Genomic DNA, 57,671 nt, shown 5'->3' on the forward strand with positions numbered 1-57,671 from the left:
GCGAACCTGGTGCCGGTGGTGCCCGATCGGGATCCGCGGGCGCTGGACGCGTTCGCCGCGCTGGGCCGCACGCAGGGCCGGCGCGCGTCGTCCATCGTGGGCGAGGCGTCGGTGGTGCTCGGCCTGTGGGAGCGGTTGGCCGAGTCGTGGCCCCGCGCGCGCGAGGTGCGCGCCGACCAGCCGTCGTTCGTGATCGACCGCGACCCGGACGTGCCGGCCGACCCGCAGGTGCGGCGCACGACTCCCGCGGACTACGAGGTGGTGCTCCCGGCGTGCGTGCGCATGTTCGTGGAGGAGGTCGGGTACTCGCCGGTCTCCGGCAGCGGAGTGGGCCCGTATGAGACGCGCGTGCGCACCCTGATCGCCGAGGGGTGGTCGTTCGCCCGGTTCGAGCCCGGGCAGGGGCCGGCGGGGAGCCCGGGGAGCGTGGTGTTCAAGGCGGAGCTGGGCGCCGTCGCCGGGGGAGTGGCGCAGGTGCAGGGCGTGTGGGTGACGCCGGGGCGCCGCGGCGAGGGGCTGTCGAAGGCGGGGATGGCGGCAGTGGTGGAGGCGGCCCGCCGGGACGTCGCCCCGATCGTGTCCCTGTACGCGAACCACTACAACGAGCGCGCGCTCGCCGCCTACCGGGCGGTCGGATTCGAGCAGGTCGGCACCTACGCCACGGTGTTGTTCTAGGGCGCTCAGCGCAGCAGCCGCGACATCCGGCGGTCCGCGAGCACCTGCCCGCCCGTCTGGCACGTCGGGCAATACTGCAGCGACGAGTCGGCGAACGACACCTCCCGCACCGTGTCGCCGCACGGCACGCCGTCGGCGCCCGGGCACGGCTGCCCAGTGCGGCCGTGCACGCGCATCCCGCGCCGCTTGGCGTCCTTGAGCTCGGCGGCGGGTTGCCCGGTCGCGGCGGCGACCGCCTCGGTGAGCACGTCCACCACCGCGCGGTGCAGCGCCGCCGTGCGCTCCGCGTCAAAGGACCGCGTCGGGGCGAACGGGCTGGTCCGGGCCGCGTGCAGGATCTCGTCGGAGTAGGCGTTGCCGATGCCGGCGATCGTGCCCTGATCCCGCAGCAGGCCCTTGACCCGCTGGTTGCGCGCCGCGAGCAGCTCGCCGAGGCGCTCGGCGGTGAACTCCGGCGACAGTGGCTCCACGCCGAGCGTCGCGATCGCCCGCACCTGGGCCGGGTCGTCCACGATGTGCGCCGCGAGCCGTTTGCGGGTCCCCGCCTCGGTGAGGTCGAAGCCCGAGCCGTCGTCCAGCCGCACCCGCAGCGCGATGGGGGAGCGCCCCGGGCGGATGACCGTGCCGGGAACCCGCTCATGCCAACGCAGCCAGCCCGCCCTCGCGAGGTGCACGACGAGGTGCAGCGGGCCGGCGCCCTCGTCGGCGAGCACCAGGTCGAGCCACTTGCCGTGCCTCGCCACATCCACGACGCGCTGTCCGACCAGCGCGTCGGGCCCGGGGGAGAAGGTCTTCAGGGCGCTGATCGCGCCGACCTCGACGCCGGTGACCGTGCGGCCGCCGGCCCGCGCGCGCAGGAAGTCCGCCAGCGCGTCGACCTCGGGCAGCTCGGGCATGGGCCCATCGTCGCGCCCGGCGCTCACATTCCGCACGGGCTGCGGGGCAGTGGGCCGCGCAGGGCGCCCATGTCGCGGCACTAGGCTCAGCGCATGCTGCTTCGCCTCTCCACGCTCTTCGTCCGCACCCTGCGCGAGGACCCGGCCGACGCCGAGGTCGCGAGCCACCGGCTCCTCGTCCGCGCCGGCTACATCCGCCGCGCCGCCCCCGGCATCTACACGTGGCTGCCGCTCGGCCTGCGCGTGCTGGCGAAGGTGGAGCAGGTGGTCCGCGAGGAGATGGACGCCGCCGGCGCGCAGGAGGTCCACTTCCCGGCGCTGCTGCCCAAGGAGCCCTACGAGGCCACCGGCCGCTGGGCCGAGTACGGCCCCAACATCTTCCGGCTCAAGGACCGCAAGGGCGGGGACTACCTGCTGGCGCCCACGCACGAGGAGATGTTCACGCTCCTGGTGAAGGACCTGTACTCGTCGTACAAGGACCTGCCGCTCGCGCTCTACCAGATCCAGACGAAGTACCGCGACGAGGCGCGCCCCCGCGCCGGGCTGATCCGCGGGCGCGAGTTCATCATGAAGGACGCCTACTCCTTCGACGTCGACGACGCCGGCCTGGAGGCCTCCTACCAGCGCCAGCGCGACGCCTACCAGCGCATCTTCAACCGACTGGGCCTGGAGCACGTCATCGTCGCCGCGACGTCCGGGGCGATGGGCGGCTCGCGCAGCGAGGAGTTCCTGCACCCGACGGCCATCGGCGAGGACACGTTCGTGCGCTCGCCCGGCGGCTACGCGGCCAACGTCGAGGCCGTCACGACTGTGGTCCCCGAGGCGATCCCGTACGACGGCGCCCCCGCCGCGCACGTCGAGGACACGCCCGACACCCCCACCATCGACACCCTCGTCGCCCTGGCCAATGAGCGCTTCCCGCGCGCCGAGGGCGAGTGGACGGCCGCCGACACCCTCAAGAACGTGGTGCTCGCGCTCGTGCAGCCCACCGGCGAGCGCGAGCTCGTGGTGATCGGCCTCCCCGGCGACCGCGAGGTCGACCTCAAGCGCCTCGAGGCCGCCGTGGCCCCCGCCGAGGTGGAGCCCGCGACCGACGCCGACTTCGCCGCCCACCCCGAGCTGGTCAAGGGGTACATCGGGCCGTCGGTGCTCGGCCCCAACGCCGGCGTCGACGAGGACGGCCGCTCGCTGGGCGTCCGCTACCTGCTCGACCCGCGCGTCGTGTCCGGCACCCGGTGGATCACCGGCGCGAACGAGCCGGGCCGCCATGTCTTCGACCTCGTCGCCGGCCGGGACTTCACCGCTGACGGCACAGTCGAGGCCGCTGAGGTCCGCGCGGGCGACCCCGCCCCCGACGGCTCCGGCCCGCTCGAGCTGGCGCGCGGCATCGAGATCGGCCACATCTTCGCCCTCGGCCGCAAGTACGCGCAGGCGCTCGGCCTGACGGTGCTCGACCAGAACGGCAAGGCGCAGGTCGTCACGATGGGCTCCTACGGCATCGGCGTCACGCGCGTCCTGGCGGCCCTCGCCGAGGCCAACCACGACGACAAGGGCCTGGCCTGGCCCGCCGGAGTCGCCCCCGCGCACGTGCACGTCGTCGCCACCGGCAAGGACGCCGCCGTCTTCGCGGCCGCTGAGGAGCTCGCGTCGACCCTGTCCGCGCGCGGCGTCGAGGTCATCTACGACGACCGTCCGAAGGTGTCGCCTGGCGTCAAGTTCGCCGACGCCGAGCTCTTCGGGGTGCCGTTGGTCGTGGTGGTGGGCCGCGGCCTCGCCGAGGGCGTGGTCGAGGTGCGACCGCGCGTCGCGGGCCCCGACGGCCCCGCCGCCGAGCAGGTGCCCGTCGAGCAGGCGGCCGACCGCGTCGTCGAGCTGGTGGACGGCCTGCTCGGCCGCTGACAGGCCCCGCGTCGCGGCGCTGAGGCGCCCGCCCGCCCGACTGGGCCGGCGGGCGCCTCAGCAGCCCTCAGTGCCTCAGCCCTCAGCCGAGGGCGACCTGCGCGGCCTGCTCGGGCAGTCCCGGGAACGCCGTCGGCTCGGCGCCCCAGACGGCGGCGTCCGACGTGGCCTGCCGCAGCGCGTCCACGGCTGACGTGCGCGTGCCGGTGGCCGCCTCCGCCGCGAGGTTCGCGTACCCGGCCGCCAGGGACATCTCGATCGAACGGGCCAGCTCCACCGCGACGGCAGGGTCGTCGAGCCCTGTGGGCAGCGCGTACGCGAGGCGGCGCGGATCCGAGCCCGAGGAGACGAGGCCGGAGGTGTCGGCCCACACCTGGGCCCGCGCACGGTGCTGGGCCGCCCTGGCCTGAGCCTCGGCGCGCTGGCCGTCGGCGAGCTTCGCCGCGATCACCTCGAACGCGTACCCGGCCTCGTCCTCAGCGAGCACGAGCGCCGACAGGACTGTGAGATCCACGGCCCCGGGGGCCGGCGCCGGGTCGAAAGCAGGTGTGACACCGGCGGGGGCCTCGACGCCCAGCGCCCCCGCGAGGCGGACGGCGAGCTCCGCGCGGGCGGTCGACACCGACGCGAGCAGGCGCGCGAGCCCGCCCGAGGCGGCGCTGTTCGCGTCGGCGCGGGCTGTGAGTGTTGTCACAGCGAGCAGTGCGAGCACGTCGCCCGGCAGGACGATGGGCGGCGCCGAGGACGCCGTCTCCGGCAGCGCCCCGTCGGTCTCCAGGCCTGAGTCGTACACCCCGCCGAGCTGCTCGCTGTGCAGGTCGGAGAACTCCGCGACGGACCCGAGCGCCTGCGCGACCGCGTCGTCGTCGGCGGCGGGGCTGAGGGCGGCGACGCGCGCGTGCTCGGCGAGCATCGCGGCGTCCTCCACCGTCCGGCTGCGCGTCAGCTCGGCGGCGTCGGGCTGGGGCGCCTGCGGGGCAGGCGACTCGAGCCGCAGGTCGCACCCCGTCAACAGCAGCGCCGCCGCCAGCACGGCGACGACGAGCCGTCGCGCGCCGGGCAGGCGGCTCGCTGCGGGGCGCGCGGTCGGGGTGTGGCGGGTCGCGGTCATCGCGGTGATCCTGCCATGTCGGTGGCGCCGTCCGGCAGGCGTGCGCGGACTCGTTACGCTGGACCCCTCACAACAACACAAGGGTCGACACCACGCAGGTGACCCGCTGGAGCCGACAGGAGGCGATCATGCCCGCGCCAGCAACAGCGCAACGGGTCCGGGACGTCGTGGAGCCACTCGTGAGCGCCGCAGGCCTCGTGATCGAGGAGATCGAGGTGGTCCGCGCCGGCAAGGCGTCGGTCGTCCGGATCCTGGTGGACCTCGAGGAGGACGCCGAGGGCGGACTCGACCTCGAGGACGTCGCCGAGGTCTCGCAGGCGATCTCCGACGCGCTGGACGCCGCCGCCGTCGTGGGCGGCGAGCACACGCTGGAGGTGTCGAGCCCGGGGGTGGGGCGCGCGCTCACCGAGCGCCGCCACTTCACCCGCGCCCGCGGCCGGATGATGACTCTCACCCGCACCGACGGCTCGACGCTGCGCGGCCGGCTCGACGACGTGGACCGCACGGCGCCGGACGCCGCCGAGTTGGTCCTCATCCCCGAGACGCCGGGGCTGAAGGGGCGACCGCCCAAGGTGGGGGCCCCGGTCCGTGTGCCGCTCGCAGCGGTGCGCGAGGGCCGGGTCGAAGTGGAGATGGGACGGCTCGCCGAGGTGTCCGACGACGAGGACGACGACGCGCAGGACGCGACGTCGGCAGGACAGGAGAGCTGACGTGGACATCGACATGCATGCGCTGAGGATGCTGGAGCGCGAACGCGACATCAGCCTGGGGGTGCTGGTCTCGGCGATCGAGCAGGCATTGCTCTCCGCCTACCACCGCACGCCCGGCGCACAGGCCGTCGCCCGGGTCGAGCTCGACCAGGCGACCGGGCACGTGACCGTGTGGGCGCGCGAGGAGATCACGCCGAAGGCGCCCGAGGGCGACGTCGAGGGCGAGGCGCCGCCGCAGGCGGTGGTGCTGGGGCCCGAGTTCGACGACACCCCTGCCGGGTTCGGGCGGATCGCCACGGCGACGGCGCGCCAGGTCATCGTGCAGCGGCTGCGGGACGCCGAGGACGACCAGGTCCTCGGCGCGTTCCGCGGCAAGGAGGGCGAGGTGCTCGGCGGCGTCATCCAGCAGGGCCGGGACCCGCGCGTGGTGCTCGTGGAGGTGCGTGGCACGGAGGCTGTGCTGCCCGCCCACGAGCAGGTCCCCACCGAGCAGTACGTGCATGGCGAGCGGTTGCGGGCGTTGGTGCTCGATGTCTCCCGCGGCGCGAAGGGCCCGCAGATCACGCTCTCGCGGACCCACCCGAACCTGGTCCGCCAGCTCTTCGCGCTGGAGGTCCCCGAGGTGGCCGACGGCTCGGTGGAGATCATGGCCATCGCCCGCGAGGCGGGCCACCGCACCAAGATGGCGGTGCGGACCCGGGTGCAGGGGCTCAACGCGAAGGGCGCCTGCATCGGCCCGATGGGCGCGCGGGTGCGCGCTGTCATGTCCGAGCTGCACGGCGAGAAGATCGACATCGTCGACTACTCCGACGACCCGGCTGAGATGGTCGCGCACGCGCTCTCGCCCGCTCGTGTGCTCTCCGTCACTGTGGTCGACCCGGAGGCCCGCGCGGCCCGGGTGATCGTGCCCGACTACCAGCTGTCGCTGGCGATCGGCAAGGAGGGCCAGAACGCGCGGCTCGCGGCCAAGCTGACGGGTTGGCGCATCGACATCCGCTCCGACGCCGCCGAGGCCGCGGCCTCGGATCAGGACGACGCGACGGGGCAGGGCGCCGGCTCCGGTCACGGCCGGTGACACGGCGCGGTAGACTCTCCGAGGCTGGGCCGGACGCCCGGCTCTCCTCCTCGAGCCAGCCGAGCTCCGCCACGTCGAGTGGCGAGGGCCCGGTGCGCACGTGTGTGGGGTGCCGGTCGGCCGACCTGAGGTCGGTCCTGTTGAGGACGGTCGTCCACACGGACGGCGCGGGGAATCCTGTGCTGGTCGTCGACGTCGACCGGCGTCTTCCGGGCCGGGGGGCGTGGCTGCACCCCGATCCTCGTTGTCTCGAGCTCGCCGAACGCCGCCGTGCGTTCCCGCGGGCCCTGCGTGTCGCAGGGCCGCTGGACGTCCGGCCGGTGCAGGCGCACCTCGAGGCCGCAAGGCATCACCAGCTCCCGGGTCCGAGCCCGGAAGCGTAGAACCGTCGACATGGGAAGCGGGTTTGAGAAGCCGATGGCTGCCCGATGAGCACGCACCGATGAGTACCCAGCGATGAGTACCCAGCACTAACGACGGTCCGACCCTGTCTTGGGCGGACCGAGACAGGAGAGATGTGGCCAAGGTCCGCGTCTACGAGCTCGCCAAAGAGCTCGGAGTGGAAAGCAAGACCATCATGACCAAGCTGGGCGAGCTCGGAGAGTTCGTCCGCTCGGCGTCCTCGACGATCGAGCCCCCGGTCGTGCGCAAGCTGCGCGACCTCTACCCCGTGGGGGAGTCGGCTCCCGCGCCGAAGGCGCCTCGTCCGGCTGCTCCGGCTCCGGCCGCCCCGCCGGCCGCACAGGCCTCGACGCCCGCGCCGGCTGCTCCGGCGCCGTCCGCTCCCGCGCCCGCCCCGGCTGCTCCGGCTCCCGCCCCGGCGGCTGCCAAGCCTGCCGCGGCTCCGGCTCCGGCTCCGGCTCCCGCTCCGGCCCCGGCTCCGGCTCCGGCTCCGGCTGAGCGTCCGGCGGCGGCTGCCGCCCCGGCACGCCCGCAGGCGGCGCCCGGCGCCCGTCCCGGCCCGCGTCCGGCTCCTGCCGCGCCGGCCCGCTCCGGCGGCCCGCGTCCCGGCAACAACCCGTTCGCGCCCTCGCAGGGCATGCCCCGCGGCGGCCAGGACCGTCAGGGTGGCGGCGGCCAGGGCGGTCCCCGTCCCGGCGGCCCGCGTCCGGGCAACAACCCGTTCGCGCCCTCGCAGGGCATGCCGCGTCCGGGCGAGCGTCGCAACGACAACGCCGCCCCCGCGGCCTCCGGCGCGCCGTCCAGCACGGGCGAGCGCTCCGGCGGTCCCCGTCCCGGTGGCCCGCGCCCGAACCCCGGCATGATGCCGGGCCGCAGCTCGAGCGGCGTCGGCCGCCCGGGTGAGCGTCCGAGCCCCGGTGGCCGCCCTGGTGGCGGTCGTCCCGGCGGTGGCGGCGGCTTCGCCGGTCGTCCCGGTGGCCCTGGTGGCCCCGGCGGCGCGCCCGGTGGCGGCGGCGGCTTCGCTGGCCGTCCCGGCGGCGGTGGCCGTCCGGGTGGCGCCGGTCGTGGCAGCACGCAGGGCGCCTTCGGCCGCGCTGGAGGGCGCCCCGTCCGCGGGCGCAAGTCGAAGCGGGCGAAGCGTCAAGAGTTCGAGCAGATGCAGGCCCCCTCGCTGGGTGGCGTGCAGGTTCCGCGCGGCAACGGCAAGACGGTCGTCCGCCTGCGCCACGGCTCGTCGCTGAACGACTTCGCCGACAAGATCGACGCGAACCCCGCCAGCCTGGTCACGGTGCTGTTCCACCTCGGTGAGATGGCGACCGCGACCCAGTCGCTGGACGAGGACACGTTCGGCACGCTGGCCCAGGAGCTCGGCTACGTCATCGAGATGGTCTCGGCCGAGGAGGAGGACCGCGAGCTGCTCGGGGCCTTCGACATCGACCTGGACGCCGAGCTGGCCGAGGAGGGCGACGACGAGCTGCGTCCGCGCCCGCCGGTGGTCACCGTCATGGGCCACGTCGACCACGGCAAGACCAAGCTCCTCGACGCGATCCGTCGCACGGACGTCGTCGCCGGTGAGGCGGGTGGCATCACCCAGCACATCGGCGCCTACCAGGTGCGCGCCGAGCACGAGGGCGTCGACCGCGCCATCACGTTCATCGACACCCCGGGCCACGAGGCGTTCACCGCCATGCGTGCCCGTGGCGCGCAGGTCACCGACATCGCGATCCTCGTGGTCGCGGCCGATGACGGCGTGATGCCGCAGACCATCGAGGCGCTCAACCACGCCCAGGCGGCCGGTGTGCCGATCGTCGTGGCCGTGAACAAGGTGGACAAGGAGGCGGCCAACCCCGCCAAGATCCGCCAGCAGCTCACCGAGTACAACCTCGTGGCCGAGGAGTACGGCGGCGACACGATGTTCGTCGACGTCTCCGCGAAGCAGAACCTGGGCATCGACCAGCTGCTGGAGGCCGTGCTGCTCACGGCGGACGCCTCGCTCGACCTGCGGGCCAACCCCGACAAGGACGCGCGTGGCGTGGCCATCGAGGCGAACCTGGACAAGGGCCGCGGCGCCGTCGCGACAGTCCTGGTCCAGTCCGGCACGCTGCACGTCGGCGACGCGATCGTCGCCGGCACGGCGCACGGCCGCGTCCGGGCGATGTTCGACGAGCACGGCAACGCGCTGACCGAGGCGGGGCCGGCACGTCCGGTCATGGTCCTCGGCCTCGCGTCGGTGCCGAGCGCCGGCGACACGTTCCTGGTGGCCCCTGACGAGCGCACCGCCCGTCAGATCGCCGAGAAGCGCGAGTCGGCCGAGCGTGCCGCCCTCCTGGCCAAGCGTCGCAAGCGCATCAGCCTCGAGGACTTCACGCAGGCGCTGCAGCAGGGCAAGGTCGAGACCCTCAACCTGGTCCTCAAGGGCGACGTCTCCGGCGCCGTCGAGGCGCTCGAGGACGCGCTGCTCAAGATCGACGTGGGCGAGGGCGTGGACCTGCGGGTCATCCACCGCGGCGTCGGCGCGATCACCCAGAACGACGTCAACCTCGCGACCGTGGACAACGCGGTCATCGTCGGGTTCAACGTCAAGTTCGGGGAGCGTGTCGAGGAGCTCGCCGAGCGCGAGGGTGTGGACGTCCGGTTCTACTCGGTCATCTACCAGGCGATCGACGACGTCGAGGCGGCCCTCAAGGGCCTGCTCAAGCCGGAGTACGAGGAGGCGCAGCTCGGCACCGCGGAGGTGCGCGAGGTGTTCCGCTCCTCGAAGTTCGGCAACATCGCCGGTTCGCTGGTCCGCTCCGGGGAGATCCGGCGCAACACCAAGGCCCGCGTGCTGCGCAACGGCAAGGTCGTGGGGGACAACCTCACGGTCGAGTCGCTCAAGCGGTTCCGTGACGACGCGACAGAGGTCCGCGAGGGTTACGAGTGCGGTATCGGGCTCGGCTCCTTCAACGACATCGAGATCGGCGACGTCATCGAGACGTGGGAGATGCGCGAGAAGCCTCGCAAGTAGCTGACAGCGGTCAGGTGGCCCGTGCCCTCGGGTGCGGGCCACCTGGCGTCTGCGGACAACGTGCCCTCGTGGAGGGCGAGAAGGGCTGGGCATCATGGCTGACCATGGCCGCGCGAGGAAGCTCGCGGAACGGATCCAGCAGATCGTCGCGCAGATGCTCGACACGCGGGTCAAGGACCCGCGGCTGGGATTCGTCACCATCACGGACGTCCGGGTGACGGGCGACCTGCAGAGCGCGAGCGTGTTCTACACGGTCTACGGCGACGACGAGGCGCGTGCCGGCACGGCCGCGGCGCTCGAGAGCGCCAAGGGGCTCATCCGCTCCGAGGTGGGCAAGCAGACGGGCATCCGGCTGACGCCGACGCTCGAGTTCCACCTGGACGCCGTCCCTGAGACGGCGGCGCACCTGGACGCCGCGCTGCACGAGGCGGCGCGCCGGGACGCCGAGGTCGCGGCGCTGGCCGCGGCCGCGCAGTACGCCGGCGACGCGGACCCGTACCGCAAGCCGGTCGAGGACGACTCCGAGGACGAGGACTCGCAGGGCTGACCTGCGGCTCATCCCGCACGAGGCTCATCCTGAAGGGGCTCAGGCCCGGCGCGCCCCATCGGCGCGCCGGGCCTGAGCCGTCTCGTGGGGCCTGAGCCGTCTCGTGGGGCCTGTGCTATCTCGTGGGGCCTGTGCTCAGGCCGTCGTGCGGCTCAGTCGGCGCGCGTCGGAGACGTCCTCGGTGGCGGTGGCGGTGGCGTGTCGCCCGGTGCGCCCCGGCATCAGCAGCGAGGCGGCAGCCCCGAGTCCGACGACTGCCGCCCCGGTGAGCACGGCGGGCCGCAGGCCTGTCGCGAAGTCGTCGGGCGTGAGCTGGCCGCCTTGCCCCTCGAACACCGCGACGAGCACTGCCACGCCGAGGGCGACGCCGATCTCCCGCAGGGTCGAGTTGGTCGAGCTGGCGATGCCGTGGTCGTCCTGGTCGAGATCGGCGAGCACGGCTGTGGCGCTGGGGGCGAAGGTCAGGCCCATGCCGACTCCCGCGAGCACCAGCCCGGGGACCAGCGCGGAGTAGGACGTCGTGCTCGGCGCGGCGACGGCGAGCATCACCAAGCCGGCGGTCTGCAGTGTGAGCCCGGCGGTGAGCAGCGGGCGCACGCCGACCCGTGGCGCGAGCAGGCCCGCGACCGGCGCGACGAGCATCGGCGCCGCGGTCCACGGCAGGGTGCGCAGCCCCGCCTCGAGCGGGCTGTAGCCGAGGGCCACTTGCAGGTACTGGGCGAGCAGGAAGACCGAGCCGAAGATCCCGAGTGAGAACGCGAAGCCCGTGATATTCGCGATCGTGAAGCTGCGGGCGCGGAACAGCCGCAGTGGCACGAGCGGGTGGGGCGCCCGCTGCGCGTGTCGCACGAAGGCGCCGATCAGGAGCGCGCCGCCCGCGAGCGGGAGGATGACGCGCGGCGACGTCCACCCGTCGTCGTTGCCGCGCACGACTGCCCACACGATGGCGAGCACGCCCACTGCGAGGAGGGCGAGGCCGGCCAGGTCGAGTGGTTGGCGGCGACCCCGGGACTCGGGCAGTGTGCGGAGCACGAGCGGGATGGCGATGACGGCGACGGGCACATTGATCCAGAAGATCGCGTGCCAGGAGATCCCCTCGACGACGGCGCCTCCGATCACGGGGCCGAGTGCGACGCCGAGCCCGGCGACACCGCCCCAGATGCCGATCGCCATGGCCCGGCGCGCGGCGGGGACGGCGCCGGCGAGCAGGGTGAGCGACAGCGGCATGATCGCCGCGGCCCCGACCCCCTGCACGGCACGGGCTGCGATGAGGGCCTCGGCGGTGCTGGCGAGCGCGGAGGCGATGGACGCGACGGCGAACAGCGCGATCCCGGCGAGGAACACCCGGCGGCGCCCCCAGCGGTCGCCGAGCATGGCGGCGGTGACCATGAGGGTCGCGAAGGTGAGGGTGTAGGCGTTCACCATCCACTGCAGCTGCTCGATGCTCGCGTCGAGCTCGTCCTGGAGCACAGGCAGTGCGGTGGTCATCACGAGGTTGTCGAGCGTGGCGAGGAACATCGGCACGGAGGCCGCGACCACGGCCAGCGCGACGGGCGCCACCCGTCGTGCTGGCGCCGCCGGCGATGGGCCGGACGTGTCCGATCGGGGTGCGATGGCCATGTGGACTCCCGGTAAGCATCGGATGATAACTTGGACTTCGAACGCTAATTATCGACTGATAACCTGTCAACATGGATCTCAAGCAGCGGATGACGGCCGAGGAGCGCCGCGAGCAGATCCTCGACGCGGCCCTCGCGGTGTTCGCCGAGGGCGGGTACGCGGGCACCACCACCGACCAGGTCGCGCGCGCGGCGGGCGTCTCCCAGCCCTACGTCGTCCGGGTCTTCGGCACCAAGCAGCAGCTCTTCCGGGAGCTGTACACCCAAGCCGTCCACCGTGTCGTGGAGACCCTCGCCGCCGTGCGGCCGGGCCCCGACGCGAAGGTCGAGATGGGGGAGGCGTACGTCGCCCTCCTGGCCGACCGGAACCTGCTCCGGGTGGTCATGCACGGATTCGCGTCTCCTGACCCCGAGGTCGGGCGGCTGGCCCGCGGCACGCTCGGGGCCGTGTTCCGCCTGTTCCGCGAGCGCACAGGCGCCGACGAGCACGCCGCCGAGAGCTTCGTCGCGCAGGGCTTGCTCATCAACGTGCTCCTCATGACCTCAGTCCCCGACCATCTCGGCGAGGACGCCGCCGTCGACGCGCTGGCCGCCTGCGTGCTCGACCCCCGCATGACCCACGACCCCGCACGCGACAGGACCGCACAGTGACCCGCACGGACCCCGCCCACCGCCCGCCCCGCCGGCCCACCGCCCCCGACGGCCTCGTGGTGGTCGACAAGCCCGCCGGCTGGACCAGCCACGACGTCGTCGCGCGGATGCGCCGGATCGCCGGCACCCGCAAGGTCGGCCACGCCGGCACGCTCGACCCGATGGCCACGGGCGTCCTGGTGCTCGGCGTCGGCAAGGCGACGCGGCTGCTGACCTACGTGGTCGGGGCCGACAAGGAGTACACCGGGACGATCCGGCTCGGCGTGCGGACCACCACCGACGACGCCGAGGGCGAGCTCGTCACAGCCGTCGACGCCGGCTCCGTGGCGCTGGACGCCGTCGCGGCGGGCATCGCCGCGCTCACCGGCGACATCCAGCAGGTGCCGAGCTCGGTCAGCGCGATCAAGGTCGACGGCCAGCGGGCGTATGCCCGGGTGCGCGCGGGGGAGCAGGTCGAGCTCGCCGCGCGCCCGGTGGCCATCAGCCGCTTCTCGCTCGACGCGACCCGCGACGTGCCCGCCACGGACGACATGCCCGCGGCGCTCGACCTGGACGTGACGGTGGTGTGCTCGTCGGGGACGTACATCCGGGCGTTGGCCCGCGACCTGGGGGAGGCCCTCGGCGTGGGCGGGCACCTCACGGCGCTGCGCCGCACGCGCGTCGGCGGCTACCCGTTGGCCCTCGCCCGTTCGCTCGACGACCTCGAGGAGTGGCCCGCGGACGTCCCCCTCGACGTGCTGCCCCTCGCCGACGCCGCGCGGGCGATCTTCCCGGTGCGGGACCTGACTCCCGCGGAGACGACCGCGCTGTCGTACGGCAAGCGGATCGAGGCGGCGCCCGCCCCCGACGAGCCGGTGGCGGGGATCTCCCCGGACGGCGAGCTCGTCGCGCTGCTGGAGTCCCGCGGCGCGCACGCCTGGCCGGTGCTGGTGTTCGCGCCGGCCTGACAGCAGTCAGCCGACTGCGGCCTAGGCGCCGTCGGGCTGCCGCTCGAGCAGGAACGCGAGCACGGCCGTCAGCGACAGCCCGTCGCCGATGCCGCCGCCGAGCGCGAGCCGCCGGGCCTCCGCGAGGGGCACCCACTCGACCCGCTCCGACTCGGAGGGGTCGGACGGCGGCCCCTCATGCGTGGCCCCGTCGGCGGTGAACAGGTGGAACACCTGGTCGCTGAGCCCATTCGTGGGGTGGTAGTCCAGCAGCGGCGTCACAGGGCCCGGCCGCCAGCCGGTCTCCTCGAGGACCTCGCGCGCCGCGGCCTGCGCGGGGGACTCCCCGGCGTCGACCCGACCCGCCGGGATCTCCCACCCCCAGGTGTCGGTGATGAACCGGTGCCGCCACAACATCAGCAGCCCACGGGCGGGATCGTGCACGAGCGTGCCCGCGGCGTGCGCGGGCATGCGGACCACGTGGTGCTCGATCCGGCCGTGGCCGGGGACGTCGACGTCCACCAGCGCCAGGCGCACCCAGGGGCTGTCGTAGAGGGTCCGCTCACCGTGGGTCTGCCATCGCATCCCCCGACCCTACGGGCCGCGCCAGCCCTCCGACCCCTTGGCGGGCCGTCCGCGGAGCAGCCCTGTGCGCGGCGCGTCCCCGTGGCCGTGGCAGGCTTTGTCCTGCCGGGCGCGGAGTGTCGCGCCCCATGAGCCGCGAGGAGAGCACGTGCACCGCTGGACCGAACTCGCCGACGTGCCCGCGGGCTTCGGCCCCTCGGTCGTGACGATCGGCAACTTCGACGGCGTGCACCGCGGCCATGTCGGCGTCCTGACCAGGATGGTCGCGGACGCCCGGGCCGCGCAGGCCCAGGCCGTGGCCGTGACGTTCTCCCCGCATCCCCAGCAGGTGCACCGCCCCGACCAGGCGCCCCCGCTGCTGACGGGCGACGTGGACCGCATGGAGCTGCTGGCCGAGACCGGGCTCGACGCCGTGCTGATGCTCGAGTACACGCTGGACTTCGCCCGCCAGTCGCCCGCCGAGTTCGTCGAGCGCTACCTGGTGGGCGCCCTGGGCGCGCGCACCGTCGTGGTGGGCCGCGATGTCAGGTTCGGGTGGGGCAACGAGGGCGACCTGTCGACGATGGTCGAGCTGGGCGAGCGGTTCGGTTTCGACGTCGAGGTCATCGAGGACGTCGCCCCGGGCCACGACGGCGCGACGCCCGCAGACGAGCCGGGGGAGGGGCGCCTCGCCGACCCGCTGCGGCGGCGTTGGTCCTCCACGTGGGTGCGCGAGCTGCTCGCCGAGGGGGATGTGCGCCAGGCGGCACGCGTGCTGGGCCGCCCGCACCGGATCCGCGGCGTCGTGGTGCACGGTGACGCGCGCGGCCGCGAGCTCGGGTTCCCCACCGCGAACCTGGCCCCTGAGGCGACCGGCATGGTGCCCGCCGACGGGGTGTACGCCGGGTGGCTGCGCCGCACGGACCGGCCGGCCGGCTCGGTGGACAGCGTGCTGCCGGCGGCGATCTCCATCGGCACGAACCCCACCTTCGAAGGGCTGCGCCGGCGCCGGGTGGAGGCCTACGTGCTGGACCGCACGGACCTCGACCTGTACGGCGAGGAGGTCGTGCTCGAGCTCGTCGTGCGCCTGCGGCCCACCCTGCGCTTCGAGTCCGTCGACGCGTTGGTGGACCAGATGCGCCTGGACGTCGAGCGGGTGCGCGAGGAGCTGGCGGGCGCGGCGTCCTCGGCCTGAGCGGCGGCCCGAGCGGCGCCGTGCGCGTCCGGGCGCCACTCGGCGCGGCTCACCTGGTAACATCGCAGGGCCGTCAGAACGGCCGCGGAACGAGAGCGCCCGGGTGGACATGCCCCGGAGCACCGCGCAACGAGTACATCTGGAGAACCGTGCCCCTCGACAGTGCCACCAAGCAGTCCATCATGACCGAGTACGCCACCCACGAGGGTGACACCGGCTCCCCCGAGGTCCAGATCGCGATGCTCACGCAGCGCATCAAGGACCTCACCGAGCACCTCAAGGAGCACAAGCACGACCACCACAGCCGGCGTGGCCTGCTGCTGCTGGTCGGCCAGCGTCGTCGCCTCCTCGGGTACCTGCAGAAGGTCGACATCAACCGCTACCGCAGCCTGATCGAGCGGCTCGGCCTGCGCCGCTGACGCTCATGACCAGCCCGGACCCAGGAGGGTCCGGGCTGGTCCCGCGTCGGGGCCGGTAGCGCCCCGACGCGCAGCACGTGACACCCACTGCGCCGCCCGGCTCGTCCGGTCCTCGGTAGTGGCGTCCGGAGGAGTCCTCCAGGCGTCTCGATCGAAGACCGCCGTTGCCCCGGCAGGCGCTCGTTCGAGAGAAGGAGGGCACCCATGGAGGGTCCCGAGATCCAGTTCGCCGAGGCAGTGATCGACAACGGTCGCTTCGGCACCCGCACCATCCGCTTCGAGACCGGCCGCATCGCGCGCCAGGCGGCCGGCGCGGCCGTCGCATACCTCGACGGCGAGACCACGCTCCTGTCGGCCACGACGGCCGGCAAGCACCCGAAGGAGCAGTTCGACTTCTTCCCCCTGACGATCGACGTCGAGGAGCGGCAGTACGCCGCCGGCAAGATCCCCGGCTCGTTCTTCCGCCGTGAGGGCCGTCCCTCGACCGAGGCGATCCTCGCGTGCCGCCTGGTCGACCGCCCGCTGCGCCCCCTGTTCGTCAAGGGCCTGCGCAACGAGGTCCAGGTCGTCGTGACGGTGCTGTCGATCCACCCGGACGACGCGTACGACGTGCTCGCGATCAACGCGGCCTCGATGTCGACGCAGATCTCGGGCCTGCCGTTCTCCGGCCCGGTGGGCGCGGTCCGCATCGCGCTCGTCGACGGCCAGTGGGTCGCGTTCCCGCGCTACTCCGAGCGCGCGCGCGCCACGTTCGACATGGTCGTCGCGGGCCGTGTCGTCGGTGACGACGTCGCGATCGCGATGATCGAGGCCGAGGCGCCCGAGAACTCCTGGAACATCATCAAGAACGAGGGCGGCATCGCCCCGACCGAAGAGGTCGTCGCCGCGGGCCTGGAGTCCGCGAAGCCGTTCATCAAGGTGCTCGTCGAGGCGCAGCTCGCGCTCGCCTCGAAGGCCGCCAAGGAGACCCAGGTCTTCCCCGTCTTCCCCGAGTACCTCCCGGACGCCTACGACGCCGTCGCGGCGATCGCCGAGGCCCCGCTGGGCCAGGCGCTGACCATCGCGGACAAGCAGGACCGCGAGGAGCGCCTCGACCAGGTCAAGGCCGACTCCATCGAGCGCCTGGCGGGCGAGTTCGCCGGCCGCGAGAAGGAGCTGTCCGCGGCGATCCGCGCGATCACCAAGAAGCTCATCCGCCAGCGCATCCTCACCGACGGCTTCCGTATCGACGGCCGTGGCCTGCGCGACATCCGCACGCTCTCGGCCGAGGTCGAGGTGCTGCCCCGCGTGCACGGCTCGGCGATCTTCGAGCGCGGCGAGACGCAGATCCTCGGCGTCACGACGCTCAACATGCTCCGCATGGAGCAGCAGCTCGACACGCTCTCCCCGGAGACGCGCAAGCGCTACATGCACAACTACAACTTCCCGCCCTACTCGACGGGTGAGACGGGCCGCGTCGGCTCGCCGAAGCGTCGCGAGATCGGCCACGGCGCCCTCGCCGAGCGCGCGATCATGCCCGTCCTGCCGAGCCGCGAGGAGTTCCCCTACGCGATCCGCCAGGTCTCCGAGGCGCTGAGCTCGAACGGCTCGACGTCCATGGGCTCGGTCTGCGCCTCGACGCTGTCGCTGCTCAACGCCGGCGTGCCGCTGCGCGCGCCCGTCGCGGGCATCGCGATGGGCCTCGTCTCCGACACCGTCGACGGTGAGACCCGCTACGCGGCGCTCACCGACATCCTCGGCGCCGAGGACGCGTTCGGCGACATGGACTTCAAGGTCGCCGGCACGCGCGAGTTCGTCACCGCGATCCAGCTCGACACCAAGCTCGACGGCATCCCCGCCTCGGTGCTCGGCGACGCGCTGACGCAGGCGAAGGAGGCCCGCCTGGCCATCCTCGACGTCCTCAACGAGGCGATCGACGTCCCCGACGAGATGTCGCCGTTCGCCCCGCGCGTCATCGCGGTGCAGGTCCCGGTCGACAAGATCGGCGAGGTCATCGGGCCGAAGGGCAAGATGATCAACCAGATCCAGGCTGAGACCGGCGCCGACATCTCCATCGAGGACGACGGCACGGTCTACATCGGCGCCACCGACGGTCCGTCGGCGGAGGCCGCGCGGGCGGCGATCAACGCGATCGCCAACCCGCACATGCCGGAGATCGGCGAGCGCTTCGTGGGCACCGTGGTCAAGACCACGACCTTCGGCGCGTTCATCTCGCTCTCGCCGGGCAAGGACGGGCTGCTGCACATCTCGCAGATCCGCAAGCTCGTCGGCGGCAAGCGCGTCGAGAACGTCGAGGACGTCCTCAGCGTGGGCCAGAAGGTCCAGGTGGAGATCGGCGAGATCGACCCGCGCGGCAAGCTGTCGCTGCACGCGGTGATCGACGAGCCCGCCGAGGGCTCCGAGGACGCGGCCGACTCCAGCGCAGCCGACGCCTGACGTGCCTCTGGACCTCCCGCTCGTCGGCCCGGGTGAGCCGGGCAGCGAGCTGACCGCTGGGCAGGACGGCGGCGCACACGTGCGTCGTTCCGTCCTGCCCGGCGGGGTCCGCGTGCTCACCGAGCACATGCCGGGCCTGCGCTCGGCGACGGTGGGCGCCTGGGTCGGGGTGGGCTCGCGCGATGAGCGCGACGGCCACCACGGCTCGACCCACTTCCTCGAGCACCTGCTCTTCAAGGGCACGGCGCGGCGGTCCGCGATGGACATCGCCGAGGCCTTCGACGAGGTCGGCGGCGAGGCGAACGCGGCCACCGGCAAGGAGCACACCTGCTACTACGCGCGGGTGCTCGACTCCGACCTGCCGATGGCGGTCGACGTCATCGCGGACATGGTCACCTCGGCCCGCCTGGACACGGGCGAGCTCGAGACCGAGCGCGGGGTCATCCTCGAAGAGCTCGCGATGAACGACGACGACCCGAGCGACGTGGTGCACGAGTTGTTCGCCACTGCCGTGCTCGGGTCCCACCCGCTCGGCCGCCCCATCGGCGGCACGCCCGACACGATCCGCGCGGTGCCGCGGAGCGCGGTCTGGGAGCACTACCAGGAGCACTACCGCTCCTCCACCCTCGTGGTGACCGCCGCGGGGGGCGTCGACCACGACGCGCTGTGCGCGCAGGTCGCCAAGGCCCTGGCCGACGGCGGCTGGGACCTCACGACTCCGCGCCCCGTGGGTCGCCGCGACGCCAACGCGCCGCAGGACGGCGTGCCCGACATCGGCGCTGAGACGACTGTGCACCGGGCCACCGAGCAGGCCAACGTCATCATCGGCGGCACTGGCCTGACCGCCACCGACCCGCGCCGCTTCACGCTCTCCGTGCTGAACGCGGTGCTGGGCGGCGGCATGTCCTCGCGGCTCTTCCAGGAGATCCGGGAGAAGCGCGGACTGGCCTACTCGACGTACTCCTTCGCCTCGGGCCACGCGGACACCGGGATCTTCGGGTTGTACGCCGGCTGCGCCCCGGCGAAGGTGGACCAGGTCGTCGAGCTGCTGGTCTCCGAGTGGGAGCACCTCGCCGACAGCGGGATCACCCAGGCCGAGCTGGCGCGCTCGGTGGGGCAGCTCTCCGGCAGCCTCGTGCTCGGCATGGAGGACACGGGCTCGCGGATGAGCCGGCTCGGCAAGTCCGAGCTGGTGCACGGCGAGCTGCTCTCGCTCGACGAGACGCTCGACCGCATCCGCGCGGTGACGGCCGCCGACGTGCAGGAGCTCGCCGCGGAGCTGGCCGCGCGGCCTCGTTCGATGGTGCGGATCGGCCCGTTCCGCTCCTGAGGCTCGCCGCCCGCCCCGCGCGGGCGTCCTGAGCGCGATGATGGGCGTATGAGCCCTGCCGTGCTCGACTACCACCGGTTCCCGCCCCCGGCGGACGCCGCCTGGTTCGTCGAGCACCTGTGGGTGGCCCGCACCGACGCCGACGCGCCGCCCGTGCTGGAGGTCTTCCTGCCCAACGGGCGGCCCTCGGTGCTGGTGCGGCTTGGCTCGCTGGGCACGCGCGTGGACCCCGTGACCGGGGAGCGCGCTGCCGACGACAGCGGGGTGATCGGCTTGTCCGTCGACCCGCACGTCGTCCGGCTCAGCCCCGGATCCTGGTTCGTGGGCGCCCAGCTCGCCCCCTACGGGCTGGCGGCGCTGCGGCCCGGCCGGCTGCTCGTGGGGGAGTCGGCCCCGTTGACGCATGTGCTGGCCCCCGCCGCGGCCGCGACCTTGGCGGACCGGGTGCGCGCGGCCCCGGACGACGCCCACGCGACGACGATCCTGGGCATGGACCTGGCCGCCAGCGTGCGCCGGCGCACGCCCGCGGGCCGGCTCGACACGCTCCAGACCGCCATCTGCGTCATCGAGGAGAGGCGCGGCCTCGTGCGGCCCATCGACCTGGCGCAGGCGGCCAACGTGACCCTCGCGGCGCTGCACCAGTGCTTCGTCGAGGAGGTGGGCCTGCAGCCGGTGACGTTCCTCCAGGCCACCCGCTTCCTGATGTTCGTGGCCGAGCTCGCCGGGCCCGCGCCGTGGACGGCCGAGACGGTGCTCGCCGCGATGCGCTCCTACCTCGCCACCGAGCCCGTCCCCCGCGAGGTCGAGCGGTTCACCGGGCTCAGCCCCGGCCAGCTCCGCCGCGCGGTGCACGGCATCACCGCCCTGCTGCGTCCCGCCCACGAGCGCGGACGGCCCGTGACCTGATGGGCGGCTAGGCTCGGCTCTCGTGAGCGAGCGCATCAGGGTGGCCGTCCTCGGAGCCGCCGGACGAATGGGATCGACAGTGGTGCGGGCCGTGCAGGAGGCTCCCGACCTGGAGCTCGTCGCGACCCTCGACGCGGGGGACGACGTCGGCGCCCTGGCCGACAGCGGCGTGCAGGTGGCTGTCGACTTCACCGTGCCGTCGGCCACGGAGGCGAACGTGCTGGCCCTGGTGGACGCGGGCATCCACGCCGTGGTCGGGACCACGGGCTGGACCGACGAGTCGCTCGGCCGGGTCCGCTCCCGGCTCGAGGCGCGCCCCGGGGCAGGGGTGCTCATCGCGCCCAACTTCGCGCTCGGCGCCGTGCTGGCGATGACTTTCGCGTCCCGTGCCGCGCGGTACTTCGACTCGGTGGAGGTCATCGAGCTCCACCATCCCGACAAGGTGGACGCGCCGTCGGGCACCGCGCGGCACACCGCCGCCGGGATCGCCGCCGCCCGGGCCGCCGCCGGCGTCGGCCCCAGCCCCGACGCGACGACCTCGGCCCTCGACGGGGCGCGAGGCGCGGACGTGGACGGCGTGCGCGTGCACTCGGTGCGGCTGCGCGGTCTCGTCGCGCATGAGGAGATCCTGTTGGGCAACCCGGGGGAGATGCTCACCCTGCGGCATGACTCCTTCGACCGGGTGAGCTTCATGCCCGGCGTGCTGCTCGGCATCCGCGAGGTCGGCGCCCGTCCGGGCCTCACCGTGGGCCTCGAGCACTTCCTGGACCTGGGGTGAGCACTGCGCCGGCGACCACCGGGGGGCGTCGACAGCGCACCGCGATCGCGGGGGCCGTCGCGCTGACCGCGCTGCTCGCGCTGTACCTGTGGGTGGTGATGGCCCGCGCGGTGGCGCTGCTCCGCACCGGGGACCCGGTGGGCATCGGCCTCGGGGTGGGGATCTTCGTGCTGCCGCTCCTGGCGGTCTGGGCGATCGGCCGCGAGTGGCGCATGGCCTTCGCGGTGCAGCGGATGGCCGACGAGCTCGCCGCCGCCGACCAGTTGCCGGTGGACGACCTGCCGCGCTCACCCGGCGGGCGCATCGACCGGGCCGCCGCCACGGAGGCGTTCGCGACCGCGCGCGCTGAGGCTGAGGCCGCCCCGGGGGACTGGGCTGTCTGGTACCGGCTCGCGTTCGCCTATGACGCCGCGGGCGATCGGCGCCGGGCCCGTGAGGCGCTGCGGACCGCCGCCCGGCTGCACCGGGCCTGAGCCCGGCGTCAGATCGTCGCGCCCCACAGGTGCTCGGTGACGGTGCGGGTCTCGCCGTCGGGTCCGATCCCGGTGGCGAGCTCGCGCACGGCCTCCTCGGGGCCGAAGCCCGCTGAGGAGAGGAACTGCGCGCGGCCCGCGTCGCCGTCGAGCACCCAGGTGCGGGCGTAGGCGGCGCCGTCCTCCCGCAGCATGTCCACGGCGGCGGCGAGGAGGCGCGAGCCGTGCCCTGAGCGCTGGGCGACGGGCGCCACCTCCAGCGAGAGGATCTCCCCGCCTGGCGCGGCGAGCGGCGTCTCCTCGGGCGCGGGCAGCGGCGCGACGGCGGTGAAGCCGACGACGTCGGGGCCCTCGCAGGCGACGAGCACCCGGTATCCGGGGCCTGGGGGAGCGGTGATCGCCTGGGCCCAGCGCTCGGCGATGGCGCTGCCGTCGAGGCCCGCCAGCACCTCGTGGCCGACCTCCGGGGTGTGCGCTGACCGCCACGCGGCGAGCTGGATGTCGGTGATCGCGAGCTCGTCGCCGGGCACTGCGGGGCGCACCGAGACGTCCGCCTGCTCGCTGAACAGCGCCATCAGAGCACCTCCGCCTCGGGCGCCGTGGCCAGGAGGGCGTCGTCGCCGGTCAGGGACTTCTGGGTGCGCGTGGCCAACGGTGTCTCCGGGGGTGGGGTGCTGCCGACAGGGCCCGCCGAGAGTATCAACAGCGGGCCCGCCGGCCCCCGTCGAGCGACGCGGCCGGGTGACGGGTCATGGCATCCCGAGCGCCCGCAGCACCGCGGCGACGAGCGCGGCGGCGGCCACGACCACGATGAACGGCGCCCGCAGCGCCAGGGCGAGTGCGGCGACGGCGAGCGCGGGCAGGCGGGCGTCCACCGTCAGCCCCGGGCCCGCGCCGAAGGCCTGCACCCCGACGAGGGCGGCGAGCAACGCCACGGTGACCAGCGACGAGACGCGCGCGACCCGCGGCTCGGCGAGCCAGTGCTCGGGGACGAGGTGGCCCACGAGCTTGATCGCGAAGCAGACGGCCCCGGCGGACAGCACCGCGAGCCAGGTCAGCGTGTGCTCGCTCATGGCGCCTCCTGCGCGTCGGGCTGCTGTGGGCCCCTCCGCCATCCGACGACGACAGCCACGAGGGCGGCCGCCAGCACGGGCAGGCCCGAGGGGACCAGGGGGGTGAACGCCAGGGCGACGCCCATCCCCAGCGCCGCCACGACGCGTGCGGCGCGGTCGGCGAGCCGTGGCCACAGCAGTGCGAGGAACGCCGCGGCCGCCGCCGCGTCCAGGCCGTAGCGCCGCGGGTCGCCCAGCGCGTCGCCGAGCAGGGCGCCGGCGAAGGTGAACACGTTCCAGAGCCCGAAGATGCCCACGCCCGTCCACCAGAACCCGGCGCGCGCCGCCTCCGGGGTGGGCTGCGCCGTCGAGACGGCTGTCGACTCGTCGATGGTCACCTGCGCGGCGAGTGCCCGCCGCCAGCCGCGCGCGCCAGTGAACGGCGCGACGAGCGGGCCGTAGAGCCCGTTGCGCGCGCCCAGCAGGCTCGCCGCGGCGACGGCGGCCGCGGCGGTGCCCCCGGCGCCGATCACGCCGATGAACGCGAACTGGGACCCGCCAGAGAACATCAGGAGGCTGAGCGCCATGGTCTGCGGCAGGTCGAGGCCGGCGGCGACGGACAGCGCGCCGAAGGAGACGGCGTACAGGCCCGTCGCGAGGGCCACGGACAGCGACTGCTGCACCGCGGCGCGGCGCGCGCTCGCCTGCTCGCCGGGAGCCAGGTCCACGCGGTCAGAGGGCGACGTAGCGGCGCTCGAGGTACTCCTCGATGCCGGCCTCGCCGCCCTCGCGCCCCAGCCCGGAGCTCTTGACCCCGCCGAACGGCGCGCTCGCGTCGGAGACCATCCCGCGGTTCACCCCGAGCATCCCGGCCTCCACCCGCTCGGCGAGCCGCATCACGCGGCCCACATCCCGGGTGTACGCGTAAGCGACCAGCCCGAACTCGGTGCTGTTCGCGAGCTCGAGGGCCTCGCGCTCGTCGCCGAACGTCACGATGGGGGCGACCGGGCCGAACGTCTCCTCACGGACGGCCCGGGCGTCCCGCGAGACGCCCGTCAGCACCGTCGGGTGGAAGAAGTGCCCGGCGCGCTGTGCGCGCTCGCCGCCGACGAGGACCTTCGCCCCGCCGTCCACGGCGTCGGCCACGACGTCCTCGACGTGGTCGACCGCCGCCGCCTCGATGAGCGGGCCGACGGTGGTCGCGGCGTCGGCCCCGTGCCCGACCACGAGCTTGCGGAACGCCGCGGCGAGCCCGCGGGCGAACTCCTGGGCCACTGACTCGTGCACCAGGAAGCGGTTCGCGGCGACGCACGTCTGGCCCGCGTTGCGCATCTTCGCCGCGACGGCGCCCTCCACGGCCGCGGGGATGTCCGCGTCCTCGAAGACCAGGAACGGCGCGTTGCCGCCCAGCTCCATCGACGTCCGCAGCACGTTCTGCGCGGCGGCGCGCAGCAGCACCCGTCCCACCTCGGTCGAGCCGGTGAAGGAGAGCTTGCGCAGCCGCGGGTCGGCGATCACGGGCGCTGTCAGCTCGCTCGACGACGAGGTGGGCACGACGTTGATCACACCCGTCGGCAGGTCGCGGGCCTCGAGCTCGGCGCGCACGATCTCGGCGAAGTAGGACGTCGTCAGCGGCGTGAGCTGCGCGGGCTTGACCACCACGGGGCAGCCGGCGGCCAGGGCAGGGGCGATCTTGCGGGTGATCATCGCGAGCGGGAAGTTCCACGGGGTGATGAGCAGCGCCGGGCCGACCGGCCGGCTCAGGACCAATTGGTGGTGGGTGCCCGCGGGCGCCCGGCGGGCCAGGCCATCGAGGCGCACTGCCTGCTCGGAGTACCAGCGGACGTAATCCGCGGCGTAGGCGACCTCGGCGCGCGACTCGGCCAGGGGCTTGCCGCCCTCGGCGGTGATCAGGGCCGCGATGTCCTCGGTGCGCGCCACGACCGTCTCGAACACGGCGCGCAGCAGCTCGGCGCGGGCGCGCGGCGCGGTCTCGGCCCATTCCGCGGCGGAGTCGGCCGCGGCGCCGAGCGCCTCCAGCCCGTCGGCGGGACTGCCGTCGGCGACGTCGAAGAGAACCTCGGCGGTGGCGGGGTCCTCGACGGCGAATGTGCGGCCCGTCGAGGACGAGCGGCGCCACGCGCCACCGATGAGCAGTCCGGTCGGCACGTGGGCGGCGACCGTGGGCGGCAGGTGAGGCGTGGACATGCGCCCAGTGTGGCGCGCTGGTCCCCGACGTGCACAGGGTGCGCGGCAGCCGGACCGCATCCGGGGCCCGCGGGGAGAACTGGGCCCAGGCTCACGGCATCGACGCCTAGCATGACGCCATGACGTCAGCGGTCGCCTCACCTGTGCCCACCCCGTTCGAAGACCTGCTGCGCCTGGTGCTCGAGACCGGGACCCCCAAGTCGGACCGCACCGGCACCGGCACCCGCAGCGTCTTCGGCCACCAGATGCGCTTCGACCTGTCCCAGGGCTTCCCGCTGGTCACGACCAAGCGCGTCCACCTGAAGTCGATCGCGTATGAGCTGCTGTGGTTCCTGCGCGGCGACTCGAACGTGGGCTGGCTGCAGGAGAACGGCGTGCGCATCTGGGACGAGTGGGCTGACGAGGACGGCGAGCTCGGCCCGGTGTACGGCGTCCAGTGGCGCTCATGGCCGACGCCCGATGGCGGCCACATCGACCAGATCACGCGCGTGGTCGAGGACCTGCGCCGCGACCCGGACTCGCGCCGGCACATCGTCTCGGCGTGGAACGTCGCGGAGATCCCGTCGATGGCCCTCGCCCCGTGCCACGCGTTCTTCCAGTTCTACGTCGCCGACGGGCGGCTGTCGTGCCAGCTCTACCAGCGCAGCGCGGACCTGTTCCTGGGCGTGCCGTTCAACATCGCGTCCTACGCGCTGCTCACGCACATGGTCGCGCAGCAGGCGGGCCTGGAGGTCGGGGACTTCATCTGGACCGGTGGCGACTGTCACATCTACGACAATCACGTGGAGCAGGTGCGCGAGCAGCTCACCCGCGAGCCGTACCCCTACCCGACGCTGCGACTGCGCAAGGCGCCGTCGATCCTCGAGTACACGTATGAGGACATCGAGGTGGTGGGCTACCAGCACCACCCCACCATCAAGGCCCCGATCGCGGTCTGAGCCGATGAGCCTCGCACTGGTCTGGGCCCAGTCGCCCACGCGCGTCATCGGCCGTGACGGCGCCCTGCCGTGGCGGGTGCCGGAGGACATGGCCCGGTTCCGGGCCCTCACCTCGGGCAGCCCGGTGCTCATGGGGCGCGCCACCTGGGAGTCGCTACCCGCACGGTTCCGGCCGCTGCCGGGCCGCGAGAACCTGGTGCTGACCCGCAGCCCCGGGTACGAGGCCGAGGGCGCCACGGTGGTGGCCTCCCTCGCGTCCGCCCTGGACCGGCTGGCTTGGCGCGACGCGTGGGTGATCGGCGGCGGGACGGTGTACTCGGCCGCGATCGAGCACGCGGACCGGCTCGAGGTCACCGAGGTGGACGTGGACGTCGAGGGGGACGCGTTCGCCCCGCTGATCGATTCCGCGGTGTGGTCCGTGCGGGCCAGCGACCCGCCCGAGGGCTGGCACACGTCGAGCGTCGAGGGCGTGCGGTACCGCTTCGTCACCTACGAGCGCGCCACCCCGTAGCCCCGCGGACGACGTCCCACCCGCCGTCTCACCCCTGGCGGGCGCGTGCGCGCCGCGTGGGCGAGGGGCGGTACTTTGGGCACATGCCTCACCTCAGGACACCCGCGCGCCCCTTCGGCGCGGTGCTCACCGCGATGGTCACGCCGATGACGGCCGACGGCGCCCTGGACCTCGACGCCGCGGCCCGACTGGCCACCGCGCTGGTCGACGAGGGCGGCCATGACGGCCTGGTGCTCAACGGCACCACCGGCGAGGCCCCCGCCACGCACGCCCCCGAGAAGGCCGACCTCATCGCCGCGGTGGTCGAGGCCGTGGGCGACCGCGCCGTGGTCGTCGCCGGCGCCGGGTCCAACGACACCCTGCACGCCGTGCGGATGGCCGAGCAGGCGGCGGAGGCCGGGGCGCATGGACTGCTCGTCGTGGCCCCGTACTACTCCCGTCCCTCCCAGGAGGGCGTCTACCAGCACGTCCGCATGATCGCGGACTCCACCGAGCTCCCCGTGATGCTCTACGACGTGCCCGGCCGCACCGGTGTGCGGTTCGCGCAGCCGACGCTGGACCGGCTGGCCGCGCATGAGCGCGTCGTCGCGATCAAGGACGCCACCGGCGACCTGTATGCCGCCGCCACGGCGAGCGAGCGCACCGGCCTGGCCTGGTACTGCGGCGACGACGCGGTGTACCTGGCGATGCTCGCCCACGGGGCCGCCGGCACCGTCTCCGTGGTCGGGCACGTCGCGGGCCATCAGCTCGCGGAGGTCACCGAGGCCTTCGACGCGGGGGACATGGCGCGCGCCCTGCGGGTCTTCCGGTCGATCGCCCCGGCCATCGACGCGCTGAACGGCGCCGGATTCCAGGCCGCCGCCGCGAAGGCGGCAGTCGAGGCGCTGGGCCTCACCCCGAACCGACACATGCGGCTGCCCAACGTGGCTGCCTCCGACGAGGACGCGGCAGCGGTGCGCGCAGGGCTGCGCGCGGCGGGCCTGCTGGACGTCGTCCGGAGCTGACCAGGAGGGCCTGTGAGCCACCCCCATCCCGACCTGAGCCTCCCGCCCGAGCTGCCGAGCGGCGCGCTGCGCATCGTGGCGCTGGGCGGCCTCGGTGAGATCGGCCGGAACATGGCGGTCTTCGAGTATGAGGGCCGCCTGCTCGTCGTCGACTGCGGCGTGCTGTTCCCCGAGGACCACCAGCCGGGCGTCGACCTGATCCTCCCGGACTTCGACTACATCCGGGACCGCCTGGACGACATCGAGGCCATCGTCCTCACGCACGGCCACGAGGACCACATCGGCGCGGTGCCGTACCTGCTGCGCCTGCGCCGGGACATCCCGCTGGTGGGCTCGCAGCTCACCCTCGCGTTCGTCGAGGCGAAGCTCAAGGAGCACAAGATCGCCCCGCTGACCCTCGCGGTCCGGGAGGGGCAGGTCGAGCAGCTCGGCCCGTTCGAGTGCGAGTTCGTCGCGGTGAACCACTCGATCCCCGATGCCCTGGCCGTCGCGATCCACACCGGCGCGGGCACCGTGCTGCACACCGGCGACTTCAAGATGGACCAGCTCCCGCTCGACGGGCGCATCACCGACCTGCGGGCGTTCGCGCGGCTCGGCGAGCGGGGCGTCGACCTGTTCATGGTCGACTCCACGAACGCCGAGGTGCAGGGCTTCGTGACGCCCGAGCGGGAGATCGGCCCGGTGCTCGACGCGGTCTTCGCCTCGTCCACGCAGCGCATCGTCGTGGCCTCGTTCGCCTCGCATGTGCACCGCGTGCAGCAGGTCCTCGACGCCGCCGTCGCCCATGGCCGCAAGGTCGCGCTCGTCGGGCGCTCGATGGTGCGGAACATGACTATCGCCGCCGAGCTCGGCTACCTGCACGTGCCCGAGGGCGTGCTCGTCGACCAGAAGAAGCTCGACACCGTGCCGGACGAGGAGCTGGTGCTGATGTGCACCGGCTCCCAGGGCGAGCCGATGGCCGCGCTGTCCCGGATCGCCACCAACGACCACAAGGTGAGCGTGGGCCCCGGGGACACCGTGATCCTCGCCTCGTCGCTCATCCCCGGCAACGAGAACGCGGTGTTCCGTGTGATCAACGGCCTGACCCGGCTGGGCGCCCGCGTGGTGCACTCGGGCAACGCGAAGGTCCATGTGTCGGGCCACGCCAGCGCCGGCGAGCTCCTGTACTGCTACAACATCCTGCGGCCCAAGAACGTCATGCCGGTGCACGGCGAGGCGCGGCACCTGGTCGCCAACGCGGCGCTGGCCGTCAAGTCGGGCGTCCCCGCCGACCGCGTGGTGCTCGCCGAGGACGGTGTGGTGGTCGACCTCGTCGACGGGCGCGCGAGCGTCGTGGGCGCTGTGCCGTGCGGCTACGTGTACGTGGACGGGTCGAGCGTGGGGGAGATCACCGACGCCGAGCTCAAGGACCGCCGAATCCTCGGCGACGAGGGCTTCATCTCGATCTTCGTGGTGGTGAGCTCCGCCGACGGCAAGGTGCTCGTCGGCCCGCAGATCCACGCGCGGGGCTTCGCGGAGGACGACGCCGTGTTCGACGACATCCTCCCGGACATCGTGGCAGCCCTCGAGGAGGCCGCGCAGCGGGGCGGCTCGGACACGCACCAGATGCAGCAGGTGGTGCGCCGCATCGTGGGGCGCTGGGTCTCGAACCGGCTGCGCAGGCGGCCGATGATCATCCCGGTCGTGGTGGAGGCCTGACCTGGGACTTGCCCGTCCCCTCCCGATGGGCGCCGCCGACACGCAGCCTGCTGCGGCGCGGCGCCCCACCGCGCGACTAACGTGAGGACCATGGCGACCCGTACGTCCTCACCCACACCGCGAGGCCGCGGGTCCGGCTCGTCGACCGCGCAACGATCCGGCGGCCGGCCGGCGGCTGCCCGTGGAGGCTCGAACCGGCCCTCCGGACGCGCCGCCGCCCCGCCCCCGCAGCGTCCCGCGCTGCCGTTGCGCATCGTCAAAGGCGCGTGGATGGGCGTCGCGCACCTGATCGGCGGCAGCGCCCGCCGGATGGGCCGCGGAGCCCGGGACCTCGACCCGGCGCACCGCCGCGACGGCCTCGCGTTCACGCTGCTGGGCCTGTCGATCGTCATCGCGGCGCGCGAGTGGTGGGACTTGTCCGGGACCGCTGGCGACGTGGTGCACAACGTCGTCGCCGGCACCTTCGGCCGGGTCGGCGTCGCCGTCCCGGTGGTGCTGCTGGCCATCTCGATCCGGCTCATGCGCCACCCTGACCGGGGGCAGGCGAACTCGCGGATCGGCATCGGGCTCGCGGCGATCACCCTGGCCGTGTGCGGGCTCGTGCACCTGTCGGCGGACCTGCCCGCGCCCAGTGGCGGCTACGCGGCGCTGCGCGAGGCTGGCGGCATCGTCGGCTACCTCGTGGGCACGCCGTTGGTCAGCTTGCTGACGGCCTACGTCACGGTCCCGCTGCTCGGGCTGCTCGCCTTCTTCGGGCTGCTGGTCGTCACGGCCACCCCGGTGCACATGATCATCCCGCGGCTGCGCGCGCTGTACGAGCGCCTCACCGGCGGCCGCCACGGCGAGGAGGACGTGGAGGACGACGACGCGCCGCTCGTCATCAACGCGGGCCACACCGCGCTGCCCGATCCGGAGCCCGAGCCCGCCAAGACGCGCAGGCTGCTGGGACGGGGCCGCAAGGAGCGTGCCGCGGCCGCCGCGGAGGCCGAGCGCGAGCGGCTCGACGGCTACGTGGGCGACGAGGCGTTCGAGCGCGCGGCGATCGTCGCCGCCCGCGGCGAGGACCTCCCCGAGGCGGAGGACGAGGCCGCCGCCGAGCCCGATTCCGTGGCCACCACCGTCATGGACAGGACCCCCGAGCAGACGCCAGCGGCGCCGCGCTCGAAGCCGCTCGCCGCGCCGCCCACCGCCGGCGTGCCGCGCGGGGAGCAGCCGATGCTCGAGGGCGACGTGCTGTACCTGCTGCCGGCCGAGGACGTCCTGGCCAAGGGCCCGCCGCACAAGGTCCGCTCGGCCGCCAACGACCGCGTCGTGGAGGCGCTGACCACAGTCCTCAACCAGTTCGAGATCGACGCGCAGGTCACCGGGTTCACTCGTGGGCCGACGGTGACGCGGTACGAGGTCGAGCTGGGCCCGGCCGTCAAGGTCGAGCGGGTCACGGCGCTGTCCAAGAACATCGCCTACGCCGTGGCCAGCGCTGACGTGCGCATCCTCTCGCCGATCCCCGGCAAGTCCGCGATCGGCATCGAGATCCCCAACACGGACCGCGAGACGGTGTCGCTGGGGGATGTGCTCCGCTCCAGCGCGGCCCGCCGCTCCGAGCACCCGATGGTCATCGGCGTCGGCAAGGACGTCGAGGGCGGCTACGTCACGGCCAACCTCGCCAAGATGCCGCACCTGCTCGTGGCCGGCGCCACCGGCGCGGGCAAGTCGAGCTTCGTGAACTCGATGATCGTCTCGGTGCTGATGCGCGCGACCCCCAACGAGGTGCGCATGGTGCTGGTCGACCCCAAGCGGGTCGAGCTCACCGTCTACGAGGGCATCCCGCACCTCATCACCCCCATCATCACCAACCCGAAGAAGGCCGCCGAGGCCCTCGAGTGGGTGGTGCGGGAGATGGAGGCGCGCTACGACGACCTGGCGATGTTCGGGTACAAGCACATCGACGACTTCAACGCGGCGGTCCGCTCCGGCAAGGTCAAGCCGCTGCCGGGCTCCGAGCGCAAGATCGCGACGTACCCGTACCTGCTGGTGATCGTCGACGAGCTCGCCGACCTCATGATGGTGGCGCCGCGCGACGTCGAGGCCTCCATCCAGCGCATCACCCAGCTCGCCCGCGCCGCCGGCATCCACCTGGTGCTCGCCACGCAGCGGCCCAGCGTCGACGTGGTCACCGGGCTCATCAAGGCCAACGTGCCCTCACGGCTCGCGTTCGCCACGTCCTCGCTCACCGACTCGCGCGTCGTGCTCGACCAGCCCGGCGCCGAGAAGCTCATCGGGCAGGGTGACGCGCTCTTCCTGCCGATGGGCGCCGCCAAGCCGATGCGCACCCAGGGGGCCTGGGTCTCGGAGAGCGAGATCCACGCCGTCGTCGAGCACGTGAAGAAGCAGCTCAAGCCCAGCTACCGGCAGGACGTCGTCGTCTCGGCCGCCAAGAAGCAGGTGGACGAGGACATCGGCGACGACCTCGACCTGCTGCTGCAGGCCGCCGAGCTCGTCATCACCTCGCAGTTCGGCTCGACGTCGATGCTGCAGCGCAAGCTGCGGGTCGGCTTCGCGAAGGCCGGTCGCCTCATGGACCTGCTGGAGTCCCGCGAGATCGTGGGGCCCTCCGAGGGGTCCAAGGCCCGCGAGGTGCTGGTGCAGCCCGACGACCTGCCCGGCACCCTGGCGATGCTGCGCGGCGTGCCGGAGCCCGAGGCGGGCGGGGACGACGGCGCCCTGCCCGGGGACCCGCCGGTGGCCACCGACTACTTCGACGGCGCCGACGAGGATGAGGAGTCCGGGCGCCGCGGGCGCTGAGCCGCGATCACGCCACGTCGGTGCGGGCCACGACCAAGGGCTCCGGCCCGGTGGGGGTCGTCGGGCGGGTGCGCTCGACGGCCTCTGTGCCCGCCGCGGCGCGCACGCGCTCGGCCCGCGTGGCGACCTCGGCCGGGGTGAGGGCCTGCGTGCCGCCGGGGATGTCGACGAGGGCGTGCAGGCGGTGCCCCGAGCGCCGGTCGACGGTGGTCGGGGTCCACTGGACGTCGGTGACCCGGGCGGGGCCGGCCTCGACGCCCTGGGCGGGAAAGGCGCCGGTGCTCGTGACCTGGGCGGTCAGCAGCAGGCCGGACTCCGTGCCGGCGACGCAGCATTCGGAGTCCTGGTTGGAGAGCAGGTTGCCGAGCCCGTAGGCGACCCACATCCCCAGGCCGCCCGGGCCGCCCTCGAGGCGCGCCACGGGCTGGGGCACATGCGCGTGGTGCCCGATCATGAGGTCCACCACGGCGGAGTCGGCGAGTGCCTGCGCCACCTCGGCCTGCCGGGCCGTGGGCTCGGTCACGTACTCCACACAGCAATGCACGCTCGCGACCACCAGGTCGGCGCCGGCGGCCCGCGCCGCCTCGGCCTGCGCCACCAGGCGGGCGGTGTCGAGCAGGTCGACCGACCACGGCTTGTCGGCGTCGACGGGCATGCCGTTGGTGCCGTAAGTCGCGGCGAGGTGCGCCACGGTGAGGCGCTGGCCTGCGCGCTCCAGGATGTAGAGCTGCGGCTGGCCTTGCTCCACGGCGCTGCGCGCGGTGCCCACATGCCCCATGCCCGCGACGTCGAGGGCCTCGAGCGTCGCGGCGATCCCCGCGAACCCGCGGTCCGCCGAGTGGTTGGACGCCGTCGAGCAGCCGTCCCAGCCGGCGTCGGCGAGGCCCTGGGCGATCTCGACGGGGCTCCCGAACCTCGGGTAGCCGGACGGCTTCCCGTCGGCGGGGGCCACCGGCGTCTCCAGGTGGCACAGCGCCAGGTCCGCGCCCTGCACCCAGGCGTCGAATGGGCTCAGCAGGGGCGCGAAGTCGTAGCCGCCCGAGGTGGTGCGCGCCGAGGCGATCACCGGGAGGTGGGGGAGGACGTCGCCCGCCGCCACGATGGTGAAGACCGCGTCGGGGTCTGCCGTGGGAGTGGGGACGGGAGTGGGGGTGGCAGTGTCGAGGGCGGCGTCGACGATGGGCCGGATGACGCCCACCGGCGGCACGGGCACACCGGGGGACGCCAGGGCCACGGCCGCCAGGGTGAGGCTGAGGCCCGCCGCCACAAGTCCGACTCGGGTCCACTGTCGCGGCCCAGGGGGCGTCCGCGCATGTCGGGTCACGGGGCGCACGCTACCGGCGCGCCTGGCCAGTTCACGGCAGGCGTGTCCGTGTTCCCAGTAGGGGCGTCTAGGCTGTCTGGGTGGTCGACGTCGTCCCCTCCCGTCTCAACATCGCGAATGCCCTGACCGTCCTGCGGATCGTGCTCGTGCCCTTCCTCGCCTGGTCTCTGCTGGCGGAGGGCGGGCACACGGTCCAGTGGCGGCTCGTCGCTGCCGCGATCTTCGTGGTGGCGGCCATCACCGACCGGATCGATGGCGACATCGCGCGCCGCTCCGGCCTGGTCACCGACCTCGGCAAGCTGCTGGACCCCATCGCGGACAAGCTCCTGGTCGGCACGGCGCTGGTGCTCCTGTCCGTGCTGGCCGACCTGCCGTGGTGGGTGACGGCCATCGTGCTGGTCCGCGAGATCGGCATCACGATCATGCGGTTCTTCCTGCTGCGCTACCTCGTCCTGCCCGCCTCGCGCGGCGGCAAGGTCAAGACCGTCCTGCAGTCGGTCGCGCTGGGGCTGTACCTGCTGCCGCTGGACCACCTGCCCGGGTTCGTGCACGTCATCGCCGCGGTGGTGATGGGCGCCGCGGTGCTCGTGACAGTGCTGACCGGCCTCGACTACGTGCGGACCGCGCTGCGCATCCGCGCCGCCGGCCGGCGCGCGCAGCTGCTCGTGCCATGACAGCCTCGGCGCTGGCGTGACAGGGCTGCCCGACGCGGACGCCCGCGCCGCGCGGCTGCTCCAGGCGCTCGAGCGCCGCGGATGGACCATCGCCGTCGCCGAGTCCTTGACCGGGGGGTTGGTCACCGCCGCCCTGGTGGACGTCCCCGGCGCCTCCCGGACCGTGCGGGGCGGCGTCGTCGCCTACGCCACCGACCTCAAGGCCTCCCTGCTCGACGTCGACGGCACGCTCCTCGACGAGCGCGGCGCCGTGGACCCTGACGTCGCCACGGCGATGGCCGAGGGTGTGCGCAAGCGGCTCGGCGCGGACGTGGGCCTGGCGACCACCGGCGTCGCGGGCCCGGACCCGCAAGACGGCCGCGCGCCCGGGACTGTGCACCTCGCGGTGGTGGGGCCCGGCCTCGCGCACACGGTGCGGATCGACGTCTCAGGGGCCTCCCGCGCCGAGGTGCGCGCCCGGGCGACCGCCGCGGTGATCGACCTGGCCCTGGCCCAGGTGGGCTCCGCCGGGTGAAGGCGCCCCATCACCACCCTCGGGCGGGAACACCCTGGCGTCCGCGCGCGTTGGGAGAGACGTGATGATGAGTACACGACCGCCCGCACGCAGCGTCTCGGTCGCGCGCAACGCGACGGCGCGTCAGGGCAGCGCAAGGTACGGTGGAAGTCTCCCCATTCGGGGACGGGCCGGCGCCTCGGCAGTCCGGGACACGTCAGTGGTTGCGGCGAAGGCCGCAGGCAAGGACGAGGAGCTCACAGGGAGAGGGGGGCGCCAGATGGTTGTTCTACGTCGTGAGATCGGCGATGTCCTTCGGGACGCGCGGCAGCGCCAGGGGCGCACCCTGCGCGAGGTTTCCTCCGCCGCACGGGTGTCCCTCGGATACCTCAGCGAGGTGGAGCGCGGCCAGAAGGAGGCGTCGTCGGAGCTGCTCGGCAGCATCTGCGAGGCACTCGACGTGCCCATGTCGCTGGTGCTGCGCGAGGTCAGCGACCGCATCGCCATCGCCGAGGGCCTGCTGATCCCCGACACCGTTCCGGCGGAGTTCACCGACGTGGTCGGTGGGCACGCGGACGGCAGTTGGGCACGCGCCCGCGCGGAGCTGGCGCCCATCGGCTGATCGGCCGACTAGTCAACGGGACGCCGCGATGACCAACCTGGTTATCGCGGCGTTCTTGTGCCCGGGTCAGGCTGGCAGCGCGGGCAGAAGAAGACGGGCCGGGTGAACGGCGCCGAGCCTGCCTCGCCCACCGCGATCGGGGCGCCGCAGCGGCGGCACGGCTGGCCGGCACGCCCATGCACCAGCGTCGTGGCCCCCCGCGCGCGCTCGCCGGTGCTGCCGGGCACGGCCGACGCGATCGAGCGCTGCATCAGCCGGCGGGCGACGCCGAGCACCCGGGCGGGGTCGTCGACCTGGCCCGCGGGAGTCCAGGGCCAGACGCCGAGCGTGAACAGGCTCTCCGCCAGGTAGATCGTCCCGATCCCCGCAGCCACCCGCTGGTCGAGCAGCACCTCGCAGACTGGCCGCTGGCCGTTGGCGGCCCATCGGCGCAGCGCCTCCGGCAGTCCGGCCTGCGGGAAGTCGTCGGCCAGCACGTCGGGGCCCAGGTGGCCGATCAGACTGTGCTCGTCGCGCGTGGGCACCACGTCGAGCATCCCCAGGTCCTTGCCCAGGGCCGTCCAGACCTCGTTGCCGAGGAGCGCGCGGACGTCCGCGCGCCGCCCGGAGGCCTCGCGAGACCCGGTGCGCTCGATCGACCAGCGGCCCTCCATGCGGAGGTGGGTGTGCAGCGTGCGGCCGTCGTCGAGCCGGGTGAGCAGGTGCTTGCCGTACGGGACGTTGGCCAGCACCGTGCGACCGGTCAGGTCGACCTCCGCGGCGGTGGGCCAGCGCAACTCGGCCCGGGTCAGCGGTCGCCCCGCGAGCGCCTGGTCGAGCCGCGCGGCGGTGCGGCGGACGATGTCGCCCTCAGGCACGGCGTGCCCTCGGCGTCCTCACGCCTGCCCTCGCAGCCGTAGCCCTCGAGGCGTCGGCGCGAAGCCGGCGGCGACCAGCGCCCGCCCGACGGGCCCGTCGAGCGTGGCGGCGCTGAGCACCTCCGCGCCGTCGATGCGGGCGAGGGTCAGGCGTCCGAGTTGGCCGCGTCGCACCGCCTCGGCGAGGCGCCCGGCGGCGAGCTCGAGGGGCGCTGGGTCGTGGGTGAATGTCAGGACGGTGCGCCCGCCCCGCTCCACGTAGAGCACCAGGGCGCCGTCCACGAGCACCACGACGGCCCCCGCCTTCCGGCCCGGGCGGTGCCGTCCGCTGGTGGCCGCGGGCCCGTCCTCGTCGGGTGGCGGTGGCGGTGGCGGCCAGGCGAGCGCCGCGCCGTAGGGGTTGGCGGGGTCCGTGGCGGCCAGCACGACGACGTAGGGCGGCTCCTCGGCGCGGGCGCCCGGAGGGGGGCCGTCCGGCCCGTCGTCAGCCGCGCGCCTGGCCCGCTCGGCGGCGCGCTCCACGGCCCGCGCGTCCACCCGCAGGCGGTCGACGGCCCCCGGCAGCGCGAACTGTGAGCCGCCCAGATGCTCCACGAAGTACCCGCGCCGCACCTGCCCCGCCTGCTCCAGCGCGGACAGCACCCGGTACACACCGCCGAACTGCGCGGTGACGCCCTCGGCGGGGGCCACCGCGCGCGTCAGCACGCCGTGCCGGTCGAGGAGCTGCGCGGCCAGCGCATGCGCGCGCAGCGTGGGGTCGGCCTCGCGCGGCGGGAGCAGCGACCACCGGCCGCCGACGTCCTGCCCGGGCGCCGCCTCCGGCGTGGGGCGGCCCAGGCCGTGCCGTAGCCCGAGGCGGGCGCCGGGCGCCATCGACCGTGCCCGGGCCGTGGAGCGCGGTGTGCGGTGCGCCGTCGACCCGGCGCCCAGCCGGGCTCGCAGCGGCGCATACCTGTCATTGGTGACGTGCCCGGCCCACACGAGGTCCCAGAGGGCGGCGAGGACCTCGCCCTGCGTCGGCGGGTCGGGGCGATCACCCGGCTCGTCGACCAGTCGTGCGACCTCCGCGGCATGCGCGACCTGCGCGAGCAGCCCGCCCAGGAAGTACGCGCCGCCACCCGACAACGCCGTCAGCACCGCGCGGTGCACCGGGGTGTCGAGATGCCCGCCGGGGGCGATCTCCGCCGGCGCGGGCAAGATGAGGTCGGCCACGGCCGCCGGGTGCAGGCTGACCAGTCCGTCAGCCGAGCCGAGCTCGCCGTGCCCGGCCCACAGCACCTCGCCGGCGGCGGTGAGCTCGTCGAGCATCGCGGGCTGGTAGTCGCCGATCCGGGCGGGCAGCACGTGCGTCTCCAGGGCGGAGGCGGGCACTGTGGCGCCCGCGAGCTGCTCGATCACGCGCACGAGCCCGTCCACCCCCCGCAGCCCGCCAGCGCGAGGCGACGTGGAGCCCACCGGCGCGGGCTCGATGCCCTGCCACCTCGGCAGGAAGACGCCCAGGGTCTGCGGGTCCACCGGCTCCACCTCGGAGCGCAGCGCGGCGAGCGACCGGCGCCGCAGCGTCCGCAGCACGTCGGCGTCGCAGAACTCGTCGCCGGCGCCCCCGAGCACGTCGGGCCGCAGGCGGCCCTGCACCAGCGCACCGGACCGCTCCAGGCGGCGCAGCACCTCCGTGACGACCGCGACGCCCAGGCCGAACCGGTGTGCCACCTGGGTGGCGGGGAAGGGGCCGTGGGTGCGCGCGTGGCGGCGCACCAGGTCGCCCAGTGGGTCGGGCCGCACCTCGGTGAACGCCTCGGGGACGCCCACGGGCAGCGCCACCCCCAGCGCGTCGCGCAGGCGCCCGGCGTCCTCGATCGCCGCCCACTGCTCGGTGCGCTCGGCGGGCACCCCGCCCAGCCGCACGCGGATGACGCGTCGGGCGGACTCCAGCTCGGCCAGCCACTGGCCCACCTCGCCGCGGACGTCCTCGCGTGTGCGTGCCTCGAGCTCCGCGGCGGTCAGGGGCCCTTGTCGCCGCACCATGTCGGCCAGGTCCTCCAGGGACCGCGCCTGCCGGTCCGGGGCGAGGCCCGCCAACTCGGCCTCGGTCCGCTGGACGGCCGCGGGGTCGAGCAGGTCCGCGAGCTGCGACTCGCCGCCGCCGCCCAGCAGCTCGGCCAGCAGCGTGGGGTCCAGGGTCAGCGCGGCGGCGCGGCGCTCGGCGAGGGGCGCGTCGCCGTCGTACAGGAACTGCGCCGTGTAGCCGAACAGCAGGGACTGCGCGTAGGGCGACGGCGTGGGCGTGGTGACCTCGACGACGCGCAGCCGCCGCGCGGCGATGTCGCGCATCAGGTCGGTGAGCGCCTCGACGTCGAAGTCGTCCTGCAGGCACTCGCGGACGGCCTCCAGCAGGATCGGGAAGTCGGGGTACTGCGCGGCGACGCTCAGCAGCTGCGCCGCACGCTGCCGCTGCTGCCACAGCGGCTGCCTGCGGTCCGGGCGGCGGCGGGGGAGCAGCAGGGCGCGCGCCGCGGCCTCGCGGAACCGCGCGCCGAACATCGCCGATCCGCCCAACTCGGCCCGCACGGCCTGGGCCACGTCGTCGGGGTCGATGAGCAGGTCGGCGAGCTCGATGCTGGGGCCGGCCGCGTCGTCGGGCCAGCGCGCCCCCAGCCCGTCCGCGGCGGGGACGTCCGACGTCATCATGTCCGGCAGGCGCAGCACGATGCCGTCGTCGGAGTGCAGCGCGGCGACGTCGACGCCGAACCGCTCGCGCAGGCGCGCGCCGACCACCAACGCCCACGGGGCGTGCACCCGGGCGCCGTACGGCGAGTGCAGCACGATGCGCCAGTCGCCCAGCTCGTCGCGGAACCGCTCGACCACCAGCGTCGTGTCGGTGGGCGCCTCGCCCGTCGCCTCGCGCTGCTCGCGCACGTAGGCGAGCAGGTTGTCCGTGGCCCACGGGTCGAGCCCCGCGGCCTCGACGTGCGCGCGCGCGGCGTCGTCGGGCAGGGACAGCAGCTCGCGGACCCACGCCCCCATCGCGCGGCCCAGCTCGGCGGGGCGCCCGATGGAGTCGCCCTTCCAGAACGGCAGGCGACCCGGGACGCCAGGCGCCGGGGTGACCAGCACGCGGTCCTGGGTGATGTCCTCGATGCGCCACGTGCTCGACCCGAGGGTGAAGGTGTCGCCGACGCGGGACTCGTAGACCATCTCCTCGTCGAGCTCGCCCACCCGCCGCCCGCCGCGCATCCGGCCCGCGGTGCGCTCCGCGTCGGCCGGCACGTCGCTGGTGGTGGCGCCGCTGGCCAGGAACACGCCGTACAGCCCGCGGTCGGGGATCGTGCCGCCGCTGGTCACCGCGAGCCGCAGTGCGCCGGGGCGGGCGGTGAGCAGGTCGCGGGCGCGGTCCCACACGATCCGTGGGCGCAGCTCGGCGAACTCCTCGCTGGGGTAGCGCCCCGCGAGCATGTCGAGCACCGCGTGCAGCGTCGCGTCGCCCAGTCCCGCGAAGGGGGCCGAGCGGCGCACCACCGTCGCGAGGTCGGCCACCGTCCAGTCGTCCACGGCGACCATCGCGACGATCTGCTGCGCGAGCACGTCCAGCGGGTTGGCGGGCACCGACAGCGCCTCGAGCTCGCCGGTGCGCATCCGGGCGGCAGTCACCGCGGCTGGGACCAGCTCGCCCCGGAACGTCGGGAAGACGACACCGTGCGAGATGGCGCCCACCTGGTGCCCGGCGCGCCCCACACGCTGCAGCCCGCTCGCCACCGACGGCGGCGACCCGACCTGCACCACCAGGTCCACGGCGCCCATGTCGATGCCCAGCTCGAGGGAGCTCGTGGCGACGACAGCGGGCAACCGCCCGGCCTTGAGCTCGGACTCGGTGCGGGTGCGCTCGGCCCGGCTCATCGAGCCGTGGTGCGCCCGCGCCAGGATGGTCGACGCGTCGCGGGTGTCGACGCCCACGGCCGTGCCCGACTGCCCCGGGGCCTCGGCGGGCCGCAGCTCTCCGGGATCGGCGGCGTCCTCGCCGTGGCGCTCGGCCCACACCTCGTTCATGCGGGCCGTGAGGCGCTCGGCCCCGCGCCGGGAGTTGGTGAACACCAGCGTGGAGCGGTGGTCGGCGACGAGGTCGACGACCCGCTCCTCGACATGCGGCCAGATCGACGGGCGCGGCGCGGACCCGGCGGCGGCCCCGGTCAGGTCCACTTCGCCGGGCGGCAGCGGCGGCAGCGGCGTGCCGTCGTCGGACACCGCGGTGCGGGCGGCGGAGCCCAGGTCGCCGAGGTCCGGCACCGGCACCACGACGTCCACCTCGATCCGCTTCGTCGACGGCGGCTGCACCACGACCACGCGCCGCCCGCCCTCAGCCTGCGGGCGCGACCCGCCCAGGAAGCCCGCGACCGCGTCGACCGGGCGCACCGTCGCGGAGAGGCCGACGCGCTGCGCCGGTCCGGGCCCGCCGGGGCGGTCCAGCAACGCGTCGAGCCGTTCGAGGGACACCGCGAGGTGCGTGCCGCGCTTGGTCCCCGCCACGGCGTGGATCTCGTCGAGGATGACCGTGCGCACCCCCGCGAGGCCCGCGCGCGCCGCCGAGGTGAGCACCAGGAACAGCGACTCGGGCGTGGTGATGAGGATGTCCGGGGGGCGCGTGGCGAACGCGCGGCGCTCCGACGGGGGAGTGTCACCCGTGCGGACCCCGACCGTGACCTCGGGCAGCTCCAGGCCGAGCCGGGTCGCCGTCTGCCGGATGCCGACCAGGGGCGAGCGCAGGTTGCGCTCGACGTCGGTGGCCAGCGCCTTCAGGGGAGAGACGTAGAGCACGCGGCAGCGGCCGGCGGCCGGGACGTCCGCGGGGCTCGACGTCAGCAGATGGTCCAGCGACCACAGGAACGCCGCGAGCGTCTTGCCGGATCCCGTCGGCGCGACGACGAGCGAGTGGTCGCCGGACGAGATCGCCTGCCAGGCGCCCGCCTGTGCGGCCGTCGGCTCGGCGAAGGCCCCCGTGAACCAGCCGCGGGTGGGCTCGGAGAAGCGCGCCAGCACCTCCGCAGGGTCGTCCACGCGGCCATTGTCGCCCGTGCCGCCCACATGCGCCGACACCCCGCGGCGCGCAGGGACTCCGGGGGATGGCACCCTGGTGTCGTGCGCTTACGCGAGTTCTGGCTACTGGTCGACGAGGTGCTGGGCTCTGCCCACGGCCGGGCGCTCACCCGCGACCTGGTCATCCCCGAGCTCGGCAACCTGACGCCCGTGCAGGCCCTCGAGGACGGGGTGGAGCCGCGCGACGTGTGGCATGCGCTGTGCGACGCGCTCGATGTGCCGGAGCCGCAGCGGTGGGGGTCCAACGCGCGGCAGGCCCCACCACGCCGCCGATGAGCAACCGGCCGACGGGGCCGGGGCGGCCGACGGTCCCTGACCGGTCGACGGGCGCCGCCCGCAGGTGGTCGCCGACGCTCGCGGACGCGGGCGACGCAGCCTTCGGGCTTGTCACCACCGCCGTGGGGCTGGGCATCGCCATCGCCGTGGTGGACGGGGTCAGCGCCGACAACCCGTTCGCGGTGCTCCTCGTCGCCGCCGCGGTGGGAGTGGGCGACCTGCTCCTGCGTGCCCCGCTGCGGCTGTTCGCACGACTCGCGGGGGCCATGGGCGCGCTCGTGGCCGGGCTCGCGGCCCAGGTCGCCGTGCTGTGGCTCGCGCTCCGCTGGGCGCCGGGCATCGAGCTGGCCTCCGCCTGGTCGGTGGCGCCGGTGCTGCTCCTCACCGCGCTGGTGATGGCGGTGGGCCGGTGGCTCTGGGGTGTGAACGACAGCGAGTACGTGATCGCCGATGTGCTGCGCCGCGCCCGCGCGCAGGCCCGCCGCCGTGGCGCCGAGCCTGGGCCCGCCGACGAGCGGGAGCCCGGCCTGCTCATCGTGCAGCTCGACGGCGTCGGCGCGGACGTGCTGCGCCAGGCCATCGAGAGCGGGCTGGCGCCGACGCTCGCCCGCTGGATCGACCACGGCAGCCACCAGTCGAGGCAGTGGTGGGCCCGCGTGCCGTCGACCACCCCCGCCAGCCAGGCCGGGCTGCTGCACGGCGACTCCAGCCAGGTGCCCGCCTTCCGCTGGTGGGACCGCGGGCTGGGCCGGATGGTCGTGACCAACCACCCCGCCGACGCGGGCCTCGTCGAGGAGCGCCTGGCCACCGGCAAGGGGCTCCTCGCGGGCGGCGGCGCGGCGATCTCCACGATGTTCTCCGGCGACGCGGCCTCCACCGAGCTCGTCATGAGCCGTGCCCGCACTGCCGGCCCCGACGGGCGAGGGGCGGGCCTCGGGCCCGGCGCGTCGTACCTGCTCTTCTTCGCCAGCCCGTTCGTGGCGGCGCGCGCCGTGGTGCTGAGCATCGGCGAGATGGTCAAGGAGCTCTACCAGGCGCGGCGGCAGAAGGTCCGCGGCGTCGAGCCCCGGGTGTCGCGCACCGGCTGGTACGTCGTGCTCCGCGGCATCTCGAATGTGCTGCTGCGCGACCTCAACACGTCGTTGGTCGCCCAGCACCTGATGCGCGGCACCCCCACGGTGTTCGTGGACCTCGTCGACTACGACGAGATCGCCCACCACGCCGGTCCCACCCGGCCGGAGGCCATGCGCGCGCTCGAGGGCCTCGACCGGGTGCTCGGCGTGCTCGAGCGCGTGCTGCCCGTCGCGGGGCGCGACTACCGCGTGGTGGTGCTCTCCGACCACGGCCAGTCGCTGGGCGCCACATTCGAGCAGGTCACCGGGAGCAGCCTGCTCGACACCGTCCGGGCGCTCATGGACGAGCCCGGCGCGACGGCCGTGCAGGCGGCCACCGGCGAGGCGTGGGGCCCGGTGAACACGCTGCTCACGTCGATGTTCGGGCGGACGGCCAGCGGCTCCACCGTGGTGCTGGGGCCGGATGCGGACGGCCACGGCGGGCGGGGGGATGCGGGCCGGCATGCGGCCGACCGGCGCCACGCCGCGCACGACGGCAGTCCGCATGTCGCGGGCGCTGAGCCGTCAGCAGGGGCCTCGGCCCCCGACCAGGCCGACGTGGCCGTCGCGGCCTCGGGCAACCTCGGCCTCGTGTGGTTCCCGGGATCGCCCCGCCGGCTCGTGCTCGAGGAGGTGCAGGAGCGCTGGCCGGGCCTGGTGCCCGGCCTCGCGGCGAGCCCGGGCGTCGGCGCCGTGGTCGTCGACACGGCGACGCGCGGACTGGTCGCCGTCGGCCCGCGCGGCCTGGTGCTGCTCGAGCAGGACCAAGCCCCTGAGGGTGAGGACCCACTGGCGGCCATGGGCCCGCGGGCGCGCGCCGACCTGGCCCGCGCCGGGCGGCTCGCCCACACCGGCGACCTGCTCCTCGTCTCCCGGGTGGAGCCCACCGGGCACGTGCACGCCTTCGAGGGCCTGGTCGGGTCGCATGGCGGGCTGGGCGGCGAGCAGAACGTGGCGGTGCTGGTGCACCCGACGGAGCTCGAGGTCGACGAGGACCTCGCCGAGGACGTGGGCGGCGTGCCCATGATCGTCGGCTCCGAGAACGTGCACGTCCAGCTGGTGCGCTGGGCCGAGCGGCTGGGACTACGGCCATGAGCCCGCGGGCCGGGCTGAGGGTCACGTGGCTCGGGCACGCCAGCGTCGTGCTCGACCTGGACGGCGCGCGGGTGCTCACCGACCCACTGCTGCGCCGTCACGCTGGCCTGCTGCGACGGCGTGGCGCCGCGCCGCCGCCCACGCGCTGGGAGGACCCGGACGCGGTGCTCGTCTCCCACCTGCACCACGACCACGCCGAGCTCGGCTCATTGCGGCTGCTGCGCGACGCCCCGGTGCTCTCCGCGCCGGCGAACGCCGCCTGGCTGCGGCGCAAGGGCGTCCCGGGCGCTCGCGGGCTGCCCCCGGGGCGGTGGTGGGAGGCGCCTGGCTCCGACGTGCGGGTGCGCACGGCGCGGGCAGTGCACGGCGAGCGCCCGATGCCGCACCGGCCGAACGCGGCGACGGGCTTCCTGGTCTCCGGGCCGTCGGCCACCGTGTGGTTCGCGGGGGACACTGGCCCGTTCCCGGAGATGGCCGGCTTGGCCGCGGAGGCGGGCGCGCCGATCGACGTCGCCCTCGTCCCGGTGGGCGGCTGGGGGCCGCGCCTGTCCGGCGGGCACCTGGACCCGGTGGAGGCGGCGCGGGCGTGCGCGGTCGTCGGGGCGTCGTTCGCCGTGCCGATCCACTGGGGGACGCTGCACGCGCCCGCCGCGCGGGGCCTGCCCCCGGGGTGGATGGAGCGCGCGGGCCGGGCCTTCGCCGTGGCGGTCGAGCGATGGGCCCCGGACTGCACCGCGCTGGTGCTGGAGCCCGGCCAGGTTGTGGACGTCCCGCCGCGCGGCTGAGCCCGGATCGACACGCCTGCGCGCGCGTCTTGTCTCGAACAGATGTTCGGCTACGCTGGCGTGGTGAGGTCAAGAGCGTCCTCAGGCACGATGGGCGGCCGCCCATCCCACAGCCTGTGGACAGCGCTCAGTCGCATGTCGGTGGTCGGGCATAGCGTCTCTCGCAGTCGACAGACCAGCCCCTATGACGAGCAGCGCGACGCTGCCTGAGACAACAAGGTGTGACGAAATGGCAGCTCCCCAGGACCGCGCGAAGGCTCTCGAGGCCGCGCTCGGACAGATCGACCGGCAGTTCGGCAAGGGCTCGATCATGCGCCTTGGCGATGACGGCCGCGCTCCCGTCGAGGTGATCCCCACAGGGTCGATCGCCCTCGACATCGCGCTCGGCATCGGCGGCCTCCCGCGCGGCCGCGTGGTCGAGATCTACGGTCCCGAGTCCTCCGGCAAGACGACAGTGGCGCTGCACGCCGTGGCGAATGCCCAGCGCGCCGGCGGCATCGCGGCGTTCATCGACGCCGAGCACGCGCTGGACCCGGAGTACGCCAAGAAGCTCGGAGTCGACACTGACGCCCTGCTGGTCTCCCAGCCCGACACCGGCGAGCAGGCGCTCGAGATCATGGACATGCTGATCCGCTCCGGCGCGATCGACATCGTGGTCATCGACTCCGTCGCGGCGCTCGTGCCCAAGGCCGAGATCGAGGGCGAGATGGGGGACAGCCACGTCGGCCTCCAGGCCCGGCTCATGTCCCAGGCGCTGCGCAAGATCACCGGCGCCCTGAACGCCTCCGGCACCACGGCGATCTTCATCAACCAGCTCCGCGAGAAGATCGGCGTGTTCTTCGGGTCTCCCGAGACCACCACCGGTGGCAAGGCGTTGAAGTTCTACGCCTCGGTGCGCCTCGACATCCGGCGCATCGAGACCCTCAAGGAGGGCACCGACGCGGTCGGCAACCGCACGCGCGTCAAGGTCGTCAAGAACAAGATGGCTCCGCCGTTCAAGCAGGCCGAGTTCGACATCATGTACGGCGTCGGCATCTCCCGTGAGGGCAGCCTGATCGACATGGGCGTCGAGCACGGCATCGTGCGCAAGTCCGGCTCCTGGTTCACCTATGAGGGCGACCAGCTCGGCCAGGGCAAGGAGAACTCGCGGGCGTTCTTGCGGGACAACCCCGACCTGGCCCAGGAGATCGAGAAGAAGATCAAGGAGAAGCTGGGCATCGGGGCGGTCGTCGACGCGCCCGCCGAGCCCGGTGGCAAGCCCGGCTTCTGAGGTCGGACATGGCGGGACGACGACACCGTGGGGCGGGGGGCCAGGAGCCCCCCGCCTCGGGGTCTGCCTCTGAGGACGCCGAGCCCGATCACGAGCAAGTCGCGCGGGCGATCGCGTTGCGGCTGCTCACCCACTCGGCGCGCAGCAGGGCGCAGCTCGCCGAGGCGATGGCCGCGAAGGACGTGCCCGCCGAGGTCGCCGAGGCGGTGCTCGACAGGTTCACCGAGGTCGGGCTGATTGACGACGAGGAGTACGCGCGCATGCTCGTGCGGACGCGCCACGCCGAACGGGGCTTGTCGCGGCGTGCGATCGGCGTCGAGCTCCGACGCCGCGGCATCGACGACGAGGTCGCGGCATCAGCCCTCGACGAGGTGGACGACGAGCAGGAGGCCCAGGCCGCGCGAGCACTCGTGCGGCGACGCCTCGCGTCGACGCGGGGGCTCGACCCCCAGGTCCGCGCTCGCCGGACCTTCGCCGCCCTCGGGCGCAAGGGGTACCCGCCTGGCCTGGTCAGCAGGCTCGTCCGCGAGGAGCTCGCCGCGGAGGGCGCCGACGTCGAGGACGACGATCTGCCCGCCGACTGACCGGCACGCTCGCACGGCGCCGGGCGCATATCGAGGAGTGGGCGACTGACCAGCAGCGTCGTCCCGTGGGGGACAATGGCTGCTGACTGGTCGACAACCACCGTGGATGCCGAGACCCGGCCACACAGTCCTGGAGGTGCCCGTGCCGTTCGGTGAGATCGGGATCGTCGTCGCGCTGCTCATCGTGTGCCTCGTCGCGCTCATGCTCGTCCTGATCGCGCGCCGGGAGGCGGCGGCACAGCGTGAGCAGGCCACGATCGACGTCGCCGAGATCAAGAACGAGGCACGCGCCCTGCTCGCCGACGCCGAGCGCCGCACCGCGCGCCTGAGCGAGCGCGAGGATGAGCTCGCCGCCGAGCGGCGCGCGCACAAGGAGCTCGAACGCGAGCTGCAGGCGCGGGCGTCGGAGGTCGCGGCCCTGCAGGAGCGCGCCGCGCTCGCCATGTCGGAGGCGGAGCAGCAGGCGCGGGAGCTGCTCGAGGCCTCAGCCGGGCTCACTACCGAGGAAGCGCGGGCCGAGCTCGTGCGCCGGACGGTGGACGCCGCCACCAACGAGGCCGCGGCGCAGGTCCGACGCGCCGAGGCGCATGCCCGGCGCACCGCCGAGGCGAAGGCGAAGCGCATCGTCGCCACCGCGGTGCAGCGGGCGGCCGTGGCCACCAGCGCCCAGTCGTCGATCACCGTGCTGCGGCTCCCCTCCGAGGAGATGAAGGGCCGCATCATCGGCAAGGAGGGGCGCAACATCCGCACCTTCGAGGCGCTCACCGGCGTCAACGTCCTGATCGACGACACCCCCGACTCGGTCGTCCTCTCCTGCTTCGACGCCGAGCGCCGGGAGATCGCGCAGGTGGCGCTCGAGTCCCTGATGGCCGACGGCCGGATCCACCCACAGCGCATCGAGGCCGCCTACGCCGAGGCTGTCGCCTCCGCCGACGAGCGCACCCTCGCCGCAGGCCACGACGCCGCCGAGCGGGCGGGCGTGAGCGGGCTGCCCACTGAGCTCGTGAGCACCATGGGGCGGCTCCGGTTGCGGACGTCGTACGGGCAGAACGTGCTCGAGCACCTCGTCGAGAGCGCGCTCATCGCCGGCGCCATCGCCGCGGAGGTGGGCGCGGACATCGCCACCGCGCGCCGGGCGGCCTTCCTACACGACATCGGCAAGGCGCTCACCGCCGAGCAGTCCGGCGCCCACGCCGCGCTCGGCGCCGAGCTCGCGCGCCGGCACGGCGAGTCGCCCGCAGTCGTCAACGCCATCGCCGCCCACCACGACGACGTCCCCGTCGAGACCGTCGAGGGCGTGCTCGTGCAGGCAGCGGACGCCGCCTCCGCAGCACGCCCAGGCGCGCGGCGAGAGGAGCTCGACCAGTACGTCGAGCGCATGGACAAGCTCGAGCAACTCGTCACCGCGCACGCCGGCGTCCGGCGCGCACTCGCCATGTCCGCGGGCCGCGAGGTGCGCGTCGTCGTCGAGCCCTCCGAGGTCGACGACTACGCCCTGCCGCAGCTCGCCGTCGCCATCGCCAAGCACATCGAGGCCGACCTGGCCTACCCCGGCGAGATCAAGGTGACAGTCGTCCGCGAGATCCGGGCCAGCGCCACCGCTGGTTGAGTGGCGCGCTGGCAAACAGATGGCGCTCTGAGGCGCTGGCCGGTGAGGATCCTCCCGTGGACGATCCCCTGACGCCTGCCTCGCCGACGCCTCCACGCGGCGCCGTGGCTTACGACTTCCGCGGGCGCGTGTTCCTCGTGACGGGCGTGTCCCGTCGCCAGGGGATCGGCGCCGCCATCGCCCGCCAGCTCGCGGCAGCCGGCGCGGACCTGGTGCTCCACTCCTGGTCGCCGCACGACGGTGAACGCCCGGGACTCGCGGACCCCGACGGCGCCGCTGCCGTCGCCGCCGAGTGCGAACGCCTCGGTGCGAGAGTCACGCGGGTCTCGGCGGACTTCGCCGACCCGTCGGCGCCCTCCCAGGTGATGGCGGAAGCGGTGAGCGAGCACGGCCACGTGGATGGTGTGGTGGCCAACCACGCGCGCGACGGCGGTGGGACGCTCGAGGCTATCGACGCCGCCGAGCTCGACTTATGCTTCGCCGTCAACGCCCGCGCGACAGCGCTGCTTGTCAAGGAGTTCGCCGCACAGCACGACGGCAGGCCCGGCGGGCGGGTAGTGCTGTTCACCTCGGGGCAGCATCACGGCGGGATGCCCGGCGAGCTCCCGTACGTCATCTCCAAGGGCGCAGTCCAGCAGATGACGGCAAGCCTGGCCGTCCACCTGGCACCGAGCGGCATCACCGTCAACTGCGTCAACCCGGGGCCCACCGACACCGGCTGGGCGGACGCCGCCCAAGAGCGCTGGGTGCGGGAGCGAATGCCGCAGGGCCGATGGGGGACTCCGGAGGATGCGGCGCGGCTCGTCACGTGGCTGCTGTCCGATGACGGGCAGTGGGTGTGCGGGCAGACCCTCGACTCCGAGGGCGGCTTCGGGCGCTGACAGGGCGCGGGCGGACCGTCACTTCTCGCAGTGACTGAGTCACCGTTCACCCTAACGGCGGATGCGGCATTCCGGGCGTACACCTACTTTGCTCCCAGGTTCCACACAGCAACGCCTTAGGCCTTGCTCAGGCGCCGCGGGGGGTGACGTGGCTCTCCGCTCGATGGTGAACGGCCCGTGAGTCGTTCACCCGTACGGTCGGGAGCGTTCGATGGTTCACCTCGGATCGGCAAAGCTCAGGCGAGTAGCCCTCACCGCGATCCTGGCCTTGGGGTGGGCCGCGGTCGCCCCCACCGCCTGGGCCTCGCCGGGGGCGACGGGGCGGCCGACAGGCGCAGGTACAGAGGCGTCCGCACGCGCGACCGTCGCCCATCAACCCAACCCACGCGCGCACTCGAAGCCCCACTGGGCACGGCACCGGCACCACCCGCGGCCGCCCGTGATCAACCGTGCCCCACTCGCCCCCACGAACGTGCAGTTCAGCAACCCGTACGCGCCGTGCGCCAGCGGCCCCGACCGCCCCGCCGTGCGCAGCGCCACACCGGCAGTCAACGCCGCCGTGAGTGATCCCGATGGTGGCCACGTCGCAGCTGACGTCACCGTCTACGCCGTCGACACCGCAAGTTCAGTCCTCTGGCAGGGGACGACCACGGGCCAGTTCTCTGGCGCCTTGCACAGCTTGACCCTCGGTGGCCTCAGCGATGGTGGCTCGTATCGCATCGAGGTCAAGGGAGTCGACTCCTCGGGCCGGACGGGGCCGGCGGTCACCTGTGAGATCGACGTCGACCTGGTGTCGCCTGCCGCGCCCACAGTCATTCCCGTGACTGGGACGTCCCAGCCCGTGTACGCAGCGGACACAACGGCTGGCGGTGTGGGCCAGACCGGATCGTTCACCTTCGTGAATGGCGGCTCATCCGACGTCACGAGATACCGCTACTCGTTCAACGGCTCCGCTCTGGACCAGGTCGCAACACCAGAATCGCCCACCATCACCTTCACCCCCACCTCTCCTGGCCCGCAGACCCTCGAGTACCAGGCCGTTGACCGGGCGGGATGGACGAGCGATGTGCAGGTGCACAGATTCAGGGTCGGGTTCCCGGCCACGATCGCCTGGAACCTGAACGAGGCTGCGGGTGAGACCGCCGCGAGCAGTGGCCCCGCCGGCGACGCGTACCCCCTGACGGTGAGCGCTTCGATAGCGCGCGGGAACGGTCCACTGGCTGACTTCGGCGTGGACAACAGTGACCTTGCGCTCGTCTTCGCCTCACCCGATGACACAGCGCGAACGACGGGGGCCGTGACCTCCACCAAGGCCAGCTTCTCCGTCTCCGCCGTCGTGAAGGCGGACACATCAACCGTCATGACCGCGGTGAGCCAGGACGGCTCCACGAGGAGTGGGTTCGAACTCGGCACGCGTCCCTGCGCAAGCGGTGACGCGGTGTGCTGGGCGTTCGCGATGCCCGAGTCAGACTCCGCGGACTCGGCAGTGTCCACAGTCGTCTCGCAGACCGTGGTGGAGCCGGGCAAGTGGGCCTTGCTCGCCGGAGTGCACGACTCGACCGCAGGAGCCCTCCGGCTCTGGGTGTGCACGATCGGCGAGGACGAGAATGACATGGTTCCGTACCGCTCGGCCGACGTCGCATTCAGCGCCGGGTGGGACGCCGCTGGGCCCCTGCGACTCGGGAGGGGTCAAGATGGCGGAGCGGCGATGTGGTCGGGCTCGATCAGCGACCTCAAGGTCGCGCACGGGGTCATCACCGACTCGGCGGTCAGGCGCGCCTGCAGCGCCGGAACGTCCTGACGCCCACGTCGCGCATGGAATACGAGGTGGCCGATCTCGCTGCGCAGCATTCTCCCATCCACGGATCCAGTCCTCATGAACTAGAAGAGTCACTGCTCGAGAGTGTCCTGGTCCAGGAAGCCCTCCAGGGGATTCTGGATGACCTGGCCCGGGTAGAGGATCAGGAATGGGACTGCGATCGATCAGGACTGCTGCGCAACGAGAGGGAGCGGTCTGGGCTCGCCAATTCCCGTGACGCCCGCCCCGCTTTCACGGCCGGTTCCTCACGACTAGACAACCTGAGCTGGCAGCCAGGGTGCACGCGATTGGAATGGGAAGGTAATCATCACCAGGAAGCATCCGGTGGGCTCGGCCGAGGGTATCGCCCGCCGGATTGTCGAGGAGATGGGTGATTTCCATACGCCTCTTTCGGGGTTGACGCGGCTGGTGAAGAGATTCTCGGCGTTCGAGTTCGACGTGCCGGACCTCCCCGACGCGGACGGATATCTGTTTCAGTATGGGAAGGTCAACTGGCTCCCCGAGCCTACGTTCGTCATGGGTGTCGTCCGGCAACTCGAGATCGTTGACGCTGCTGGCCAGCACGAGCGTTATGTTCAGGTGAATTTCGAGCTGAGATACCAGATGGATGCCAACCTCGATTCTGTGGGCAACTATTCAGAGTGGTGGTTCCCGGGGGACGTCGTATCGTTCGACAGTTGGCTGGGTACTGTGGATCGAGCTCAGATTGCTAGTCGTCTAGTTGGTCATAGCCCCCGAGATTTCATCGTCTTCCAAGACGTGACTTGAGGATGGAGGGTCGTCGACCCCTGCGCGGTGGTGAAACGATTGGTGCGCGGCGAATCACAATAGTGTCAAACGAGTGTTCTTTGCGTCGCCCGGGATGGAGTTGGCACTGAACTATGGCGCACAGCCTTTCAGCGCCACTAGGGGGTGCGAGGTGTTCCAGGGGGGTCGATGCGTCGGGTGTGCCCAAAGCGGTCGGCAAGGTGCAAGCCGTGCGCCTGCGTTACGGTTGGCGGCCGTCGGCGCGCGGCCGGCGCCGACGCTGCGACCCGATCACAACCGCGAGGGCATCTGCGACTCGGGTGACTCCGCGCTGTTCCGTACGTCGTGGCTGCTCGTTGTGCACAGAGGGTTCGCAAGCGCTCCGATGCCACGCAGGTGAGGGGCCGGCGCGCTCGGGTTCGGCGCCTCAGCCTTCGTCCATCCGCTGGCCTGCCGCCCGATCCACAGCGTCAGCTTCGTGAGCGTGAAGTTGATGACGATGAAGATCAGGGTGCCAAAGAAGGGTCGTACACCATGATCCGAACCACCGTGAATGCTGCAGAACTGCCCGACAGCGCCCGCGTCACGTGCACTGACCTGATTGGCAGCGGTGTCGCTCTGAATGATGACGGGCTGAAGGCCTTGGGGCGGCCATTGATCATGACCAGCATGAGCACTGAGGTGAGTTGCGCACGATGAGATATGTGATCGCCGCATCCACCGAGCCAATGGTGCAGGCATGCAGGGAGGCGCTGCGCGGATTGCCGGGAGTAGAGTTCCGGCTTGGGTCCGTGCCCGAGGCTGGAGCCGACTGCGTCGCTGCGATTGTGAGTTTCCCGCTTGCCCACGAGCGCTATGGCGGCGCCCCGCGAATCGGGGTTGCACAGGTTGTGGCAAATACGCGAGGCGATGGGGCGCCAGGGGTCATTCTGGCGACCCCGCCCCGACCTGCTCCAGTCTCGGCTGGAATCAGTGAGGACTTCGAGATCGAAGAGCATGTGGTCTATGTGCTCGAGTCGTGCGAGGCTGCGTTCCTGGGTTCATTCCCGCAGTGCGATGAACGGTCTTCAGTCCTGATCCATCTGGAGGCCGCGGGCATCGATCGGCGAGATCTATCAGCACCGCTCAAGGGTGTCTATCGATTCCTATCCCAGAGGAGCCCTTGATCCAGGCAGCCGGACTTGACTCAGGGCCCGCGTGGCCGATCCAGGTCCTCGGGAACCTCGACCCCCACATGCGTGTGCTGCTCACTGGCGAGCCCTGCCCTCGCCGGAAGGCCGAGGAAGCGCTCACCCCCTGGATCGATCACTTGGTCGCCGCGATCAGACTCGGCGCCTCGGCCCTAGTCCGCCCGCTGGTCCGCCGCCCCAGCCGCTGCCCGATCCACGGCGCCAGCTTGGTGAGCGCGTAGTTGATGACGATGAAGATCAGGGCGGCGACGGCCAGCGCCTGGAGGATGTTCCCGTTGGCGCTGCCGAGCTGCCGGGCCTCTTGGAGCAGTTCGCGGTAGGTGATGATGTAGCCGAGCGCTGTGTCTTTGAGGATGACGACGAGTTGGCTGACCAGCGCGGGGAGCATCGCGATGAGGGCCTGGGGGACCTCGACGGATCGCAGGGACTGTGAGCGGGTGAGCCCGACGGCGAGGGCGGCCTCGCGTTGGCCGCGGGGGAGTCCGAAGACGCCTGAGCGGACGAGCTCGGCGAAGACGGAGCCGTTGTAGAGGATCAGCGCGGCGACGACGGCGACGAGCGGGTATTCGCTGGGCTCGACCAGGTTGATCTGTGCGAGTCCGAGCCAGATGAAGATCATCAGGAGAAGCACCGGGACGGCGCGGAAGAACTCGACGACGATCCCGCTGATGCTGCGGATGACACGGGACTGCGCGAGCCGCCCGAGGCCGAACACCAGGCCGAACACCGCGGACCCGATGATGGCGAGACCGGCGGCCTTGAGCGTGTTGACGAGGCCGGGGATCAGGAAGTTCTCCCACGCGCTCGCCGTCAGGAACGGCGTCCACAGTGAGGACGCGAGCTGACCCTTGGCGCCGAGCTTCGCGAGGACGAGCGCGGCGATTCCGGCCACGACGAGCGCGGACACGATGTTCAGCCACATCATGCGACGGCGGGTGCGGGGGCCGGGGGCGTCGAAGAGGACGTTCTGGGTGCTCATCGGGTCACCGCCAGCCGCCGGGAGAGGGAGGTCGTGGCCAGTCCGATCGGGATGACGATGATGACGAACCCCAGGGCGAAGGTGAAGAAGATCGCGAAGATGACATCGGGCCGGAACTCGATCATGGTCTTCATGAGCCCGGCGGCCTCGGCCACGGAGCCGGCGGCTGCGACGGTGGAGTTCTTCGCGAGGGCGATGAGGGTGTTGCCGAGCGGGGCGACGGCGCCCCGGAAGGCCTGCGGCAGGATGATCAGCCGCGCTGTCGGCAGGAAGCCGAGCCCGATGGCGCGCGCTGCCTCCGCCTGCCCGAGGGGCACGGTGTTGACCCCGGAGCGGAGCGCCTCGCACACGAACGCCGCGTGGTAGATGGCCAGCCCGAGCACCGCCAGCCGGAAGAAGTTCTCGTTGAAGTCGCTCGAGAGCACCACGTTGAGCTGGCCCCAGAGGCCGAGCACGCAGAACACGATGATGATCGTCAGCGGCGTGTTGCGGAACACGTTCACGTACGTGGAGCCGGCCCAGCGCAGGCTCGGCAGGGGCGAGATGCGCATGACGGCGAGCACCGTGCCGATCACCAGGGCGATGATCGCCGCGAAGAAGGTGAGTTTGATGTTGACCCAGAACGCCGCGGGGACGTTGTACTGGGAGAACAGGGAGAGGAACTGGCTCAAGTAGTCGCCGTCCAGCGGTCTCACCTCCTCGGGGGGTGGGGGTAGGCGGACTCAGTGCGGGAGCGTGCTGCGCTCGCGGTGGGGGCGGCCGGTGCGACCGCCCCCACCGTCGAGAGCGCGGGCGGTCAGGCGCAGGCCTGGACCTCCGGCGGGTTGAGCTCCTGGTTGGCCTTGTAGCCGGACTCGCCGACGTTCTTGTCGAGGAGCTCCTGCCAGGTGCCGTCCTCGATCATCGCGGTGATGGCGTCGTTGATCTGCTGGCAGGTGCTGTTGTCCTGGGGGAGGCCCACCCCGTAGTTCTCCTCGGAGAACGGGTTGCCGACCACCTTCACCTTGCCGACGTTGCTGGGCTGGGCGGCCAGGCCCGCCAGGATGATGTCGTCGGTCGTGACCGCGTCAACCGAACCCGAGGTGAGCAGGGTGACGCACTCGGCATACCCCGGCTGCTCGACGAGGTTCACCGTGTTGGCGTGCTCGTCCTTGATGCGCTGCGCGGACGTCGAGCCGGTGACCGAGCAGAGGTTCTTGCCCTCGAGGTCCTCGGGCCCGCTGATCGAGTCGTCGTCCTGCGCGACGAGCAGGTCCTGCCCGGCGACGAAGTACGGCCCGGCGAACGCGACGGTCTCCTTGCGGGCGTCGGTGATCGAGTAGGTCGCGAAGATCATGTCGACCTGGCCGGTGGACAGCAGGTTCTCGCGCTGGGCCGAGGGCGCCTCCACCCAGGTGATCTGGTCCTCCGAGTAGCCGAGCGCCTCCGCGACGTTGCGGGCGACGTCGACGTCGAAGCCGGAGTACTCGCTGCCGTCCTTGAAGCCGAGCCCGGGCTGATCGTACTTGATGCCGATCCGGACAGTCCCGCCACCGCCGTCGGTCGCGGAGGCCGAGTCGCCCGAGTCGTCGTCGCTTCCGCCGCAGGCGGTGAGCAGGAGGGCGGTCGCGGCGATCGCCGCCACCCCCAGGGGTCGTCTGCGCATCATTCGTTCCTCTCGTTGCGTGGCACCACGGGGTCGTGAGGGTCAAGTGCGGGCAGAGCCCGGGATCTAGTGCGTGAGGATCTTCGACAGGAAGTCGCGGGCCCGGTCGGAGCGGGGCGACGTGAAGAACGTCTCGGGCGTCGCCTCCTCGACGATCTGCCCGCCGTCCATGAACACCACGCGGTGCGCCGCCTTGCGGGCGAAGCCCATCTCGTGGGTGACGACGATCATGGTCATGCCCTCGCGGGCCAGCGCCACCATGACGTCGAGGACCTCGTTGATCATCTCCGGGTCGAGGGCCGACGTCGGCTCGTCGAAGAGCATGACCTTCGGGTTCATCGCCAGCGCCCGGGCGATCGCGACGCGCTGCTGCTGTCCGCCGGAGAGCTGCGCGGGCAGCTTCTCGGCCTGGTCGGCCACCCCGACCCGCTCGAGCAGCGCCATCGCCTGCTCGCGGGCCTGCGCGGGCTTCGTGCCCTTGGCCTTGATCGGGCCCAGGGTGACGTTCTCCAGCACCGTCTTGTGGGCGAACAGGTTGAAGGACTGGAACACCATGCCGACGTCGGCGCGCAGTCTCGCGAGCTCGCGTCCCTCGGCGGGCAACGGCGCCCCGTCGATGGTGATCGTGCCGGAGTCGATCGTCTCGAGCCGGTTGATGGTGCGGCACAGCGTCGACTTCCCGCTGCCCGACGGCCCGATGACGACCACCACCTCGCCGCGGCTGACGGTCAGGTCGATGTCCTGGAGCACGTGCAAGTCGCCGAAGTGCTTGTCGACGCCCGTGAGCACCACGAGCGGGTCGCCGATGGGGCGCGACGGGTCAGCGGGGACGTCCGGGCTGTCCGGTAAGGCATCGACTGGGGTTTGCTCTGCCATTCGTCGAACTTAGGGGGCATATGTTGCGAGTGCTACCGCTGTAGGTCACGTCCCGGCAACGTTCTGGACATCTGGCCCCCGGCGTGACGTCGCAGGTGGCGCGGTCGCCCCATGCTCGCGGCCTTACCCTGGAGGCGATGTCCACGACCACGCCTTCTCGCACCGGCGCCCCCGACGCCGACGTGCGCCGCACGTACCTCGTCAAGACGCTCGGCTGCCAGATGAACGTCCACGACTCCGAGCACATGGCCGGCATGCTCGAGCAGGCCGGCTACGTCGCCGCGTCTCCGCAGGACGCCGCCGCCGAGGCCGCCGACATCATCGTCATCAACACCTGCGCGGTGCGCGAGAACGCGTCCGACAAGCTCTACGGCAACCTGGGGCGGCTCGCCGGGGCCAAGCGCTCGCGGCCGGGCATGCAGATCGCCGTGGGCGGCTGCCTCGCCCAGAAGGACCGCGCGGGCATCGTCGAGCGCGCGCCGTGGGTGGACGTGGTCTTCGGCACCCACAACCTCGACGCCCTGCCGGTGCTGTTGGAGCGGGCCCGGCACAACCAGCGCGCCGAGGTGGAGATCGCCGAGTCGCTGCAGGTCTTCCCCTCGACCCTGCCGACCCGGCGCGAGTCGGTGTACGCGGGCTGGGTGTCGATCAGCGTCGGCTGCAACAACACGTGCACGTTCTGCATCGTGCCGCACCTGCGCGGCAAGGAGCGTGACCGTCGCCCGGGGGAGATCCTCGCCGAGGTCGAGGCGCTCGTGGCGCAGGGCGCGATCGAGGTCACGCTGCTCGGCCAGAACGTGAACTCCTACGGTGTCGAGTTCGGCGACCGGGGCGCGTTCGCGAAGCTGCTGCGGGCTGCCGGCGCCATCGAGGGCCTGGAGCGGCTGCGTTTCACGTCCCCGCACCCGGCCGCGTTCACCGACGACGTGATCGCGGCGATGGCCGAGACCCCCACGGTGATGCCGCAGCTGCACATGCCGCTGCAGTCCGGCTCCGACCGGGTGCTGCGCGCCATGCGCCGCTCGTACCGCTCGGAGAAGTTCCTGGGCATCCTGGACCGTGTGCGGGCCGCGATGCCCGACGCGGCGATCACCACCGACATCATCGTGGGCTTCCCCGGCGAGACCGAGGAGGACTTCGCCGAGACGCTGCGCGTCGTCGAGGCGGCGCGGTTCTCCTCCGCCTTCACGTTCCAGTACTCCCCGCGCCCGGGGACCCCCGCCGCCGACCTGCCCGACCAGCTCCCCAAGGACGTCGTCCAGGAGCGCTACGAGCGCCTGGTCGCCCTGCAGGACCGCATCGCCCTCGAGGAGAGCCAGGCGCAGGTGGGGCGCACCGTCGAGGTGCTGGTGGCCGAGGGCGAGGGCCGCAAGGACGGGGCGACGCACCGCGTGACCGGGCGGGCGGCCGACAACCGCCTCGTGCACCTCGCGCTGCCGCAGGGCCTGGCCGCCGACGACGCGCCCCGGCCCGGCGACCTCGTGACTGTGACCGTGACGCGGGCCGCGCCGTACCACCTGGTCGCGGACTCCGCGCTGGACCCCGAGCCCCGCTTCGCGGTGCGCCGCACCCGCGCCGGCGACGCCTGGGCCGCGCGTGAGGCCGGGCAGGAGCCCGGCCACGACGGCGCCGGGGCGAGTGGGTGCGGCACGGGCGGATCCGGCCCCGCCGGCCCCGTGACGCTGGGCCTGCCGACGTTGGGCGTGCCGACGAGGGCCTGACGGCTCCCGGCAGCCCGGGCGCCCCGCCGCTCGGCGGAGGTCGCCGGTCAGTCGTTCGGCGTGCCGGGCGGTTGCGCGTCGTCGAGGGGGATCAGGGCGTCCAACGCCGAGAACATCTGCACCCCGGTGCCGAGCCCGCACGCCACGAGCTGGGCGACCTGCAGATCCGTGGCGCCCTGCTCGAGGTCCGCG

General features: G+C 73.2%; 50 protein-coding genes (1 of these 50 running past the window's edge). 34 read left to right on the forward strand and 16 right to left on the reverse strand.

Going from position 1 to position 57,671, the window contains the following annotated elements; translation table 11 throughout:
* Positions 1–675, forward strand: a 675-nt coding sequence (locus QUV83_RS13300; RefSeq protein ID WP_289565164.1) for a GNAT family N-acetyltransferase, incomplete at its 5' end; no start/stop codon positions are given.
* A 5-nt stretch (positions 676–680) separates the two neighbouring features.
* Here QUV83_RS13300 and QUV83_RS13305 read toward each other — a convergent pair.
* The gene (locus tag QUV83_RS13305; protein ID WP_289565166.1) at positions 681–1,571 is read right to left on the reverse strand and encodes an Fpg/Nei family DNA glycosylase; all 891 of its coding nucleotides are present in this window, start codon (positions 1,569–1,571) and stop codon (positions 681–683) included.
* A 93-nt stretch (positions 1,572–1,664) separates the two neighbouring features.
* On the opposite strand from QUV83_RS13305, the gene QUV83_RS13310 reads away from it, so the two are divergent.
* Positions 1,665–3,470 carry a proline--tRNA ligase gene (locus QUV83_RS13310; RefSeq protein ID WP_289565167.1) on the forward strand — a complete coding sequence of 602 codons (1,806 nt, stop codon included), beginning with the start codon at positions 1,665–1,667 and terminating at the stop codon, positions 3,468–3,470.
* Between the two features lie 82 nt (positions 3,471–3,552).
* Here QUV83_RS13310 and QUV83_RS13315 read toward each other — a convergent pair whose 3' ends face one another.
* Positions 3,553–4,581 carry a DUF4439 domain-containing protein gene (locus QUV83_RS13315; protein WP_289565169.1) on the reverse strand — a complete coding sequence of 343 codons (1,029 nt, stop codon included), beginning with the start codon at positions 4,579–4,581 and terminating at the stop codon, positions 3,553–3,555.
* A gap of 128 nt (positions 4,582–4,709) precedes the next feature.
* Here QUV83_RS13315 and rimP point away from each other — a divergent pair, with 128 nt between their 5' ends.
* The 5 genes from rimP to rbfA all read left to right on the forward strand — a co-directional run bounded on the left by rimP (position 4,710) and on the right by rbfA (position 10,322).
* Positions 4,710–5,291, forward strand: coding sequence for a ribosome maturation factor RimP (rimP, locus tag QUV83_RS13320; RefSeq protein WP_289565171.1), 582 nt, complete (start codon positions 4,710–4,712; stop codon positions 5,289–5,291).
* Between the two features lies 1 nt (position 5,292).
* The gene (gene nusA, locus QUV83_RS13325; protein ID WP_289565172.1) at positions 5,293–6,366 is read left to right on the forward strand and encodes a transcription termination factor NusA; all 1,074 of its coding nucleotides are present in this window, start codon (positions 5,293–5,295) and stop codon (positions 6,364–6,366) included.
* A 104-nt stretch (positions 6,367–6,470) separates the two neighbouring features.
* Positions 6,471–6,749, forward strand: a complete 279-nt coding sequence (locus QUV83_RS13330; protein ID WP_354003948.1) for a YlxR family protein — start codon at positions 6,471–6,473, stop codon at positions 6,747–6,749.
* 134 nt (positions 6,750–6,883) lie between these two features.
* Positions 6,884–9,775, forward strand: coding sequence for a translation initiation factor IF-2 (gene infB, locus QUV83_RS13335; protein WP_289565175.1), 2,892 nt, complete (start codon positions 6,884–6,886; stop codon positions 9,773–9,775).
* 94 nt (positions 9,776–9,869) lie between these two features.
* On the forward strand, positions 9,870–10,322 hold the full coding sequence (gene rbfA / locus QUV83_RS13340; RefSeq protein ID WP_289565177.1) for a 30S ribosome-binding factor RbfA: 453 nt from the start codon (positions 9,870–9,872) through the stop codon (positions 10,320–10,322).
* A gap of 135 nt (positions 10,323–10,457) precedes the next feature.
* On the opposite strand, the gene QUV83_RS13345 is transcribed toward rbfA, so the two are convergent.
* Positions 10,458–11,942, reverse strand: a complete 1,485-nt coding sequence (locus QUV83_RS13345; RefSeq protein WP_289565179.1) for an MFS transporter — start codon at positions 11,940–11,942, stop codon at positions 10,458–10,460.
* 71 nt (positions 11,943–12,013) lie between these two features.
* Between QUV83_RS13345 and QUV83_RS13350 the strand changes: the two genes are divergently transcribed.
* Positions 12,014–12,592: a TetR/AcrR family transcriptional regulator gene (locus QUV83_RS13350; protein WP_289565181.1), complete on the forward strand. Its 579-nt coding sequence runs from the start codon at positions 12,014–12,016 to the stop codon at positions 12,590–12,592.
* Entirely contained in the window at positions 12,589–13,539 is a 951-nt protein-coding gene (truB, locus tag QUV83_RS13355) for a tRNA pseudouridine(55) synthase TruB (protein WP_289565182.1), read from the forward strand. Before QUV83_RS13350 ends, truB begins: the two co-directional genes overlap by 4 nt.
* 21 nt (positions 13,540–13,560) lie before the next feature.
* Here truB and QUV83_RS13360 read toward each other — a convergent pair whose 3' ends face one another.
* Positions 13,561–14,103 carry an NUDIX hydrolase gene (locus QUV83_RS13360; RefSeq protein WP_289565183.1) on the reverse strand — a complete coding sequence of 181 codons (543 nt, stop codon included), beginning with the start codon at positions 14,101–14,103 and terminating at the stop codon, positions 13,561–13,563.
* 148 nt (positions 14,104–14,251) lie between these two features.
* Here QUV83_RS13360 and QUV83_RS13365 point away from each other — a divergent pair, with 148 nt between their 5' ends.
* The 7 genes from QUV83_RS13365 (at position 14,252) to QUV83_RS13395 (ending at position 21,619) form a co-directional block, all read left to right on the forward strand.
* Positions 14,252–15,277, forward strand: coding sequence for a bifunctional riboflavin kinase/FAD synthetase (locus tag QUV83_RS13365; protein WP_289565185.1), 1,026 nt, complete (start codon positions 14,252–14,254; stop codon positions 15,275–15,277).
* A 149-nt stretch (positions 15,278–15,426) separates the two neighbouring features.
* Positions 15,427–15,696 (forward strand): 30S ribosomal protein S15, encoded by a 270-nt coding sequence (rpsO, locus tag QUV83_RS13370; RefSeq protein ID WP_066582054.1) that lies wholly within the window; start codon positions 15,427–15,429, stop codon positions 15,694–15,696.
* 204 nt (positions 15,697–15,900) lie between these two features.
* Positions 15,901–18,132, forward strand: coding sequence for a polyribonucleotide nucleotidyltransferase (locus QUV83_RS13375; RefSeq protein ID WP_289565187.1), 2,232 nt, complete (start codon positions 15,901–15,903; stop codon positions 18,130–18,132).
* 1 nt (position 18,133) lies between these two features.
* On the forward strand, positions 18,134–19,462 hold the full coding sequence (locus QUV83_RS13380; protein ID WP_289565188.1) for a M16 family metallopeptidase: 1,329 nt from the start codon (positions 18,134–18,136) through the stop codon (positions 19,460–19,462).
* A 48-nt stretch (positions 19,463–19,510) separates the two neighbouring features.
* A complete protein-coding gene (locus QUV83_RS13385) occupies positions 19,511–20,368 on the forward strand; it encodes a DUF6597 domain-containing transcriptional factor (protein WP_289565189.1) in 858 nt (285 codons plus the stop codon).
* A gap of 22 nt (positions 20,369–20,390) precedes the next feature.
* Positions 20,391–21,146 carry a 4-hydroxy-tetrahydrodipicolinate reductase gene (gene dapB, locus QUV83_RS13390; protein ID WP_289565190.1) on the forward strand — a complete coding sequence of 252 codons (756 nt, stop codon included), beginning with the start codon at positions 20,391–20,393 and terminating at the stop codon, positions 21,144–21,146.
* Positions 21,143–21,619 carry a hypothetical protein gene (locus QUV83_RS13395; protein ID WP_289565191.1) on the forward strand — a complete coding sequence of 159 codons (477 nt, stop codon included), beginning with the start codon at positions 21,143–21,145 and terminating at the stop codon, positions 21,617–21,619. Before dapB ends, QUV83_RS13395 begins: the two co-directional genes overlap by 4 nt.
* 8 nt (positions 21,620–21,627) lie before the next feature.
* Here QUV83_RS13395 and QUV83_RS13400 read toward each other — a convergent pair whose 3' ends face one another.
* The 4 genes from QUV83_RS13400 to QUV83_RS13415 form a co-directional block, all read right to left on the reverse strand.
* A complete protein-coding gene (locus QUV83_RS13400; RefSeq protein WP_289565192.1) occupies positions 21,628–22,194 on the reverse strand; it encodes a GNAT family N-acetyltransferase in 567 nt (188 codons plus the stop codon).
* A 174-nt stretch (positions 22,195–22,368) separates the two neighbouring features.
* Complete coding sequence (locus QUV83_RS13405) at positions 22,369–22,692, reverse strand: AzlD domain-containing protein (RefSeq protein WP_289565193.1); 324 nt, start codon at positions 22,690–22,692, stop codon at positions 22,369–22,371.
* Positions 22,689–23,399 carry an AzlC family ABC transporter permease gene (locus QUV83_RS13410; RefSeq protein ID WP_289565194.1) on the reverse strand — a complete coding sequence of 237 codons (711 nt, stop codon included), beginning with the start codon at positions 23,397–23,399 and terminating at the stop codon, positions 22,689–22,691. The genes QUV83_RS13405 and QUV83_RS13410 overlap by 4 nt, the downstream gene beginning before the upstream one ends.
* Positions 23,400–23,403: 4 nt before the next feature.
* On the reverse strand, positions 23,404–24,879 hold the full coding sequence (locus tag QUV83_RS13415) for an NAD-dependent succinate-semialdehyde dehydrogenase (RefSeq protein ID WP_289565195.1): 1,476 nt from the start codon (positions 24,877–24,879) through the stop codon (positions 23,404–23,406).
* Positions 24,880–24,998: 119 nt separating this feature from the next.
* Here QUV83_RS13415 and QUV83_RS13420 point away from each other — a divergent pair, with 119 nt between their 5' ends.
* The 5 genes from QUV83_RS13420 (at position 24,999) to QUV83_RS13440 (ending at position 31,832) form a co-directional block, all read left to right on the forward strand.
* Positions 24,999–25,817, forward strand: a complete 819-nt coding sequence (locus QUV83_RS13420) for a thymidylate synthase (RefSeq protein WP_289565196.1) — start codon at positions 24,999–25,001, stop codon at positions 25,815–25,817.
* A 4-nt stretch (positions 25,818–25,821) separates the two neighbouring features.
* Positions 25,822–26,328, forward strand: a complete 507-nt coding sequence (locus QUV83_RS13425) for a dihydrofolate reductase (RefSeq protein WP_289565197.1) — start codon at positions 25,822–25,824, stop codon at positions 26,326–26,328.
* 83 nt (positions 26,329–26,411) lie between these two features.
* On the forward strand, positions 26,412–27,332 hold the full coding sequence (dapA, locus tag QUV83_RS13430; protein ID WP_289565198.1) for a 4-hydroxy-tetrahydrodipicolinate synthase: 921 nt from the start codon (positions 26,412–26,414) through the stop codon (positions 27,330–27,332).
* A 12-nt stretch (positions 27,333–27,344) separates the two neighbouring features.
* Positions 27,345–29,030, forward strand: coding sequence for a ribonuclease J (locus tag QUV83_RS13435; RefSeq protein WP_289565199.1), 1,686 nt, complete (start codon positions 27,345–27,347; stop codon positions 29,028–29,030).
* Between the two features lie 270 nt (positions 29,031–29,300).
* The gene (locus QUV83_RS13440; RefSeq protein ID WP_289565200.1) at positions 29,301–31,832 is read left to right on the forward strand and encodes an FtsK/SpoIIIE family DNA translocase; all 2,532 of its coding nucleotides are present in this window, start codon (positions 29,301–29,303) and stop codon (positions 31,830–31,832) included.
* A 7-nt stretch (positions 31,833–31,839) separates the two neighbouring features.
* Here QUV83_RS13440 and QUV83_RS13445 read toward each other — a convergent pair whose 3' ends face one another.
* Complete coding sequence (locus QUV83_RS13445; RefSeq protein ID WP_289565201.1) at positions 31,840–33,066, reverse strand: CapA family protein; 1,227 nt, start codon at positions 33,064–33,066, stop codon at positions 31,840–31,842.
* 170 nt (positions 33,067–33,236) lie between these two features.
* On the opposite strand from QUV83_RS13445, the gene pgsA reads away from it, so the two are divergent.
* The 3 genes from pgsA (at position 33,237) to QUV83_RS13460 (ending at position 34,945) form a co-directional block, all read left to right on the forward strand.
* A complete protein-coding gene (pgsA, locus tag QUV83_RS13450) occupies positions 33,237–33,830 on the forward strand; it encodes a CDP-diacylglycerol--glycerol-3-phosphate 3-phosphatidyltransferase (protein WP_289565202.1) in 594 nt (197 codons plus the stop codon).
* A gap of 16 nt (positions 33,831–33,846) precedes the next feature.
* Entirely contained in the window at positions 33,847–34,344 is a 498-nt protein-coding gene (locus QUV83_RS13455; protein WP_289565203.1) for a CinA family protein, read from the forward strand.
* Between the two features lie 259 nt (positions 34,345–34,603).
* Positions 34,604–34,945 carry a helix-turn-helix domain-containing protein gene (locus tag QUV83_RS13460; RefSeq protein WP_066582084.1) on the forward strand — a complete coding sequence of 114 codons (342 nt, stop codon included), beginning with the start codon at positions 34,604–34,606 and terminating at the stop codon, positions 34,943–34,945.
* Between the two features lie 41 nt (positions 34,946–34,986).
* Here QUV83_RS13460 and QUV83_RS13465 read toward each other — a convergent pair whose 3' ends face one another.
* Positions 34,987–35,802, reverse strand: a complete 816-nt coding sequence (locus tag QUV83_RS13465; RefSeq protein WP_289565205.1) for a DNA-formamidopyrimidine glycosylase family protein — start codon at positions 35,800–35,802, stop codon at positions 34,987–34,989.
* Positions 35,803–35,820: 18 nt separating this feature from the next.
* Positions 35,821–40,851 carry an ATP-dependent helicase gene (locus QUV83_RS13470; RefSeq protein WP_289565207.1) on the reverse strand — a complete coding sequence of 1,677 codons (5,031 nt, stop codon included), beginning with the start codon at positions 40,849–40,851 and terminating at the stop codon, positions 35,821–35,823.
* Between the two features lie 81 nt (positions 40,852–40,932).
* On the opposite strand from QUV83_RS13470, the gene QUV83_RS13475 reads away from it, so the two are divergent.
* The 9 genes from QUV83_RS13475 (at position 40,933) to QUV83_RS13515 (ending at position 51,089) form a co-directional block, all read left to right on the forward strand.
* Positions 40,933–41,166, forward strand: a complete 234-nt coding sequence (locus QUV83_RS13475; protein WP_289565209.1) for a DUF3046 domain-containing protein — start codon at positions 40,933–40,935, stop codon at positions 41,164–41,166.
* Positions 41,163–43,373, forward strand: a complete 2,211-nt coding sequence (locus QUV83_RS13480; RefSeq protein WP_289565211.1) for an alkaline phosphatase family protein — start codon at positions 41,163–41,165, stop codon at positions 43,371–43,373. Before QUV83_RS13475 ends, QUV83_RS13480 begins: the two co-directional genes overlap by 4 nt.
* Entirely contained in the window at positions 43,370–44,158 is a 789-nt protein-coding gene (locus tag QUV83_RS13485) for an MBL fold metallo-hydrolase (RefSeq protein ID WP_289565213.1), read from the forward strand. Before QUV83_RS13480 ends, QUV83_RS13485 begins: the two co-directional genes overlap by 4 nt.
* 229 nt (positions 44,159–44,387) lie before the next feature.
* Entirely contained in the window at positions 44,388–45,428 is a 1,041-nt protein-coding gene (gene recA / locus QUV83_RS13490; protein ID WP_066582209.1) for a recombinase RecA, read from the forward strand.
* Positions 45,429–45,436: 8 nt separating this feature from the next.
* On the forward strand, positions 45,437–46,012 hold the full coding sequence (locus tag QUV83_RS13495; protein WP_289565216.1) for a regulatory protein RecX: 576 nt from the start codon (positions 45,437–45,439) through the stop codon (positions 46,010–46,012).
* A 136-nt stretch (positions 46,013–46,148) separates the two neighbouring features.
* Positions 46,149–47,621: a ribonuclease Y gene (gene rny, locus QUV83_RS13500; protein ID WP_289565218.1), complete on the forward strand. Its 1,473-nt coding sequence runs from the start codon at positions 46,149–46,151 to the stop codon at positions 47,619–47,621.
* 56 nt (positions 47,622–47,677) lie between these two features.
* Entirely contained in the window at positions 47,678–48,502 is an 825-nt protein-coding gene (locus tag QUV83_RS13505) for an SDR family oxidoreductase (RefSeq protein WP_289565220.1), read from the forward strand.
* Positions 48,503–48,941: 439 nt separating this feature from the next.
* The gene (locus tag QUV83_RS13510) at positions 48,942–50,303 is read left to right on the forward strand and encodes a LamG-like jellyroll fold domain-containing protein (protein ID WP_289565222.1); all 1,362 of its coding nucleotides are present in this window, start codon (positions 48,942–48,944) and stop codon (positions 50,301–50,303) included.
* A 342-nt stretch (positions 50,304–50,645) separates the two neighbouring features.
* On the forward strand, positions 50,646–51,089 hold the full coding sequence (locus tag QUV83_RS13515; protein WP_289565224.1) for a hypothetical protein: 444 nt from the start codon (positions 50,646–50,648) through the stop codon (positions 51,087–51,089).
* A 1,284-nt stretch (positions 51,090–52,373) separates the two neighbouring features.
* On the opposite strand, the gene QUV83_RS13520 is transcribed toward QUV83_RS13515, so the two are convergent.
* From QUV83_RS13520 to QUV83_RS13535, 4 genes are all read right to left on the reverse strand, one after another.
* Positions 52,374–53,237 (reverse strand): amino acid ABC transporter permease, encoded by an 864-nt coding sequence (locus QUV83_RS13520; protein WP_289565230.1) that lies wholly within the window; start codon positions 53,235–53,237, stop codon positions 52,374–52,376.
* Entirely contained in the window at positions 53,234–53,923 is a 690-nt protein-coding gene (locus QUV83_RS13525; protein ID WP_289565323.1) for an amino acid ABC transporter permease, read from the reverse strand. Before QUV83_RS13525 ends, QUV83_RS13520 begins: the two co-directional genes overlap by 4 nt.
* A 110-nt stretch (positions 53,924–54,033) precedes the next feature.
* Complete coding sequence (locus tag QUV83_RS13530) at positions 54,034–54,882, reverse strand: glutamate ABC transporter substrate-binding protein (protein ID WP_289565231.1); 849 nt, start codon at positions 54,880–54,882, stop codon at positions 54,034–54,036.
* 66 nt (positions 54,883–54,948) lie between these two features.
* A complete protein-coding gene (locus QUV83_RS13535) occupies positions 54,949–55,758 on the reverse strand; it encodes an amino acid ABC transporter ATP-binding protein (RefSeq protein WP_289565233.1) in 810 nt (269 codons plus the stop codon).
* A gap of 137 nt (positions 55,759–55,895) precedes the next feature.
* On the opposite strand from QUV83_RS13535, the gene miaB reads away from it, so the two are divergent.
* Complete coding sequence (gene miaB, locus QUV83_RS13540; RefSeq protein WP_289565234.1) at positions 55,896–57,479, forward strand: tRNA (N6-isopentenyl adenosine(37)-C2)-methylthiotransferase MiaB; 1,584 nt, start codon at positions 55,896–55,898, stop codon at positions 57,477–57,479.
* Positions 57,480–57,526: 47 nt separating this feature from the next.
* On the opposite strand, the gene QUV83_RS13545 is transcribed toward miaB, so the two are convergent.
* On the reverse strand, positions 57,527–57,671 hold the end of the coding sequence (locus tag QUV83_RS13545) for a YbjN domain-containing protein (RefSeq protein ID WP_436231921.1). It continues 389 nt past the right edge of the window; the window shows 145 of its 534 coding nt (coding positions 390–534); its start codon lies off the right edge, out of view; its stop codon occupies positions 57,527–57,529.

Source organism: Cellulomonas cellasea, assembly GCF_030372105.1.
In the GTDB taxonomy this organism is placed as follows: Bacteria; Actinomycetota; Actinomycetes; order Actinomycetales; family Cellulomonadaceae; genus Cellulomonas_A; species Cellulomonas_A cellasea_A.

What these genes read in the sequence shown, in the direction of transcription:
- QUV83_RS13305 (WP_289565166.1), bottom strand. Translation starts at nt 1,571, where the DNA reads ATGCCCGAGCTGCCCGAGGTCGACGCGCTGGCGGACTTCCTGCGCGCG.
- QUV83_RS13310 (WP_289565167.1), top strand. Translation starts at nt 1,665, where the DNA reads ATGCTGCTTCGCCTCTCCACGCTCTTCGTCCGCACCCTGCGCGAGGAC.
- QUV83_RS13315 (WP_289565169.1), bottom strand. Translation starts at nt 4,581, where the DNA reads ATGACCGCGACCCGCCACACCCCGACCGCGCGCCCCGCAGCGAGCCGC.
- rimP (WP_289565171.1), top strand. Translation starts at nt 4,710, where the DNA reads ATGCCCGCGCCAGCAACAGCGCAACGGGTCCGGGACGTCGTGGAGCCA.
- rbfA (WP_289565177.1), top strand. Translation starts at nt 9,870, where the DNA reads ATGGCTGACCATGGCCGCGCGAGGAAGCTCGCGGAACGGATCCAGCAG.
- QUV83_RS13345 (WP_289565179.1), bottom strand. Translation starts at nt 11,942, where the DNA reads ATGGCCATCGCACCCCGATCGGACACGTCCGGCCCATCGCCGGCGGCG.
- QUV83_RS13350 (WP_289565181.1), top strand. Translation starts at nt 12,014, where the DNA reads ATGGATCTCAAGCAGCGGATGACGGCCGAGGAGCGCCGCGAGCAGATC.
- QUV83_RS13360 (WP_289565183.1), bottom strand. Translation starts at nt 14,103, where the DNA reads ATGCGATGGCAGACCCACGGTGAGCGGACCCTCTACGACAGCCCCTGG.
- QUV83_RS13375 (WP_289565187.1), top strand. Translation starts at nt 15,901, where the DNA reads ATGGAGGGTCCCGAGATCCAGTTCGCCGAGGCAGTGATCGACAACGGT.
- QUV83_RS13385 (WP_289565189.1), top strand. Translation starts at nt 19,511, where the DNA reads ATGAGCCCTGCCGTGCTCGACTACCACCGGTTCCCGCCCCCGGCGGAC.
- QUV83_RS13400 (WP_289565192.1), bottom strand. Translation starts at nt 22,194, where the DNA reads ATGGCGCTGTTCAGCGAGCAGGCGGACGTCTCGGTGCGCCCCGCAGTG.
- QUV83_RS13405 (WP_289565193.1), bottom strand. Translation starts at nt 22,692, where the DNA reads ATGAGCGAGCACACGCTGACCTGGCTCGCGGTGCTGTCCGCCGGGGCC.
- QUV83_RS13415 (WP_289565195.1), bottom strand. Translation starts at nt 24,879, where the DNA reads ATGTCCACGCCTCACCTGCCGCCCACGGTCGCCGCCCACGTGCCGACC.
- QUV83_RS13420 (WP_289565196.1), top strand. Translation starts at nt 24,999, where the DNA reads ATGACGTCAGCGGTCGCCTCACCTGTGCCCACCCCGTTCGAAGACCTG.
- QUV83_RS13425 (WP_289565197.1), top strand. Translation starts at nt 25,822, where the DNA reads ATGAGCCTCGCACTGGTCTGGGCCCAGTCGCCCACGCGCGTCATCGGC.
- dapA (WP_289565198.1), top strand. Translation starts at nt 26,412, where the DNA reads ATGCCTCACCTCAGGACACCCGCGCGCCCCTTCGGCGCGGTGCTCACC.
- QUV83_RS13440 (WP_289565200.1), top strand. Translation starts at nt 29,301, where the DNA reads ATGGGCGTCGCGCACCTGATCGGCGGCAGCGCCCGCCGGATGGGCCGC.
- QUV83_RS13460 (WP_066582084.1), top strand. Translation starts at nt 34,604, where the DNA reads ATGGTTGTTCTACGTCGTGAGATCGGCGATGTCCTTCGGGACGCGCGG.
- QUV83_RS13480 (WP_289565211.1), top strand. Translation starts at nt 41,163, where the DNA reads ATGAGCAACCGGCCGACGGGGCCGGGGCGGCCGACGGTCCCTGACCGG.
- QUV83_RS13485 (WP_289565213.1), top strand. Translation starts at nt 43,370, where the DNA reads ATGAGCCCGCGGGCCGGGCTGAGGGTCACGTGGCTCGGGCACGCCAGC.
- recA (WP_066582209.1), top strand. Translation starts at nt 44,388, where the DNA reads ATGGCAGCTCCCCAGGACCGCGCGAAGGCTCTCGAGGCCGCGCTCGGA.
- QUV83_RS13495 (WP_289565216.1), top strand. Translation starts at nt 45,437, where the DNA reads ATGGCGGGACGACGACACCGTGGGGCGGGGGGCCAGGAGCCCCCCGCC.
- QUV83_RS13520 (WP_289565230.1), bottom strand. Translation starts at nt 53,237, where the DNA reads ATGAGCACCCAGAACGTCCTCTTCGACGCCCCCGGCCCCCGCACCCGC.
- QUV83_RS13530 (WP_289565231.1), bottom strand. Translation starts at nt 54,882, where the DNA reads ATGCGCAGACGACCCCTGGGGGTGGCGGCGATCGCCGCGACCGCCCTC.
- QUV83_RS13535 (WP_289565233.1), bottom strand. Translation starts at nt 55,758, where the DNA reads ATGGCAGAGCAAACCCCAGTCGATGCCTTACCGGACAGCCCGGACGTC.
- miaB (WP_289565234.1), top strand. Translation starts at nt 55,896, where the DNA reads ATGTCCACGACCACGCCTTCTCGCACCGGCGCCCCCGACGCCGACGTG.